Genomic DNA, 56456 nt, shown 5'->3' with positions numbered 1-56456 from the left:
CCGATGAACCTGCGCGACGCCGCCTGGCCCCTGGAGGGCGGGCCCTTCCAGGCCATCTTCTGCCGCAATGTGATGATCTACTTCGACAAGCCCACCCAGCGGGAGCTCCTGGGCCGGTTCCGGCAGGCCCTGGTCCCGGGGGGCCTTCTGTTCGTCGGCCATTCCGAGGCCCTGCTGGATGCGGCCCTGGGCTTCCAACCCCTGGGCCAGACCATCTACCGGCGGAAGGAGGGCGCCCCGTGAGCCCGCCTCCCGTTCCCCTGGTCCTCGGCCGGGCCTCCAAGTACCTGGATCGGCACTTCAACCGCCAGGCCATGAAGATCCTCCCCGGCGAGTTCTACGCCACGGCCGAGGACGAGGTGATCGTCACCGTGCTGGGGAGCTGCGTGGCCGCGTGCCTTCTGGACCCCATCGCCATGGTGGGCGGCATGAACCACTTCATGCTCCCCGCCAAGCAGGGGGAGCGCGACCCCGATGTGTTCTACGCGGCCCGCTACGGCGCCGCCGCCATGGAATACCTCATCAACAACCTGCTGCACCTTGGCGCCCAGCGGGATCGCCTGGTGGCCAAGGCCTTCGGCGGCGGCAAGGTCATGCGGGGGCTCACCGATGTCGGCGCCCAGAACATCGACTTCGTCCGCGGCTTCCTCCGGGCGGAGGGCATTCCCCTCTGGAACGAGGACATGGGGGGTGCCTGCCCTCGCAAGGTCTACTTCTTCCCCCATACGGGCCAGGTCCTCGTCAAGCGCATCGAGCACACCCACAACGACACCGTCCTCGACCGCGAACGCTCCTACTTCCGCGAAGTCAGCCAAGTGCCCCTCGAGGGTGATGTGGAGCTCTTCTCATGACCGCGGACGCCAAGCGGCGCGTGCTCGTCGTGGATGACAGCGCCCTGGTCCGCCAGGTGCTCAGCGCCATCCTCGCCCGCCATCCCCTGCTCGAAGTCGTGGGCACGGCCCGGGATCCCTACGATGCCCGGGAGAAGATCAAGCAGCTCTCGCCAGATGTCCTGACGCTGGATGTCGAGATGCCCCGCATGGATGGCCTCACCTTCCTGGACAAGCTCATGCGGGCCCATCCAATGCCGGTGGTGATGCTCTCCAGCCTCACGGACAAGGGCACCGCCACCGCCCTCGATGCGCTGGACCTCGGCGCCGTGGATGTGATCGGCAAGCCCGCCCTGGATCAGGCCGTGGGCCTGGAAGCCATGGGGACTGAAATCGCCGAGACCGTGCACGCGGCCTCCTTCGCCCGGATCCACCGCACCGCCAGTGCCCCCGTCCCACCCTCCCTGGCCTCCCCGTCCTCCATGGCTTCCATAGCTCCCCTGGCCGCCCGGGCCCGGGCCGGCCGCAGCCTCATCGCCATCGGCTCCAGCACGGGCGGCACCGAGGCCCTCCGCCGGATCTTCGAAGCCATCCCAGGGAACCTTCCACCCATTGCCGTGGTTCAGCACATGCTCCCGGGCTTCACCCCGGCCTTTGCGGACCGTCTGGACCGGACCAGCGCCGCCACCGTGAAGGTCGCCGAAGACGGGGAGCCCCTTCAGGGGGGAACGGTCTACCTCGCCCCCAGCGACCAGCACTTCACCGCGGTCCGCCGCGGCGCGGGCCTGGCCGTCCAGCTGAAGGAGGGCGAACGGGTCTCCCGCCACCTGCCCTCGGTGGATGTGCTCTTCGAATCCGTGGCCGAAGCCTGCGGCCCCCACGCCTTGGGCATCATCCTCACGGGCATGGGCGAGGATGGCGCCAGGGGCCTCCTCCGCATGCGCCAGCGGGGCGCCCGCACCCTCGGCCAGGACGAAGCCACCTGCGTGGTCTACGGCATGCCCCGGGTCGCCTGGGCCCGCGGCGCCGTGATGGAGCAATGTCCCCTTCCCTTGATACCCCGCGTCATCGCAGAGTGGTGCGAACGCCAGCCCTGACCGACCTCCCCCGACCTTCAGCGGCCACCCCGACCCTGATTTTCCCCGGCCCCACCATGTTCAAAATACCCACTGCCCTGATCCGGCCCAGCATGCCCAGGACCTTCCTGTTCCTGCTCGGCATCTGGTCGGTGATCGTGGGCTGCATCCTGGGGCTGGTCCTGTATTTCTCCACCCGGGAGGAGCGGGAGATCGCCCTCAACCGGGCCGTGGACAGCTACCACAAGGATCTGGCCTACCGCCGCTGGGCCTCGGAGCGGGGCGGGGTCTATGTGCCGCTCAACGAGAAGACGCCCCCCAATCCGCATCTGTCCCACCGGCCGGACCGGGATGTCACCACCACCCAGGGGAAGACGCTCACCCTGGTGAACCCCGCCTACATGACACGGATGGTGCACGAACTCGGAGCTGATGCCTACGGGCTGCAGGGCCACCTCACCAGCCTCCACCCCATCCGGCCCGAAAATGCGCCGGATGCCTGGGAGCGGAGGGCCCTCGAATCCTTCGAACGCGGAGCCCGGGATTACTCCGAGGTGTTGCAGGAGAAAGGCCGCCCGGTGCTGCGCTACATGGGCGCCTTCCTCGTCGATCAGGGTTGCCTGGCCTGCCACGCCCAACAGGGCTACAAGGTCGGTGATGTCCGGGGCGGCATCAGCGTCACCGTGCCGGTCGGGTCGGGCCCCTCGGCCCTCGGCCTGTCCCACAAGGCCATCTCCCTGCTGGCCGTGGCCTCGTTCTGGCTCATGGGTGCAGGCGCCATCTTCGTTTGGGTGCGGCGGATCGTGCGGTCGGCGCAGGTGCAGCAGCGGATGGTCGAAGAGCTGAAAGAGCGGTCTCAGCGCTTCGAGGCGATCCGGGCCACCACGCCGGACAGCCTGTGGTTCCTGGATCGGGAGGGGCACCTCCAGTGGGTGAACGAGACCTACTGCCGCCTGTCCGGGTACGATCGGGAGGAGCTCCTGGGGCAGCCCATTTCCCTGGTCGAGGTTCAGGAAACCCCTGAGGAGACCGCCCACCACTTCGCGGACATCCAGCAGGGCCTGGATGTGGAGCACCGCTTCCGGACCCAGCATCGCGCCAAGGACGGCCGCCTCCTCGACCTGGAGGTCACCACCTCCCTCTTGAGTTCCAAGGGCGAGATCGTCGCCTTCCTCCGAGACATCACCCAGGAGGTCCAAACCAGCCGGCAGATCCGCGAGAGCGAGGCCCGCTTCCGGCAGCTCTTCGAATCCTCGCCCGCCCCCATGTTCATCCACCGAGAAGGGCGCATCCTCCACGCGAACCTGGCGCTGGCACGGCTCCTGGAGGCCGGAGATCCTAGCGCCATTCTGGATCGCGAGGTCATTCCTTTCGTCCATCCAGACTTCCAGGCCGTGGTGAGGGAACGGGCCCGCGCCCTGTACGAATCGAACCTGCCCGCCCAGCCCATGGCCATGACCCTCATCACCCTCAAGGGCCGCGAAGTCTGGGTGGAGGCCCAGTCGGTCTCGCTGGACCTTCCCGGTGGCCTGGCCATGCTGGTCTTCGTCCAGGATCTCACCGAGCGGCGGCGTGCTGAGGATGAACGGCTGAAGCTGGAAACCGAGATCCAGCACGCCCAGAAGCTGGACAGCCTGGGCAGCCTGGCCGGAGGCATTGCCCACGACATGAACAATGTGCTGACCGCCATCCTGGGGATGTCCTCTCTGCTGCAGGCCAAGGCCCAGGGCGACGAGTCCCTGGCGCGCTCGCTTCAGACCATCGAGAAGGCCGCCGGCCGGGGCCGGGACCTGGTGAAGGGCCTCACCGACTTCGCCCGGAAAGGGCTGCAGGAGGCCCGGATCATGGATCTCAACGCCATGGTCCGCGAGGAGCTCGATCTGCTCGTCCGCACAAGCCGGCAGCGGTTCATCTTCGATGTCCAGCTCGAAGACGACCTCCCGCCCATCATGGGCGAGCCGAGCACCCTGGGCAGCGCCTTCATGAACCTCTGCGTGAACGCCTTCGACGCCATGCCCCGCGGCGGGACCCTCCAGGTCCGCACCCGGCGGCAGGGCGCCCAGGTGGTTCTGGTGGTGGCCGACACGGGCCAGGGCATTCCCGCGGAGGTCCTGCCCCGCGTCACCGAGCCCTTCTTCACCACCAAGCCCACGGGTCGGGGCACGGGGCTGGGCCTGGCCATGGTCTACGGCACCATGAAGGCCCACGGGGGCACCCTGGACATTCAGAGCGAGGTGGGCAAGGGAACCCGCATCAGCCTCAGCTTCCCCGCCGCGGAAAAGGGCACCGAGGCCACCGAGGCTAAACCGGCCACCTCCGCTCCCCAGGCAACCAGCCTCCACATCCTCGTGGTGGATGACGATGCCCTGATCCGGAGCATTCTGCCGGTCATGCTTGAGCAACTCGGCCACCTGGTGGAGACGGCCTCCAGCGGCCTGGAGGCCATCCGTCGCCTGGATGCGGGCCTGCCGGCAGACCTCGTGATCCTCGACCACAACATGCCGGGTCTCAGCGGGGCCGAAACCCTCCCCCGCATCCTCCAACTCCGTCCGGGCCTCCGGGTCCTCGTGACCACAGGATTCCTGGACAACGAACTGAAGCTGCTGCTTGCGGGCTTCCCCTCCGTCCTGGCCCTCCAGAAGCCCTTCACCCTCGCCGAACTCCGGCAGATGCTGCAGGGCCTGGCGGGCCAGGGTGAAACGGGGGAATAGGACTCAGTGGCTCATGCGGATGTCCACGGGGTTCTTGAAGGTGTCGTACAGCGGTGAGGTCCGCATCACCTGCTCGTGGAGTTCCTTGATCTGCTGCGGCGTGCCGCTGCAGGCGAGGTTCACCTTCACCCGGATCTGGGAGAGCCCGGGTCGGATGGCCTTGTCCAGTTCGAGGAAACCTCGGAGATCGGTATCCGTCTCCATGTCGAAGCTGAGGCTGGTGATGTCCAGTCCCATGGCCGCGGCCGTGTAGGCGTAGGTCACACTGAGGCAGGAGCTCAGGGCGTGCAGCGCCGCCTCGCCGGCGTTGGGGGCGAGATCCGTGCCCAGCAGGGCGGCGGGTTCGTCGCCCTCGAGGAACATCGGCATGGCCCGCTTGTGCTCCTGCCCTGCTCCGTAGAGGGAATCGAAGGTGCTCTGGGAGTGGGCCCGGTTGATCCACTTGGCCTTGGAACGGAAGGTGAACTTGGCGAGGGCGGGGTTGGCCTTCACCTGGGCGACCGTGGCGTTGAGGTCCTCCACATTCACCCCGTTGTGGATGGTTGCGATGCTGCCCATGAATCCTCCTTCTGGGATCGGGCGCCGTTGGCCGCCGGCAGGTCCAGCCTCCTGGCGGAGCGGCGCGTATGGGACACCCAAGGCCGCCGCATGGCACGGCGCCCCCTGGAAACAGGTCCCCAGCATGGGCTGCGTTGAGTCTGAAACAAGGTCGCAAAATTCGAACCACCCCCGCCAGGCTCCCCCCTGGAAGGCTCTGTCATTTCAAGGCGGGAATGGCCTGGGCGGCATCGAGGGCCTTCCTCGCCCGCTCCCGTTCCGCCTCGGACGGCGTGCCCCAGACGGCGCGGCTGGGCTTCTGCTTGAGCAGCTGGAGAAGCTCCTCCACGGAGGCCAACGACCGCCTCAGGCTCTTGAGACTGGCCTCGACCTCCGGCTGGTCCTCGGTGCGGAAGCGCGTCAGCAAGCCATCGGACTGCTGCAGCACCGAGGCCAGGTTCACCAGGATCCGATCCAGCTCGGGCCCCCGCGCCTCCAGCAGGGACCGCGTCACGGCCAGGCTCTTCTCCAGGTCCGCGAGGGCCCGGTCGGCGCCGGCCATGCTGCGGTCCGCATGGGCCGTCAGGCCTCGGCCCTCGCGGGCCAGAGCCTGGAATTCGCGCAGGGTGGCATCCAGGGATCGCAGGGCCTGGGCCACGGAGGGGTGCTCCAGCAGATCCCCCAGCCCCTTCTTCTGGACGCGGTCCCTCACGGCGTCCAGAGAGGCATTCAGGTTGGCCAGCAGCCGGTCGGCACGCTCGAGCACGCCGCCGAGGGAGACCCCGGCCACGCCCGGGATCTGGTCGCCCGCGGCCAGGGCCACGGTCCGCTCCGCCACCTCCGGCAGCTGCAGGTCGAGCATCACGCTGCCCACGCCCTTGGGCGCCACCACGGCCCGGGTGCCGCGCCAGAGGCGGATGTCCTCGCGTACGGAGATGGTGGCGAGAAAGTGGTAATCCACGCCCTCCTGCACCATGTCCACCCGATCGACGGCTCCCACGCGGTAGCCCTTCAGCTGGACATCGGTGCCGGGCACGAGCCCCCCCATCTCATCGAGGCGCACCACGAGCCGGTGCGTCTTCTCCGTCACGGCCCCGGCATTCTTGTAGGCGAGCAGCCCCACGAAGAAGGCCAAGGCCAGGAGGACAAAGAGCCCGAGGCGGGCGTCCTGCTTTTCGAAGTTCATGGCGCCTCCGGCGGCGATGAGGGGGAACCGAGGGCCAGCCGGCGGGCCTCGAGGCCCGGGAAGGTGGCGGCGTCCTCGGCGGCGATGACCAGCGTGCGCTCCCGGTCGTCCGCCCAGGTGCCCACCAGGTCCAGGACCAGCGAGCGGTCCGCCGCATCCAGGCCCTCCAGGGGCTCGTCCAGCAGCGCCAGCTCGGGATCCAGGGCGAGGAGGCGGGCCAGGTTCGCATGTTTGCGGGCGGCGCCACTCACTGCATGGGGCCGGAGCCCGGCCACTGAACTCAGGCCCAGGCGCTCCAGCGCACCCCCGACCCGGATTTGGACCTCCTGGTGCGGGAGGCCGCGGAACCGCAGCGGCAGGGCCACATTGTCCGCCAGGCTCAGGTTCGAAAGCAGCCCCCCGGCGGCGAAGGCGAAGCCCATCCGGACGCGCCCCGCCAGGGCCAGGGCGCCGTCGCCGGGCCAGACGGGAACGCCCCCGATCCGCACCTGCCCGGCCCGGGGCCGTTCCACACCCGCGATCACCTTCAGCAGCCGGCTCTTGCCCGACCCGCTGCCGCCCGTCACCAGGAGGTTCGCACCTCGCGGCAGCGAGAGGTCCAGCCCCTCGATCAGGGGCCGCCCCTCCGGCGAATCGCAGGCGAGACCGCGGAGATCGAGCATCAGAAGTAGAAGAGCGCGGCCACGAGGCCGTCGATCAGGAACACCGCCACCAGGGCCGACACCACGGTCTTGGTGACCGCCTGGGGGATCTCGGTCTGGCTGCGTCGGATCCGCAGTCCGAAGTGGCAGGCGTGGAAGGTGATGGCCCCCGAGAAGAACACGATCTTCAGCAGGGTCGCGGCGAAGTCCCGGTTGGACAGCGTCTGTCGGACCGAATCCATGAAGAATCCGAAGGTGACGCCGTACTTCAGCCTGGCCACGAGAAAGCCTCCGGCAAGGGCCGCCGCGTCGAAGAACACCACCAGAGCGAAAACCGACACGAGCACGCCCAGCCAGCGGGGCAGCAGAAGGTACTGGTAGGGGTTCACGCCGTGGGCGGCCAGGGCGTCCACCTCGCCATTCAGCTGCATGGTGCCCAGCTCGGCGGCGATGGCGGTGGAACTGCGGCCGATGACCAGGACCGCCGTCAGCAGCGGACCCAGCTCCCGGAGGATGATCAGCACCATCAGCGCGCCGATGTAGTTTTCGGCCCCCAGCCCGGACAGCTGGCTGAAGGCCTGGATCAAGGTCACCGCGCCCAGCAGCAGGGCCGTCCCGGCCACGAGCACCCCCGCGTCGAGCCCCGTGAACCGGATCTGCAGCTTCGTCTGCGCCCCCACCACCGCCAGCTGGCCGAACCGCAGGACCAGGGCATCCCGCAGCGTCCGCAGCACCAGGTGAGCCTGGTCGCCCAGGAACTCCAGGAAGCCGCGCACCGGCGCGCCGAGCCGCGCAAGGAAAGCCATGTCTCACCCAAGGGATGATTCAGGCTAGCAGAAAATCGATCACTTTAGGACGAAGCCGTCCGCATAGTCGATGACCGTCACCACCCGGTAGTCGCGGTGGGGCGCGGAACCCGCGCCGGCCTGGTGCAGGTCCGGATTGAAGAGGCCCTTCCGGTGGCCGCGGCCCGGCACACCATCGTCGATCAGCAGCTGGATCACCACCTGTCGCGCCTCATCCTCACCGGTGCTGATGTTCTCCGCGATGAGCCCATGCCAGGTGCCGATCCGGTTGAGTCGGTCCGACGGACGGCTGCCGTCAGAGCCGGTGTGGTCCAGGCTGCCGCGGGGCCCGAGGTCCCGGGCATGGGCCCGGGCCGCCCGGGCCAACCCCTCATTGAAGCGCAGCGGCCCCAGGAGCCGGGCCGACTCGAGAAACGCGATGGCCTCGTCCAGGGCCGCCACGCCCTCTTCGGTGCGCAGGGGCACGCGGCCGGGCCGCCTCCAGAGCGTGCCCTCAAAGCCGGAGCGCAGTTCGCGCAGATGCTTCGCGTAGGCCCTCGGCCGCATCCGAGCCTCGCTCATCTCCTGCACCACCGCCCGCTCGAAGGGAGTGGCGGCCTCGGGGGCCGCGACCTGGGCAGTGGTCTGGGCAGTGGTCTGGGCCGGAAGCAGCAGCGTGACGAGGGACAGCATAACGGTCCTCATGGGCACCTCGGGGATCCTCCAGGATAGGCGCGGGGGATCCGCCTCCTTCAGACGGCCGATTCATCGAGGCGGCATTGTGGCTTGCGGACTCAGGCGCCCCCGCTCTCGTGGCGCCAAGGGAGCCAGGGATGGATCTGGCAGGCCAGGCAGACGCCGAGGAACGCCTCGAGAGCCGCGCAGAGGCCGAGTATGGCCGCCAGGGCATGACCCAGGGACCGCAGTCCCACCAGCCAAGCCAACCCGGTTCCCAGCGAAAACAGAAAGCCCAGAGCCGCCGCGAAGCGCTTGGGACCGGCGTTGATCATCCGCGCGGGGAGATGCGCCCGCCGGCGGAGGAATCCCGCCAGGCGCGCCACGGGGCTCCAGGCGAAACGCCCCGTGGCGCGGAGCGCGAAATCCACCGCCAGGGCCAGGATCATCCAGACCCAGCTGCCCGCGGCCGCCAGGGCCAAGAGGCCCAGCGACAGGCCTGCGGCGATCCGGCCCGCCGTTTCATCCCCAAGATCCGGGACGATGGGGCAGCTCGGCCCGGGCCGGGTCGCCGCTGAAGGCACGCGCCCATCCGACCTCATGCCTAGAGCGCGGGGCCGTCGATCTCGGCGAACAGGGGGTGCGTCAGGTAGCGCTCGCCGGTGTCGCAGAGCACGGCCACCACGGTCTTGCCCTCGCCCAGTTCCTTCGCCACTTCCAGGGCCGCGAAGACGATGGCGCCGGTGCTGATGCCCGTGAGCAGGCCCTCTTCCCGGGCCAGTCGGCGGGCGGTGGCGATGGCGTCGTCGTAGCCCACGGGACGGATGCGCTGGAAGGCCTGGCGGTTCAGGATGCCCGGCACGAAGTTCGGCCCCAGGCCCTGGAGCTTGTGCGGGCCCGCCTTGCCCGTGCTCAGCAGCGGCGAGGTCTCCGGCTCCACCGCCACCACCAGGGTGCCCGGCTTCCTCTCAGCGAGCACCTCGCCCACGCCGGTCACGGTGCCGCCCGTGCCCACGCCGGCCACGAAGGCATCCAGCTCCGGCACCTGCTCCAGGATCTCCAGGGCCGTGGTCCGCCGGTGGACCGCCGGGTTGGCAGGGTTCTCGAACTGGCGCACGAGGAAGTAGGAGGGATCTCCATCCGCCAGCTCCTGGGCCTTGTCCACGGCGGCCTTCATGCCGCCGGAGCCCGGCGTCAGCACCAGCTCGGCCCCGTAGGCCTTCAGCAGGGCCCGGCGCTCCTGCGTCATGGTGTCGGGCATCACCAGCGTGATCTTGTAGCCCTTGGCCGCAGCCACGAACGCCAGGCCGATGCCCGTGTTGCCGCTGGTGGCCTCCAGGAGGGCCATGCCGGGCTTCAGCGCGCCGCGGGCCTCTGCATCCTGGATCATGCTCAAGGCGATGCGATCCTTCACACTGCCGCCGGGATTGGCGCTCTCGAGCTTCACATAGACCTTGGCCGAGCCCTTCGGCACGAGGCGGTTCAGGCGGACGACGGGCGTGTAGCCCACCAGATCGTAGGCATGTTCGACGCGGTTGGGGCGGTCGGTGGGGCGATCGGTGGCGCGGCTCATGGTTCCCTCCAGGGTTCGGGCGGGGCCCGGACTCTGGAGTATGGGAATGGAAAAGAAATTGTCAAGTTTGTTAATTATTTTAGTTGTATATTAAGACCTGGAGGATGGCGATGAAGGGTTCGGCCAAAGGGCGCTACGGGCTGCTGTTCATGGTGGATCTGGCGCTGCAGGCCGGACGGGGACCGGCGCTGGTGGCGGCCATCGCCGAGCGCCAGGCCCTGCCCCCCAAGTTCCTCCGGGTGCTCCTGGGCAACCTCAAAGCCGCAGGACTCGTGAAGGTCCAGCGGGGCCCCAGCGGGGGCTGCGAGTTGGCGCGTCACCCCAGCCACATCACGGCCCTCGAGGTCCTGGAGGCCCTGGAAGGACGCTGGACCGCCGCCAGCCTGCCCACCGATGCCACCCCTGGGGCCCGGGCCGTCCGCGAGCTCTGGACGCGCAGCACGGAGGCCGCCCGCGCCGTCCTGCGCGCCACCACCCTCGCCGACCTGGCCGCCCGGCAGCAGGCTCTGGAAGTGGACAGCCACGGCTACTCGATCTGAAGACCCCGAGCTGTGAACGGGAACATCAGGATCCCTACTCGTACCGGAGCGCGTCGATCACATCCAGCCGCGCCGCCTTGAGCGCGGGCAGGAATCCCGCCACCACCCCGACCATCCCGCTGAAGAAAAGGCCCAGCATCACAGCCCAGGGCTCGGCCACGGCCGGAAGCTGGAAGCGCTGCAGGGCGGTGATGGCCACCAGGCCGATAGCGACTCCGGCGATGCCGCCCATGAGAGACAGGGCGACCGCCTCCGTGAGGAATTGCCAGAGGACCTGGTGTTGAGTGGCCCCGACCGCCCGGCGCATGCCGATTTCCCGGGTGCGCTCCGTGACGCTCACCAGCATGATGTTGGCGATCCCGATTCCGCCGACCACCAGGGAGATGCTGGCGGCCACCGCCAGGAGCGCCGTCAGGAGGCTGGCCTGCTGGTTCTGCATCTGCACGATGTCGTCCTGCTTCCGGATCTGGAAGGGGTTCACATCCTTGGGCGGGACTTTCAGGTGCTGCCGGAGGAGGGCGGTGATCTCCGCTTCGGCGAGTTCAGCCTCCCCTTCGTGGGCGCTGACCATGATGCGCTGGATGGTCGTCCGGCCCATGACCATTCGCATGACCGTGGTGTAGGGGCTCACGATCAGGTCGTCCTGGTCTCCCCACATGCCTGCCCCCTTCTTTTCGAGGACGCCGATGACCTGGAATGGGAGGTGGTTCACCCGGATGATCTGCCCCAGGGGTTCCTCGCCAAGCGCGAACAGGTTGTCTTTCACGGTCTGGCCGATCACGCAGACCTTGGCCATCCCCCTCACCTCGGGCTCGGTGAAGAAGCGCCCGGCCTGGAGCGCCCAGCCCCGGATCTCCAGGAATTCCGTCCCCGTGCCCTGGAGCTGCGTCAGGTAGTTGGTGTTCTGGAAGACGACCGGCCGCGTGGTCTGCACCTGGGGCGTGGCCGCATGCACCGTGGAGAGGGCCAGTTCCTGCTGGATGAGCTCCGCGTCATCCGGCCGCAGGATCTCCGCCGAGCCCATGGCTTGCGGCCCATGGTGCGTGTGGGTCCCCGGAGCCCCCGGAAAGATCGTGAGCATGTTGGAGCCCATGTTCCGGATGATCGCGAGGGAGGCGCGCTTGGAGCCCTCACCGATGCCGATCATGGCGATGACCGCCCCCACGCCCACGATGATGCCGAGCATCGTCAGCAGAGCCCGGATCTTGTTCCGCAGGATGGCGTGGACGGCGATCTTGAGCAGCTCCATGGATCCCATGGGCCCTCCGGGAAGGTTCACTTCCTGGAAGTGTACGCCCAGGGGAAACCCACGGGGCCGCCAGGAGCCGCCGCGGGCTTTCCTCTGTGGACCTTCAGGGCTGGAAAGAGATCGCCGTCCCCTCCGCCGCAGCGTGCCCCTTGGCCTGCGCCTCGCCGCCCCGGTAGACCGCCCAGCCCGGCAGGCTGCGGGGAATGGCCTTGGTCATGGCCCACTGCTGGACGCGGCTGTTGGCAAGGATGAACACCATCATGCGCTTCGGGTTCCAGGGGTTGGGGAAGGCGGCGAAGAGACCGTCGTCGGGCCGTCCGTAGGTGCGGCCCTGCCACTTGAACCAGCCGGCCCCGGCCTCGAAGGGCAGCTTGCCCGCGGCCTGGAGGCGGGCCGTGAGCCCGTTGTCGGCGGGACCTCCGAAGATGATCAAGTCGCTGGCGGCCAGATCGGATTCGCCGGTCTCCGCGTCGGCCTGGGTGGGCAGCAGCACCTCGGTCATGTTGTCGGCCAGGGCATCCCGGTAGGTCAAGGCGAGGGTGCGCTGGGCCTCCACCTCTCGGCCGGTCCCGTAGACCAGGCGCGTGGCGCTCCAGTCGTCCAGCACATTGCCCGGCACCCAGAAGTTGGCGCGGGCCAGGGGGATGTCGTTCCCCGCATTGAAGACCAGCCGCGTGGGCCTGGCCTCGCTGTGGAAGGTGAAGCTGGCCTTGCCGGCCTTGCCTTCGACGCGCTCCAATCGCGAGCCCTTCTCCGTCTCCAGGCTCACGAAAGCCACGAAGGGATAGGCAGAGCCCGTCTGCTCGAGATCCACCTTCACTTCGTAGGCTTCGCCGGCCTTTTCGACCCGGGCCTGGACCTTGGGGGCCGGCAGGTCGGCGCGCTCGAGCCAGGGGCTCAGGATCGGCGCCACATTCTTTCCGGCGGCCTCAGAGAGCGCCTTCAGGAGGTCCGCGGTGCGGGCGGACTTCCCGTTGAAGCGGGTGTGGACCGCCTGCATGGCCTTGGCGAAGGTGGCGTTGCCCAGGTGCAGCCGCAGCTGGTGCAGGGCGAACACGCCGCGGATGCGGGGGATCTGGTAGGCCCCGTAACGGTCGTAGTCCGTGGTGGTGGCCAGGGGCGCCTTGGCGCCCTCCTTGGCCTGCAGCCAGAGGTGGCGGGTGTTCAGATCCGCCAGGGCGGCGCCCTGGGTCTCGAAGGCCTTGGCCGGCGCGGCGGGAAGGTTCTTCATCTGCTGCCAGTAGGCCGCCGAGGCACTGATGAACCAGTTCTCCGCATCCGAGGCCGGCTTGACCGTTCCGGTCCAGAGTCCCTTCGCGTCGAAGCTGAATGCCTCCTTCACGCCACCGACTTCCGGCACGGGCGCAGCCTTCACCGCCTTTTCCGGGTTCCAGGCCGCCCGGGCGGCCTGGAGCTTCGCGGTCACCCAGATGGGGCTGAACGCCGTGTACCCATGGGTCAGGTGGGGCGTGGCGCCCGGCAGGTCGGCGATCCAGCGCCCGCCCACGAGCTTCTCGCGCTGGGTGGTCTTGCCCTGGTGGGCGATGAAGACGAGTTTCTCGGCCATCTCGGCGGTGGTGAGCTTGGCGTCGCAGGCGTGGGGGCGGTTGATGGGGCTGGTGGCCATGACGCGCGTGGCGATGTCGATGTCGAAGCCGGTGCGGCCGTAGGTCTTGAAGACTTCCTGGAAGGCGATGTCGCGGTTCCAGGTGTTGAAGGCCAGGTCCGCCGGGGCGTTCTCGGGGTTCGCGCCGTACTCGCTGCGAACCTCCAGATCGCGGTTGTTGTTGTTGGCCCAGATGAAGTCCCGGTGGTTGCCCGGGGTGTCCGCCGCCTTGCCCTTCGTGCCCGTGCGCCACATCCTGGTCTTTTCGGTGCCCAGCAGGAAGCAGGCACCCTCGTCGGTCTTGGCGTCGGCCATGGTCCAGTCGTTGGTGTAGAGGCCGTTGTTCTGCTTGAAGAGGATGGCCGCGGCCTCGTCGATGCTGGAGGCGTACTGGGCCGCCTTGCGGATGCGGTTGCTCTGCGGTGTCCCATCCGGGTTGAAGGGCGTCTGCCCCACCGTGGTCTCACCCATCACCAGGCCCGTGGCGTTGAGGTACCAGTCGGTGCCGCTGTGGATGCCACCCGCGAAGGTCTGCATCACCATGCGGTGGCCCTTCTCGGGCACCACATCCAGCATCACATTCCACTCGGTGCCCGTGTAACCGTTCCACATGAACATCTGCGTGAAGAGGAAGCGGCCGCTCTTGGTGGCGCCCTTGGTGGCCACGAAGGAGGAGCAGTGGTCGCCCTTCCCGCCCTTGTCCACTTCGTCGTCGCCGGTCATGAAGGTGCGGCCCGTGAGGGGGTTCGGGGCGTGGGTGAGGCCGTCCTGCAGCGAGCTCATGTCCACGGCGCTGTTGAGCGTCACGATGTCGAGCAGGTCGAGGTCCCGGCCCCTGAACTTTGCCCCGGCCTTCACGGCGCCGTCGGCGATGCCCTTCATCTCCTCCAGGAATTCCACATCGTATTTGCGGAAGAAGAGGGCGTCCGCCGTCTGGCGCTGGTCGGCCCAGCCGCGCACGGGATCCGCCGCGTTCTTCAGCACACCGAGCTTGGTCATGTAGCGCACGATCTCGTCGGCCATGAGCTCACCGTGCTGGCGGCCCCGGGCATAGGGCGCCCCTTCGATGTGCAGGAAGGTCCAGCCGCCCATCTCGTAGCGGAAGCCCTTGCCCGCCCAGCGAACGGTCTGCAGGGGGATGAAGGCGGTGATGTCCTCCACCTTTTCGAGCTTGATGCCGCTGAAGGCCGCAGCGCCCGTGGCCTTGCCGTTGCGGCCCAGGTGCAGCTGCACGCGGTCGGTGGAGCTGGTGGCCAGGAACAGCAGTGAGACCTTCCGCTCCGAGCTGCCGGCCACGCTCTGTGAGGCGTTGGTGAAGGGGAAGCTCTCCATGGAGAGACAGGCGCCCAGGGCGGTGGGATAGCGCGCCAGGGCATCCGCCTTCACGCCCTCGGTGCGGATGGTGGCGCTCAGGCGGTACAGCTCGCCGACCTTCAGTGCCACGGGGGCCGAGGCCAGCGTGGCCTCCGATCCCGCCGCGGCCGCCACGAGGCGCAGGTCCGCCACCGTCGCCGTGGTGCCCGGCTTCAGCGTCCAGCCCGACACGGGCAGATCGGATGCGGCGGCCTGGACCGCCACGGCCATCACCAGCCCAACACAAAGCCTTCGGATCATGGGAGCCTCCGCCCCCAGCATGCCAAACCCATCGCCAAATTGCCTCGCTTTTTGAGGCAATTTGGCGCACCAGTTAGTCTGGAACCATGACGCTGCGCAAATGGACCTTCACCGCCGACCCCGAAGACGCCGAACTGCGCCTGGATCAGCTCATCGCGAAGCGCACGGAGCTGTCCCGGCGGGCGGCGCGGGAGGCCCTGAAGCTGGGCGGAGTGCAGGTGGACCGCAAGCGTGTGAAAGTGGCGGGCAAGCTCATCAAGCCCGGAACGGAAGTCCGCGTGGCCTTCGATCCCGACCTGCCCCCGGTCCCCACCACCGCCATCCCCGTGGTGTTCGAGGACGCCTGGATCCTGGCCGTGGACAAGCCCGCGGGCATCGCCACCCAGGGCACCTGGGCCACGGACCGCCACGACCTGCTGGCCCTGCTGAAGACCCAGCGGCCGGACCTGAACCTGTTCCTGCACCACCGCCTCGACCAGGGCACCTCGGGCCTGCTGGTGCTTGCCAAGGATCCGAAGGCCAACAAGGGTCTGGCCGCCGCCTTCGCGGGCCGGGACCTGGAAAAGCTCTACCTCGCCCGGATCTCCGCACCCCTGGAGGCCTGCACCGTGGAGGCCCCCATCGGTCGCCTGCGGGGGGCCGACCCCGGCCGCTTCGGCTGCGAAGGCGACCTCATCGACCCCAAATCCGCCCGCACGGATTTCCGCCCCGCCACCTCGGAGGAAACCGCCGGGCTCCTGCCCGGGCACTGGATCGTGGCGCGCATCCACACGGGCCGCACCCATCAGATCCGCGTCCACCTCGCGCACCTGGGCCGCCCCATCCTCGGTGACAGCCTCTACGGAGGTGGGGCCTCGGATCGCCTCTGGCTTCATGCCTGGCGGCTGGGGCTGCAGCATCCCGTCACCGGAGCGGACCTCCGCCTGGAGGCGCCGCCGACGCGGTTCCAGGCATGAAACTCCCCCTCCTGTTCAACCCCGCCTCTGGTGCCGCACCCAAGGATCCGGACGCGCTGCTGCGTCCCCTGCCGAAGGATCTTCGGGATCGGGTGGAACCCCTCTCGTTCGGTCCGCCCTGGGACTTCGGGCCAGCCATCGATCAGGCCCTGCACGCGGATGGCCCCCTGCTGGTGTGGGGCGGAGACGGCACGATTCACCACGCCGCGAAGGCCCTGGTGCAACGGGGCTGCCCGGTCCCCCTGGGCGCCCTCCCCGGCGGCAGCGGCAACGGCCTGGTGCGGGGGCTCCGCACCCCCCTGGAGCCCGCGGGCGCCCTGCGCCGCCTGCTGGAGGGCCGGGAACTACGGCTGGACCTGCCGCGCCTGGATGGCGAGCCCTTCCTGAATGTCTGCGGCACCGGCTTCGAGGCCGCCGTGGCCCATCGCTTCGACGCCCTGCCCGACCGGGGCTTCGGCACCTATGCCAAGGCCTGCTGGCAACTGTGGCGCACCTGGCAGGCCGGGGCCTTGAGCTGGGAGGCCGAACTGGCCCCGGATCCCCGCCCCGCCAATCGGCGGGAAAAGCTGCGGGCGGCGTTCCGCGCCCCGCAGTCCGGCCTGCCGGAGGCCGCCTGGAGCCTCTGCTTCGCCAACCTCCCCACCTACGGCAGCGGCCTCTGGATCGCACCCGGGGCCGATCCCACCGACGGCGCCCTGCAGTGGGCGACCCTGGCGCGCCCCTCCTGGTTCGACCTCATGGCGGAGGTGCCCGTGCTGTTCCGCGAGGGTGGACATACGCCCCTCCGGCACGAGGGGCGGCTGCGTCGCGCCAAGCTCTGCCTGGATCGCCCCCTGCCCTGGCACCTCGACGGTGAGCCCGCCCCCGAGCGCGACCGCGCCGAGCTCACCGTGGAGCCCCGGGCCTTCCGCATGCAGGTGACGGGGGCCTGTCCTTGGGCTTGAGCCTCCAGGGGAGATAGGAACAAGCCAAGGCCCGGCTCAGCCGGGCCTTGGTGCGGGGGTCCCGGGGGTACGCGCGCAGCGCGGACCCCCGGAGAACATCAGCGGGGGTAGACCGCCGGTCCGGTCAGGCTGGGCCCGCGGAACTCGGCGCTGACGCTGGGGCTGGCACCCCAGAGGCCGGCCACGATCTTCACCTTGCTCAGGTCCGTCTTGGCGGGATCCCAATCCCGACGGACGGCCAGGGTGTAGGGGTTCTTCGCATCGGACCACCAGGCGGGATCGTCCACGATCACATAGACGGCCGTCGCGACCTTGTTCGGGTTCTTGTAGGTCACAAGGACCGGCTGGTGCGCGATGGCGGCCTGCAGCATGCCAGGGCCAGGGGTCCCGGCGCTGTTCACGAGCATGAGCCGGAACCAGGCCAGGCTGGGATGTTTGACTTCGACCTGGATGGTGCCGCCCACCGGCACGGAAATGCCGTAGGCCCGCCACCCGGCCGGCAGCTGGACATAGTCGGTCAGGGCGTCCACGCCGTCCCCCAGCGGAGTCACCGGGATGAACCCCTTCCGGGAGAGCCACTTGATCTCAGCCATGAGGTCCCGTGTGCGCCAGTAGCTCATGTCGGGCAACGAGGTGCAGCGGTTCCAGGCGGGAGGCACCACCACCTGGGTGCCGGGGTAGACATCCACGCGGGCCACCCGGGGGGCGGGACCCGGGCGGGGCTCCATCTCGACCATGCGGGGGCCCGGGTGGCGACGGGCGCCGGCATCCCCGGTGGCCACGGGTGCCGGATTCGACTGGCGGGGGCCTTCGGAGACCACGCGCCCCCCCACGGGGCCCTGAGGATGTGGCATTACACGACGGTCCTGCTCCCCCTGTGGCGAAGCACCACACAGGGTTGCGGCCAGGGCCAAACCCGCTATCACGGCACCGGCGCGGAACTGCGAACCAGGACGCCTCATCGCGCACCTCCTTTGGGATGGATGGAACCTTCATCATGCCAGAGCCATGCCACCACCCTGCGTCAGGTCGCCTTGGCGGTATCCTGACGGTTTCAAACATGGGAGTCCTCTGGTGTTCGGCAAGATCCAGCACATCCATTTCGTGGGCATCGGCGGCATCGGCATGTCGGGCATCGCCGAGGTGCTCGCCAACCTGGGCTATCAGGTCTCGGGCTCCGACCTGAAGGAAAGCGCCGTCACCCAGCGCCTGAGGGGGCTGGGCATCACGGTCCACCTGGGCCACCACGGGCAGGCCATCGAGGGCGCCCAGGTGGTGGTGATCTCGTCGGCCGTGAAGGGCGACAACCCCGAAGTCGTGGCCGCCCACGCCGCCAAGGTGCCCGTCATTCCCCGCGGCGAGATGCTGGCGGAGCTGATGCGCATGAAATACGGCATCGCCGTCGCGGGCTCCCACGGCAAGACCACCACCACCAGCATGGTGGCCCAGGTGCTCAGCCAGGGCGGCATCGACCCCACCATCGTCATCGGCGGCAAGCTCGGCACCATCGGCAGCAACGCCAAGCTGGGCAAAGGGCCCTTCCTGGTGGCGGAAGCCGATGAGAGCGACGGCAGCTTCCTCATGCTGAACCCCACCCTGGCGGCCATCACCAACATCGACCGCGAACACCTCGACCACTACAAAGACCTGGAGGAGATCCAGGACGCCTTCGTGACCTTCGCCAACAAGGTTCCCTTCTACGGATCCGTGTTCCTCTGCATGGATGATCCGAACGCCGCCGCCGTCCGTCCGCGCCTGAAGAAGCAGGTGCATACCTACGGCACCCACCCGCAGGTGGACATCCGCGCCCGGGAGATCCGTCAGGACGGCTTCCGCACCCACTTCCGGGTGAGCGCCTACGGCCAGGACCTCGGCGCCTTCAGCATGGGCGTTCCCGGCCACCACATGGTGCTGAACGCCCTGGCGGCCATCGGCATCGCCCTGGAACTGAATGTCGAGCACGAGGTGATCCGCGCCAGCCTGGCCAGCTTCACCGGCGCGGACCGACGCTTTCACCTCAAGGGCGAGAAGGGCGGCGTGCTGGTGGTGGACGACTACGGCCACCACCCCACCGAGATCGCCGCCACCCTGGCCGCGGCCCGCGCGGGATTCCCCGACCGCCGCATCGTCGCGGCCTTCCAGCCCCACCGGTACAGCCGCACCAAGGCCCTGCTCGAGGAATTCGGCACGGCCTTCTTCGAGGCCGACTCCGTCGTGATCACCGACATCTACGCCGCGGGCGAGCAGCCCATCCAGGGCGTGGATGGCGCCGCCGTGGCTGCGGCCCTGCGGTCCCACGGTCAGAAGGAAGTCCACCTGGTGGGCCGCGTGGAGGAACTGCCCGCGGCCCTCAAACAGCTGACCCGCGACGGGGATCTGCTCATCACCTTTGGCGCAGGCTCCATCACCCATGCCGGACCGGCCTTCCTGGAACTCGATTGAGCGCGGGCCCGGGGCATCCGATGCGGAGAATCCTCCCCGCCCTCCTCTGCGCTGCGCCCCTCGTGGCGGGCCTGCCGCCGGGCCTGCTGCCGGCGGCGGACCACCGGCCCGAAGTGCCCCAGCCCGACCTTGGCGCCCGCTACACGCCCCAGCCCGCGCTGCTGGCCTATGTCCGCGCGCTGGCCGCCGCCGCTCCGGATCGCGTGCGGCTCACGACTTTGAACCTTACGGAGGAAGGCCACGAGCAGCCCTTCCTCGTCATCACCTCGCCCGGAAACCTGAAGCGCCTGGACGAGCTGCAGGCCCTCAACGCGAAGCTCGCCGATCCGAGATCCTGTGGGGAGGATGAGGCCCGGCGCATCACGGAGACCAACCCCGCCTTCGTCTGGCTGGGCTACTCCGTCCACGGATCCGAAGTCTCCGGCTCCGAGGCGGCCCTGGCTGTGGCCTACCACTTCGCCGCGGCGCGCGATCCGGAAGTGCTGAAGCAGCTCGATCGCGTGGTGATCCTCATGGATCTCACGCAGAACCCCGATGGACGGGTTCGGCACCTCCAGGCCGTGGCCGAGGCCACCACCCCCTTCAACGCCAACGATCCGCAGGACGCGCAGAATGCCGCCCGTTGGCCCAGCGGGCGCTTCAACCATCGGCTCTTCGACCTGAACCGCGACTGGGTCTGGCAGACCCAGGGCGAGACCCGCGCCAAGACCGCCGCCTTCCTGCGCTGGAATCCGCAGGTGCTGGCGGATCACCACGAGATGTGGCCCGAGGCCTCGTACTACTTCCCTCCCACCATGCAGCCCATCCATCAGGAACTGCCGGAACCCTTCGCGGGCCACTGGCAGGGCGCCTTCGGCCAGGCCCTGGCGCGGGTGTTCGATGCCCACGGCTGGGCCTACTTCAGCCGCGATGTGTTCGACCTGTTCTACCCGGGCTATGGCGACACCTGGCCCACCTTCCAGGGCGCCGTGGGTATGACCTTCGAGGTGGCGGGCCAGGGCGGCCCCGCCTACAAGCGTCAGGACGGCGACATCCTCACCCTCGACGGCCGTCTCCGGCGCCACACGGCCGCCAGCCTCGCCACGGTGGCCACGGCCGCAGCCGGACGGCAGGCCCTGCTCTGGGACTTCCAGCGGACACGGCGCGAACGCGCCGCCCTGGGCGACCGCGCGGGGGCCTTCCTGCTGGCAGAGGGCGACGACCCCGGCCGGGCCAGGGCCCTGGCGGACCTGCTGGCCCGCAACGGCATCGAGGTTCTGCGGACCCGGGCGGATCTGCCCATCTCCGGACTGGAGGCCGTTGGCCTGATCAGGGCCACCGCCCTGCCCGCCGGCAGCTACCTGGTACCGCTGGACCAGCCCCGGGGCGCCCTTGCCCAGGCTCTGCTCGAAGGTGAGGCCCACATGGGGCCGAAGCCCACCTACGACATCACCGCCTGGAGCCTCCCCCTGGCCTTCCATGTGCCCGCCTGGCGTGCGAAGACGCGGCCGAGGGTGGCGACCTCCCCCCTGACCGCCGATGTCGAGAGCCCGCTTCCCGAAGCGGCCTGGGGCTACTTGATCCCTGCGGGCCACGAGGGCGCCGAACGCACCCTGGCCGCCCTGCTTCAGGAGGGCTTCAAGGCCACGGCCCTGGCCGAGCCCGCCACCCTCAAAGAGCGCCGGTTCGGCGCGGGGACGGTGGTGCTGCCCAACCGCACCAACCCGCCCGCTCTCAGGGCTCGCCTCCAAGCCCTGTCGGTCGCCAACCACCACCCTGTCGCCGGCGTAGACTCAGCCCAGATGACCACGGGGCCGGATCTGGGCTCCAACCGCAGCCTGATCCTGCGCGCCCCGCGCATCGCCGTGCTCATGGACCGGCCGGCCAATCCCATGGCCTTCGGCGCCGTGGCCCACACGCTGATCGAATCCGGACTTCCCTTCGTGCAGCTGCGCACCGACCGCCTCGGCGCCACCTCCCTCGCGCGGTTCACCCACCTGGTGGTGGTGGACGATGGCGCCCAGGGCAAGGCCTGGCAGCAACTGCTTGGCGAAGGCGGAACGGCCAAGCTGAAGGCCTGGGTCCAGGAGGGCGGCAGCCTGCTGGCCTTCCAGGGCGGGGCCGTGTACGCCTCGCGCGCGGGCCTGGCCCAGACCGGCTTCCACTTCCTGGCCAAGGCCGCGGAGGAAGCCCGGCTGAAGGAGAAGGATCCCAAGCGCGAAGCCCCCAAGGCCGATCCGGCGGAGCTGGTACGGCCCTGGGACAAGCGCGAGGAGCGCGCCCTGGAGGAGAGCATCCCCGGGGCCTTCCTCAAGGTGCAGGTGGACGGCAGCCACCCCCTGGCCTGGGGCCTCCATGCGGAAACCGGCGGGGCGGTGCTGGACACCAGCGATCCCATTCTGGAGCTGAGCCCCGGCGGCGAAAATCCAATCCACTATGCCAAGGAGGGCCTGAAGGTGTCTGGTCTGGTGCCCCAGGCCCTGGAGGCGAAGCTCCAGCAGACGGCCTACGCCCTGCGGGAGCGCCTGGGCCAGGGCGCCGTGATCCTGATGGCGGGCGATCCCGTGTTCCGCGGCCAGACGCCCTTCACCCGCCGCCTGCTGCACAACGCCATCTTCTTCGGGGCCTACCGGCCTGCGCCAGAATGAGATCCAGAATGAGGGGCGCCCCATGACCAATCCCAGCGGCCTCCGGTTCACCCTCGCCATCACGGGGGCCTCCGGTTCCGCGTTCGGCGCCGCCGTCCTGCGGCGGATGTCCGCGAACCCGGCCGTGGCGCACATCGCGCTGCTGTTCTCGCCCACCGGGAAACGCTGCCTGCTGGACGAGACCGGCCTTACCCCGAAGGACCTGGCCGCGCTGCCCAAGGTGGGTCTGCGGGATGAGCGGGATCTGGGCGCCGACATCTCCTCGGGCTCGTACCGCCACGACGGCATGGCGATCGTGCCCTGCAGTGCCGGGGCCCTGGGCCGCATCGCCTCGGGCGTGAGCGAATCCCTGGTGAGCCGCGCGGCGGATGTGTGCCTGAAGGAACGCCGGCCCCTCGTGCTCTGCCTGCGGGAGACCCCCCTGAACCGGGTGCATCTGGAGAATATGCTCCGCGTCCACGATGCGGGCGCCGTGGTCATGCCCATCATGCCTGGCTTCTACAGCGGCCCGAAGACGCTGGACGACCTGTTCGACACCTTCGCCACCCGCGTGCTGGATCAACTGGGCCTGCGCGAGGACGATCCGCGGCGGTGGCGGGAGCCCTGAGGCCTCAGCCCGAGCCTTCCATCAACGCCGCCTCTTCACGCTGGGCGCGGCGCGTGGTCCAGAAGGCCCACAGGGCGCCCAAGGCGCCGGTACCCGCGCCGAGCAGGGCCAGGGCCAGCACGCTCCAGGGCGAGAAGAAGCCCAGCCGCGCCAATTCCACCAGCAGGGGAGACAGGTTGCCGAAGCCCCGGGAGACGGGCAGCCACAGACCGAAGAGGCCCGCCAGGGCCAGCAGGCTGCCGCCCAGGCCCAGCAGCGCACCCTCCAGCACCAGCGGCGTGCGGATGTAGCCCTCGGAGGCTCCCACCAGGCGCATGATCGTGATCTCTTCCTCGCGGGCCAGGATGCTCATGCGGATGACATTGCCCGTGGCGAATCCCGCGGCCACCAGCAGCACCACGCCCAGGCTCGCCAGGGCGGAGCGCAGCATGCGGGCCATGCGTTGCAGCTGCTCCAGCCGCTCCTGATCCGCCAGCACATCCCCGATGCCCGGCAGACTCCGCAGGCTCTCGCCCACTTCCACGGATTTGCCCCCCGCGGCCAGATCCTGGCGAAGGCTCAGCTCCAGGCTTTCGGGCAGCGCGTCCTGGCCGGCGCTTTCCAGCAGGAGCCCCGCCTCGCGGGTGGCGGACTGGAACCGCTTGCGATTCTCCTCGGCCGAAACCCGGCGCACCTCGCGGAAGCGGGGATCTCGGCGCAGGCGGGCCTCTGCTTCGTCGAGGGATTTCCCCTCCGCGGCGTAGGCCACCACCTTGGCCATGCCCTCGAGCTGCCCCACGAAGCGGTCGAGGCTTTCCACCAGCAGCAATCCACCGCCGGCCAGCAGGAGGCCGGAGGCCAGGGTCAGCACGGCCAGGAGATACTGGCCGCGATGGCGGAAGAGGTCCCGGGCCACATCCTGCAGCAGCAGGCCCAGCAACCTCAAGGTCGTCATGAGGCGTTCCCGTCGATGGCCGCGCCCTTCAGGACCGATCCGGAGGGGGTCACCGTGACGACTTTCGCCGCCGTGCCGCCCAGGGGCGCCTTCCAGAGGTAGATCGTGCCATAGCCCACGGTGCCCTGGCCCGGCAGGCCCACCAGCCAGTCCTTGGTGCCGGGATGGGAGAGCACCCGGAGATTCGGCTGGTCCGTGGCGCTTCCCAGCGTGGTGGCCGGCGCCTGGTTGTACGACAGGCCGAACTGCCCGACGCGGAAGGCCTGGATCGGCGCGGCGGTGCTGCCCGCATCCGTGTTGTGGCGGCCCACGAAGAGGTAGCCGTTGGCCGTGTCCAAGGCCACGACGCCGTAGATGCCGAGCCCCGTCGAGCTGCCGAGGATGACCTGGGCCGGATCGAACCCCGCCGCGGTCCCCTTGCGGAGGCGAGGACCCGTCAGGGCATCCATACCCACCGGATTGCCGTCCTTCAGGAAGGCGTAGACGACGCCAGAGGCCGCGGCCACGCCGGTGCCCCCGGCATCCCCGCTCACCTGGATCGCCTGGAGGGCGACCGAGGCGTCCTGGAACTGGCCGCTGGCGCCGGGAACGGCCCAGATGCGCGTGCCGTTGTCTCCGGATTCGGTGATGTAGAGGCTATCGTTCTGGGTGTCGAGGCTGCTCTGACCGAACTTCCCGTTGGTGAGGCGGTCGCTGCTGGACAGGCGGAAGGAGACCACATCGATGCTGGACACGGAGCCCGTCTGCGAGCGGATGCGGCTCAACCGGACGATGTCGCCGGTGTCCGACACCAGGTAGAGCAGGCCGCGCTGGCTGTCGAAGCACACTCCGCCCCAGGCCAGGTTGGTGACCTTGCTGAACAGGTTGGAAGTGATCTGATAGGTAGGCGCGAGCGCCGTGGTGCTGCTGTACAGGGCGTTCAGGTCCGTCCAGACGAACACCTTGCTGGTGGTGGTGTCGAAGGCATAGAGGGCCACGCCCCCGGTGCCCCCGGAGGAGCCGCCGGCATCGGTCTCCTTGCAGGCCAGGGAGAGCAGCAGGACTGAGGCCAGAAGGCCCTGGAAGAGACGATTCATCATGGTCGGCCGCCTACTTGGACGCGAAGAGCGCCTTCAGGTGCGTGTTCAGGGTACGCACCATGTCAGCATCACAGCCCGCATCCACGGCGCCCCGGCTGATGGCCAGGGCCAATCCCTTCACCGCTTCGGGGCCATCGCCGGAAATGATCTGCTGGGTGGCCTTGGCCTGGAGCCGGTTGACCATCTCGTGCTGGACCTCGGGCAGGACCGTCTTCGCGGCCTGGGCGATGCGCTGGGTGAAATTCATGAGCTTGACCATGCGCTGGGGGTCGTCCACGGGCGCGGGCTTGGGGGCCAGGGGCGGGGCACCGCCGGCGACGCCACCGCCCACCGTCACGGGGATGGCCTCGTCCCCGTCGGGAAAGCCCTGGGCCTGGGGGGGAGGCGCGTGGCGCTGGAGCGGCACAATGGCCGTGTCCTCCTCGCGGGAGTTGGAAATCACGGGGGGCGGCGCACCCCCGAGCAGCGCGGAGACCGGCACCAGATCCTGGCCCGGCTCCTTGGCCGGGGCCGCGGGCGCATCGACTTTGGGGGGCTTGCCGCTGCGGAGGCCCTTCAGCACCACATGACCCGCCATCACCAGGCCGTAGAGATCCTTGGCGATGGTCAGCACCGGCTTCTGCATCACCTCGGCCACTTCCGCCACGCTGAAGTAGCCCGTGGCGAGCGCCAGGACCCGGGCCTCGCGGGGATTGACGCCGTGCGGCGTCTCGCCGGGAAGCAGCGTGGAGGCCGGATAGAGGTCCACGGACGGGACCTTCTGGCTGATGACGCGCCATTCGTCCATGCGGCGGCCCAGCTCCATCAAGATGGAGGCATTGGGTTTGTTGATGGTGGCCGGCACCTCCGGCGTCACCTCCTCGAACCGGTAGCTGCCTTCGAGCCACAAGGCCACTTCCATGAGGGCCTCGAAGCCCTCCCCCGAGTGGGTGACCGCGTGGATGATGCGGCCGTCCTTAAGATAGATGCGGGCCTTGGAGGCTTCCTGCTGCACATGGAAGCACCCCGATTTCCCGCCCTGGCTTACGAGCTGGATGATGTCGGGCAGCGGCGCCTCGCGCATGGAGCCTTGGATCACACCCTGGGACATGGGTTGTTCCTCTCGGGGAAACTGAAAGCCTATAAGAAGATGCTCAACCTTACCACGGAGTGCGCCCTTCCCCCCCGGCTCCTCCTGCGCGATGCTGGGGTTCCATGAGCGACCGCCCCGACTCCCCCTTCGCCCCCATCGAGCAGGCCATCGAGGCCATCCGGCAAGGCCGCATGATCGTGGTCGTGGACGACGAGGACCGGGAGAACGAGGGGGACCTCACCCTGGCCGCCGAACATGTCTCGCCGGAAGCCATCGCCTTCATGGCCACCTACGGGCGCGGGCTCATCTGCGCCGCCCTGGAGGGCCCGGTCCTGGACCGCCTGCAGATCCCGCTCATGGTCCGGGACAACACCAGCCCCTTCGAGACGGCCTTCTGCGTGTCCGTGGAGGCCCGGGAAGGCACCACCACCGGGATCAGCGCCCAGGACCGCTCGCGCACCATCCAGGCCCTCATCGCCCCGGACGCCAAGCCCCAGCACTTCGTGAAGCCCGGCCATGTCTTCCCCCTGCGGGCCCGCCCGGGCGGCGTCCTCACCCGCACGGGCCAGACCGAGGCCAGCGTGGACCTGGCCCGGCTCGCGGGCCTGCATCCCAGCGGCGTGATCTGCGAAATCATGAAGGACGATGGGACCATGGCCCGGGTGCCGGACCTGATCCCCTTCTGCCGCCAGCACGGCCTGCTCCTCGTGACCGTGGCCGATCTCGTGGCCTACCGGCTCCGCCAGGAGCCCCTCGTCGCCCACCTCGAAACCCGTACCATGCCCAGCCAGTGGGGCGACCTCAAGGTCCACCGCTTCCGCAGCCTGCTGGATGGCGGCAGCCACCTGGCCTTCGTGCTGGGCGACCTGGGCGCCGGGGCCCCGCCCCTGGTCCGCGTCCATGTGGAGACCCTGCCGGACGACCTGCACGGCTTCCAGACCGGCCTCTTCCAGAAGGCCATGGCCGCCCTGGCGAAGGAGGGTCGCGGCGCCCTCGTGTACCTCCGCCGCCATGCCCATACCCCGGGCGTCGCCGAGGAAGGGCAGGCCCAGCCCCAGGCCATGAGCGACCGCGATTTCGGCGTGGGCGCCCAGATCCTCCAGCAGCTCGGGATTGGAAAAATGCGCCTCCTCAGCAGGCACGAAACCAAGTACATTGGGCTTCGCGGCTTCGGCCTCGACATCTGCGCGCATGTGCCCCTGGAACCCTCCACGGACCAGCCTCTCCCGGAACATCCCTCCACGGAACCGCGTTGATCGACACCCGCTTCCTGACCCAGTCACCCCTGTTCAGGAATCTGGACGAGGCTGAGCGTGCCCAGATCCTGATGATCGGCCGGGTCCGCCCGGTCCACACCGGCGAGGTGATCTTCAAGGAAGGCGATGCCGGAGACGGCCTCTTCATCGTGCTCAAGGGATCGATCCGCATCTCCAAGCGCAGCGCCACCGGCGAGGAGGCCCTGGCCGTGCTGGAGCCACCCGCCTACTTCGGCGAGATGGCCCTCATCGACCTCGCATCCCGGGCCGCGGATGCCATCGCCAATGAGCCCTCCGAGCTCTTCTTCATCCCCCTGCAGGATCTCCAGGCCCTGATCGAATCCCAGCACAAGGTCGCCCTTAAAATCCTCTACGCCCTCTGTGAAGTGCTCGCCCAGCGTCTCCGCGAAACCAACGACCGCTACATGAGCATCTTCACCATCGCCCAGTGGGGCGGCGCCAATCCCGACGGCCCCTCCCCCCTACCCTAAGAACTTGAAAGGAGTTCCCATGTCCGACCTCGTAGCCCACATCACCGACGCCGACTTCCCCCAGGCCGTCGCGCAGGGCGTCACCCTCGTGGATTTCTGGGCCCCCTGGTGCGGCCCCTGCAAGATGATCGCCCCCGTCCTGGACGAACTGGCCGCCGAAATGAAGGGCCAGGCCAAGTTCGTGAAGATGAATGTGGACGAGAATCCCCAGGTCGCCGGCCAGTTCGGCATCATGAGCATCCCCACGCTCATCGTCTTCAAGGACGGCAAGCCCGTGAACAAGCTCATCGGCGGCCAGCCCAAACCCCAGCTCAAGGCCTTCGTCGAGAGCGCGTTCTAATCCCTGCTTCATCCCGACGGAAAACGCGGCCTTCGGGCCGCGTTTTCCGTGTGGCTATTTCCGCCGGAGCACCATCCGGATCTGATTCCCCTTCTCGTTGAAGTGGACTTCGTCCATGACGAGGAGGATGAGCGGCAGACCCCGGCCGCAGTGGGGGGCCATCTCGGAGTCCGGCGGCAGGGGCGAAACCAGGCTCGCGTCGAAGCCCCGGCCCTCGTCGCTGATCTCCAGTTCGAAGCGCTCCGTGTCCATGGCGAGGCGGACCTCGATCAGGCGGCCTGCATAGTGCGGATCCTCCATGCGCTTGGCGCGGAGGGCCGTGTAGGGATCCTCCACCGCGAAGAGGTCGCCTTTCAGCTTTGAATCCAGCTCAAAATTGCCATGCTCCAGGGCATTCACCAGGGCCTCGTGGAAGGCCATGGCGATGACATCGATGTTGCTGGCGGAGGCGAAGCCCATGGGCACCAGCCGGTCCGTGAGGTGGTGCATGAGGCTGGGGACATCCAGCTCATCCGAGCGGAAGAGGAAGTGCCGGCGCTCGTTCACGAGCCCCCGCAATCCGTTGTCCGCCAGGCGCAGCTCGCGGTGCAGGTCCACCAGGTGGAACACATTCTGCACCAGGTCGCGCAGGGCGATGGGCTTCATGAACAGGTTCGAGGCGCCCATGCGCATGGCCCGGATGGCGTATTCCACCGAGGCCTGGCCGGTCATCAGGACCACCGGCAGATGCGGTTGCGTCGCCTTCACCTTGTGGATGACATCGAAGCCGTCCAGCCCCTCCATGTTGATGTCGCTGATCACCAGGTCGAATTCCGGCACCCCGGGAGTCTGGAGGAAATCCACCGCCTGGGCCGCGTCGGGATAGGCGTGGACCTCCATGCCGTAGTGCGAGAGGGCCGCCTGCACCATCTCCAGCACCGCCGTGTCGTCATCGATCAGGAGGATGTGCGTCCCGTGGCGCGTCATGAAGACTCCGTGTCCCTGGATTCTAGGGCCCCACCCGGGCGATGGGAACGGGCTGACCACCGCCCAGCGCCGCAAGATGCGGCTCGAGCAAGGCCAGGGTGCGGTCGAGGGTGCCTCGCAGCCCCTCGGGCAGGGGGACCTTGCCCATGGGCCGAAGGGGCGCTGCGGCCAGGGCCTCCACCAGGGCGACCGCCAGATCCGGAGTCTCCACCACCTGGAGCAGCCCGGCCTCCCGCAGGGACGGAACGAGGTCCCCGAAGTTGGCGAAGCCCGGCCCCAGGAGCGTCGGAACCCCGGCCCGGATGGACTCCAGGGGATTGTGCCCGCCCGGCGCAGCCCAGCCTCCGGCCACCAGGGCCACGGTGCCCTCGGCATAGACCGCCGGCAGGTCGCCGAGCGTGTCCAACAGGAGCACCTCCGTCGAGGCCCAGGAGATGTCAGCAGGCCAGGCGGAGGCCCGCCGGAAGGGGGTTCCCCGGGCAGCCAGGATCGCGGCCGCGGCCTCGAAGCGGCGCGGCTGGCGGGGCGCCAGGATGAGTCGCAGCCCCGGGAACCGCCCGCGCGCCTGAGCCCAGGCTTCGAGAATCAATGTCTCCTCACCTTCCACCGTGTTCCCCGCCACCACCACGGGATGCTCGGTCCAGGCCTCCCGCAGGGCCGCCCACCCTTCATGCAGGGGCCGGGGGGGCGGAAGGTCCGCCTTGAGGTTGCCGCCGAGCGCCACGACCGGCGCCCCCAGGCGCCGGAAAGCCTCGGCGCTGGCCTCGTCCCGGGCCGCCACCAGACTGAGGCGCGAGGCCGCCCGGCGGAGCCAGGGACCGCCCCGCTCGAGGGATTTCTCCGTCAGGCGCCCATTCACGATCAGGCGCGGGATGCCGCGGGCCTCGAGCGCCGCCAGCAGCCCCGGCCAGAGCTCCGTCTCCAGGGCGAGAAAGGCCCCAGGCGCCCGGCGCAGGAAGGGCTCCAGGCCCGCGGGATCATCCAAAGGAAAGGCGCCGCCGCTCACGCGGCCAGTGTCCCCGTCCCAGGCTGGAAGCCGCTGGGCCAGCAGCGCCAGCCCGGCAGGGGTGCCGGTGCTGAGGTGCAGGGTGTGGCCCGTATCCCGCAGGCGCCGCACCAGCCCTTCGGCCAGAAGCAGCTCGCCCACGCTCACCGCATGCAGCCAGATCCAGCGGTTCGCCGGCAGGTCCGGCGCCTCCGCCTCCAGGCGCATCCGCCATCCAGCAGGCAGGCCCCGGGCACAGGCCCGCGCGGCGGCGCCCGCCAGAGAGACCGCCACCCGGTAGCTGAGGTCGAGGCTATCCACGCATCCACGCTCTCACATTTCGCATTCAAACGGCATCATGGAGGGATGACCGATCACGCCCCCCTGGAAGTCCTCATCGTCACCGGCCCCCTGGGTGCCGGGAAGACCACGGTCGTGAATCGCCTTCTGAAAGCCGAAGTGGCCGGAGGACGCCGGGTGGCGGTGCTCATCAACGAGTTCGGCGCCGTCAGCGTGGACGGCACCCTGGTGGATGCGGAGCGGCCCGAGCTGGCGGGCGTGGAGAACCTGGTGAACGGCTGCGTCTGCTGCAGCCTGCGGAACGATGTGGTGGCCACCCTCCAGGCCTGGTGCGACCAGCCCGAGGGCCAGCGCCCCGAGCGCGTGGTGCTGGAGACCACGGGCCTGGCCGATCCCACGGACCTCCTCGACCTGGAACAGGAGCCGGCCCTGGCGGGGCGCCTGCGTCTGGCGGGCCTGCTCACCGTCATCTCTTGCCTGGCTCCTGTCGATCACCTCAAGACCAGGCCCCTGCTCCACCGCCAGGCAGCCCTTGCCAGCCTCATCCACCTCAGCAAGGGCGATCTCGACCCTTCGGCGGCGGTGGCCTGGGAAGGCGAGCTGCGCACGGCCTTCCGGCAGATCCCGCTGGTGCCCACGCGCCACGGCGAGGCCCCCGAGGGCGGCCCCGATCCCTGGCGGGGCGATCTGCGTCCGCTCCCCGAAGGCTGGGAAGCCGCCGGTGACACCAGCTTCGCGGCGGCGCGCTCCTTCAGCCTGCACTGGGACCACCCGGTGGACCCCGCGGCCCTGGAAGCCCTGCTCTTGGCGCCCCCAGCTCAGGGCGAGCTCCTGCGCGCCAAGGGCGTCTGCGTCTTCGAGGGCTGGGCCGTCCGCAACGACGGCAGCGATCGCTGGGCCTTCCAGCTGGCGGATGGCCGCCTGGAAATTTCGCCCCTGCCGCTGCAGGGGGATGGCACGGCGGCGGCCTGCGTGGCCGTGGTGATCGGCACGGGCCTCGACGCCCTCCATTGGAAGAAAACCTTGCGTTCGCTGGAGCGCGCCCCCGCAGGCCAGCGGCGAAAAATCTCGCTCTGACGCCGATCTGGACCCCAGAGGAGGCCAGATCCGCGCCCCCTTGGTATCATCGCCTTTCCCCCGATTTCGGGAGCGCAAGGAGCAGGTGTGGATCAAGTGCTCGACCTCATGGCCAAGGAGTTGAAGCTCCCCCGCGCTGGCGTCGCCGCCATCGTGGCGCTGCTGGAGGAGGGCAACACGGTGCCCTTCATCGCCCGCTACCGGAAGGAGGCGACCGGCTCGCTCGACGAAGTGGCCATCCGCGCCGTCGAAGACCGCCATGCCTACTACAAGGACCTGCTGGACCGCCGGAAGACCGTGCTGAAGTCCATCGACGAGCAGGGCAAGCTCAGCCCCGAGCTGAAGGCCAAGATCGAGACCACCTGGGTAAAGGCGGAACTCGAGGATCTCTACCTGCCCTACAAGCCCAAGAAGCGCACCAAGGCCACGGTGGCCAGGGAGCGGGGCCTGGAGCCCCTGCTGGATTCCCTGCTGGCCGACGAGAGCGGGGCCGACCCCTTCGTCATCGCAGAACCCTTCATCAAAGACGAGGACGGCCTGCGGTCGCCCTCGGAGTGCATGGAGGGTGCGGGCCACATCCTGGCGGAGCGGTTGTCCGAGGATGCCGCCCTCCGCGCCTGGCTGCGCCTGGAGTTCCATGAGCAGGGCGTGTTGAAGTCCGAGGTCCGCGAGGAGCGCAAGGCGGACCAGGCCGCGCTGCGGTTCAAGCCCTACTTCGACTTCTCGGAGCCCATCCGCAAGATCCCCAGCCACCGCCTGCTGGCCCTGCGCCGCGGCGAGAAGGAGGAGATCCTCACCGTCAAGCTCCTGGTGGAACGCGAGAACCTGGTCTCCCAGCTGGTGTCCAAGGTGCCGGCGAACCCCGGCAGCGGCTACCGCCGTTTCCTCAACGAGGTGGCGGGCGACGCCTTCGACCGCCTGCTGGCCCCCACCATCGAGTCCGAAGTCCGCTACGAGGCCAAGAAGAAGGCCGATGCCGAGGCCATCAAGGTGTTCCAGACCAACCTCGACCACCTGCTGCTGGCGCCCCCCGCGGGCCAGCGCTGCACCCTGGGCGTGGACCCCGGCATCCGCACCGGCTGCAAGCTGGTGGTCATCAACCGCCTGGGCCAGCTCGTGCAGAACGAGGTGATCTATCCCCTGGAGCCCAAGCGCGATCTCGATGGCAGCCGCGCCATCCTCGAGAAGCTCTGCACCGGAAATCCCATCGAGGCCATCGCCATCGGCAACGGCACTGGCGGCCGCGAGGTGGAGGCCTTCATCCGCGAGTGGCTGAAGGAGACGAACCGCACGGGCCTCATCTGCGTGAGCGTGAGCGAGGCGGGCGCCTCGGTCTACTCCGCCAGCGACATCGCCCGGGAGGAGTTCCCCGAGCACGATGTCACCGTGCGCGGCGCCGTGAGCATTGCCCGCCGCTTCCAGGATCCCCTGGCCGAACTGGTGAAGGTCGATCCCAAGAGCATCGGCGTGGGCCAGTACCAGCACGATGTGAACCAGACCGCCCTCAAGAAGGGCCTGGACGATGTGGTGGAGAGCTGCGTGAACCGCGTGGGCGTGGATCTCAACAGCGCCTCGTACAAGCTGCTGGCCTATGTGGCAGGCATCGGCGAGGGCCTGGCGAAGAACATCGTGACCCACCGCTTCGAGCACGGCGCCTTCAAGCGCCGCGAACAGCTCCTGGAGATCAGCCGCTTCGGCGCCAAAGCCTTCCAGCAGGCCGCGGGTTTCCTCCGCATCCACGACGGCGAGGATCCCCTGGATGCCTCCGCCGTGCACCCCGAGAGCTACCCCGTGGTGCAGCGCATCTGCCAGCTGGCGGGCAAGACTGTGCCCGAGCTCATCGGCAACGACACCGTGCTGGATGCCCTGGATCCGAAGCTCCTCGTCGACGAGAAGTTCGGCGTGGAAACCGTGAAGGACATCCTGGCCGAACTGAAGAAGCCCGGCCGCGACCCCCGACACCAGTTCGAGATCGTCCAGTTCCGTGAGGGCGTGAACAAGCCCAGCGACCTGGAAGTCGGCATGGAGCTCCAGGGCATCGTCACGAATGTGACCGACTTCGGCGCCTTCGTGGATGTGGGCGTCCACCAGGACGGCCTGGTGCACCTCTCCGAAATCGCCCACCGCTATGTGAAGAACCCCGCGGATGCCCTCAGCGTGGGCCAGGCCGTGAAGGTGAAAGTGCTGGCGGTGGACCTGCAGGCCAAGCGCATCGCCCTGTCCATCAAGGCCCTGCTGGCGGCGCCCCAGGGCGCGGCCGCAGGCGCGTCGGGAGCTCCGCCCCAGCACCGCCGCCGGCCCAACCGGCCCGAGGGCAATCAGGCCCGGCCCCAGGCCGGCGCCCGCCCACCCAGAATCGACGGTCCCCGCCCCCCCCGGGCCGAGGGCGCCCGGCCACCTCGGCCCCAGGGGCCCCGTCCGCCCCGGCCCGAAGGGGCCAGCGCGCTCCGGCCTGAAGGGAACCGTCCCCCTCGCCCCGAGCGAGAGACCCGCCCTTCGCAGTCCCCGGCCAAACGCGAGCCCGTAGCCCCGGCCACCAACTCCTCGCTGTCCGATCTGATGGCCAAGTTCAACAAGGGGCCCCGCTAATGCACGCGGCCTGGAAGGTTCTGGTCCCCACGGCCCTGGTGTTCTCGCTGGCCTGCCAGCCCCGCGCGGCCGCCCCGGTGTACGCGCCCTGGGAGGAGGGCCTGACCCTCGCGTTCGAGGATCCGTCCCTGCCCCAGCCCCAGCGCTCCCAGGATCGTCTGCAGGTCCGGGTCGCCCGCTCCTCCGTGAGCCCCGGCGCGCCCCGCCTCGTCCAGCTCGACCTCACCAGCCTCCGGGGCCAGCTGAGCTTCGTGGCCCGGCACCAGGATGGGGGCATCACCCTGCTCGGAGAGGATGGCCGCGCGTTGGCCCAGACGCTGCCTCCGGGTTTCCCCCAGACCGCCGCCTGGGAGGACCGGGGCACGCAGTTCCGCGTCATCGGCCGGGCGGCCTGGGACGGCGCGGCGATCCTACCGGCCACCGCCGCCACCGTGGGCGTGTGGGTGGAGGCCCGGCCGCTCCAGGGACCTCGGCACCGCACCCTCTACCTGCCCAACCTGGGCGAGGTGGAATCCCAGGAGGAGCGCGCCGGCACCTGGGTGACCGTCAACCGGCTGGTGGCCCGGGGTTTCGTGGACCTGCCCGCCAGCCCGCGTCCCTGATCGACCCTTTCCGGAGCCTTCATGGCCGTTGACACCACCCCTGACCCGACCGCCGAGACCGAGATCGCCCTGCCGCCCGGCGCCGCCAAGGGGGCCGTGCGCGACAACCTGGAAGTGATCTGTTTCGCCATGGTGCTGATCCTGTTCTTCAAGGCCTTCGTGGGCCAGCAGTTCAAGATCCCTTCAGCCTCCATGCGCAACACGCTGATGATCGGCGACCACCTGCTGGCCAACAAGTTCATCTTCGCCCAGCCCCAGTGGGCCTGGGAGGAGGCCCTCTTCCCCATGCGCGGCGTGAAGCGCGGCGACATCATCGTGTTCCGCTACCCCATCGACCGCGACCAGGACTATGTGAAGCGCTGCGTGGCCCTGCCGGGAGACACCGTGGAGATGCGCAACAAGCGCCTCTTCGTGAACGGCAAGCAGGTCACCGGCCCCTTCGAACACCAGTTCGGCCGCAGCCCCGAAGGCCCCACGCCCGGCCCCTGGCCCCCCGAGCGCTACGCCGGCGAGGCCGAGCGGCCCGTGGGCCTCTGGCGCCACGCCGATGCCGAAGTGATGGCGCTCCACGCGCGGAACCAGATGCAGTCCATGAACAGCCTCATCCAGGAGGGGTTCAAGGACAACATGGGCCCCGTCACCGTGCCGCCCGGCCACCTCTTCGCCATGGGCGACAACCGGGACAACAGCATGGACAGCCGCTACTGGGGCTTCCTGCCTGTCGACCACCTGCGGGGCCGTCCCTTCATCGTGTGGTGGAGCTTCCGCGAGGGCGATACGGACAACGACAACGGCCGGGTGCCTGAAGGCCCCGCGGATGTGGCCACCGACTTCATCGATGCGGCCCGCCACTTCTTCACCCGCACCCGCTGGGAGCGGACCGGCACCATCCCGGAATAGGCGGAATGAAGCGCCTGCTGCTTCCGCTGCTGCTTGCGGCCACGCTGCCCCTGTCCGCCTGGGGCGACAAGGGCCATCGGATCGCCAGCGCCCTGGCGTTGAAGGGCCTGCCTCCGGACCCGCGCGCCTGGTTCGCGGGCCGCGAAGGCGAGGTGGAGGACCATGCCTCGGATCCCGACCACTGGCGCCAGGATCGCAAGGAGGGCCCCCGGCACTTCCTGGACATGGAGCCGTATGGCGGGCCTGACCACCTCCCGCGCACCCTCGAGGAGGCCCGCGAGAGGCTCGGGGGCGACTTCCACCGGCTGGGCGTGGTGCCCTGGATCATCCAGGACCGCTGGCACGACCTGGTCGAGGCCTTCCGTTCCGGCGATCCGGCCCGGGTGGCCCTCGCCACCTCGATTCTGGGCCACTACATCGCGGATTCGCATGTGCCCCTGCACACCACCCTGAACCACGATGGCCAGGCCACGAACCAGCGGGGCATCCACAGCCGCTGGGAGACCGGGTTGGTGGAGCGGTTCCTCCAGCCGGGGGACCTGGAAGCCCTGCCGGCGGAGGCGGATCCAGCTTTCCTGACCCGCCCCTGGGACTGGCTCCAGGCGTCTCACGCGCTTCTGCCGCAGCTGCTGGAGGACGACCGCAGCGCCGACCGCACCACGCCCCTGGGAGATCGCGGCAAGCTCCGCACCCAGGCCTATTGGCTGATCTTCGGAGCCAAGCAGGGCCCGGTGGCGAAGCGGCAGCTCCAGCTGGCCGGAAAACACCTCGGCGACGCCGTGCTCAACGCCTGGATCGCCGCCGGCAGGCCCGCTCCCCCGGCCAAGCCGGTTCCCTGAGATCGCCGCGCACGCGACGATCTCAGCGGGAACGGGAAACGGAAGGCTACTTCCCCTCGTCCCACCGCTTCCGGTCGAGCCACACCTGCTCGTCCCGTCCCCGGAGGTCCTTGCCCCGCCAGTGGAGCTTCAGCGGACCCTGGGCATCCTTCTTCTGCACGGACACCCCGGTTCCTTCGCCGGTGCGGAGCAGGCGCAGCAGGGCCTCGACGCTGACCACCTGGGGGAGGAAGGGCAGCGGCAACGCGGCGAGAGAGGCGGCCTTCTGATCGAGCTTCTGCCGCGGCACCTGGAGGTGGTACCCGGCGGCCCGGTCGCCCTCCAGCAGCAGCAGCCGTTCGCCCAGCCCGTGCAGCTCGGCCACGAGGCGGCCCGAGCCCGGCTCCATGAGCAGGCTGAGGGTGCCTGTGCCTTCGCCGTCGGCACCCGAATACCCCCATCCGTACTGGGCGCGGATGGGTGCCGCCGGGGCCGGGGCGGTCTGGGCGGGGGGGACCTGGAGCGGCATCAAGGCTGGTCCTCCCCGTCGTCGTCGGGCACGGGATCAGGCACGGGATCGGCGCCCGACACCGGAGGTGGCGTCTCCTGAACCTTCTTGGCCTGCTCCTTGGCCATGCGGATGCGGAGCTCGCCCAGGCGCTTCTCCAGGGCGCTCCGGTCCGGGAAGACGAAGGCCAGGGCGCGCTCCCACTGCTCGGCGGCTTCGGCCAGCTTCCCCTGCTTCACCAGGACTTCGCCAAGGTGCTTGCGGACCTCGGGGCTGAACGGGCTCACCTCCGCTGCGCGGCGGAGGGTGGCTTCGGCCTCGTCGAGGCGGCCCAGCTTGAACTGGGCCCAGCCCAGGCTGTCCACCACATTGCCATTGTCCGGCGTGGCCTTGGCGCTGGCCTCGATGAGGGTCGCGGCCTCCTCCAGGTTCAGCTCCCGCTCCAGGAGGAGGTAGCCGAGGTTGTTCTGCACCAGGGGATTGGTCGGGTCCATCTTCTGGGCCTCGCGCAGCACCCGCAGCGAATCGTCGGGACGGCCCACCTGCTCGTAGGCGCTGCTCTGCATGATCAGGATGTCCGCGCCCCGCACGGGCCCCAGGGTCCGGGCCTTCTCGAGGCACTCGAGGCACTTGTCCCAGCGCCGGAATTCCGACCAGATGGCCGCCATGCCCTCGAGGTGGAGCTGCTCGAGGGCCGCGCGGGCCTCCTTGCGGGCGAAGAACCGGTACTCCAGGTACTTGGGTGGAAGCTCAGAGGCCTGCTGGAAGAAGGGAACCTTGGGAAATTTCTCGATACCCTCCTGCAGGGCGGCCAGGGCGCTCTTCCAGTCGTTGCCGCTGATGTGGGCCTGGCAGGTGAAGACCTGGAGTTCGCCTGCGACCCGGGTTCGGGCCGGGTGGTGGCGCAGGAAATCCAGCAGCTCGCGCCCCTTGCCCTGGAGCAGGAGCGCCTCGGCGTAGAGGGCCTGAGCCCCGTCGGCGATGCGCGCCTCCTCGATGTCCTGGTCCACCAGCTTCCGGAGCCGCGCTTCAGCCGCCGGGAACTGCCCCAGGTTCATCTGGGCCAGCGCGGTGTTGAAGGAAAGACGGGGCGTGGGTTTCAGGGCCTCCGCGCGGGCCAGGGTCTCCAGGGCCTCCTCGAAGCGGGAGGTCTGCAGCCTCACCAGGGCCACATTCTCCCAAAGCCCGGGCTCCTGGGGCAGGTGCCGGGCCAGGAGCAGGAAGCTCTCCTCGGCGTGCGCCAGATACCCGGCCTGGATCTGCTCCCGGGCCAGCTCCTCCAGCATGCGGAGGTGGCGATCCTCGGGGCTCCGGGCGTTCAGGGCCAGCACCGATTCCCGCCGCCCCTCGTAGTTCTGCTGGGCCCGGGCCTGGATGGCCGCATGTTCCCAGGCCGGCATGAAGCTCGGGCGGATGCGGCCCAGGCGGAGCCAGGCACGCAGGGCCCCTTCGCCATCCTTCACCTGCTCGGAGGCCTCCCCCAGGCGGGCCCAGAGCTCGGGATCCTGGGGCAGCAGGATCGTCGCCGCCCGCAGCTCCTTCACGGCTTCCGGCCACCGCGCCGCATCCTTCTGGGCGAGTTGGTAGAGCAGCAGGCCCAGGTGGGCCCGGGCCTCGGCATTGCCTGGCGCCAATTCCACGGCCCGGCGGGCCGAGGCCAGCGCGGCCGCTGGATCCTGGGCTTCCTGGAGGGCCTCGGACAACCGCAGGTGGGCCTCCGCGCTGCCCGGCACCAGGGCCACCACGCGCTTGTAGAGCGCCGCCGCCGCCGCGGGGTCCTCGCCCCCACCCCGCAGCTGGAGGGCACGGGCCTGGAGCATCAGCGCACGCGCATCGTCCGGAGGCGCGGCGTAGAGGGAAGCCGCAAGGAGGGCCCCGAGAAGGGAGAGTCGGACATCAGGCACGGTGGGCCTCGTGGTCGAGCAGGTCGATGAGACGGGCATGGGGGACTTCCCAGACGCGGGGCGCCAGCGCGCGCTGGATGGCGGATTCGCCGGGGCGCGGCAGGATGCAGTGGACTTCCGTGGCGGGCGCCTCCTCGGTGTGGCCGGACGCGCGCTTGGCCTTCTTGTCGCGGTGCAGCAGCGGCAGGCAGGCGGGCCAGGGGGCGATGAGGGTCGCCAAGGGCGTCAGGCGCCGAACCAGGAGGTCGAGAAGGTCTGGAGGGAAGGGCTTCAGGCCCTGCTCCTCCGCCAACAGGCAGGCGCCCAGCAGACCCAACCCCACCGCCTCGCCGTGGAGCAGCCGGTAGCCCGAGGCGGCCTCGAGGGCATGGCCGAGGGTGTGGCCCAGGTTCAGCAGACGCCGCTCGCCCGCCTCGCGGGGATCGCGGTGCACCACCCCGGCCTTGTAGGCGAGGGCCCGCTCCACCCAGGCGAACCGGACCGGTCCGTCCTGGAGCATCTCCATCGCCCAGGCCATCTCGCCCTGGATCAGGGCGGTCTTGATCAGCTCCCAGCGGCCGTTCTCGAGGTGGCGCGCGGGGAGGTCCTTCAGGAATCCCGTGCAGGCCACGAGGCGCTTGGGGGGGTGGAAGGCCCCCACCAGATTCTTGCCCGCGGCCAGATCGGCGCCGGTCTTGCCGCCCAGGGAGGCATCCGCCATGGCCAGGAGGGTCGTGGGCCAGACCTGCCAGGCCACGCCGCGCAGGTAGAGCGCCGCGCCCAGTCCCACCAGGTCCGAGACCACACCGCCGCCCAGGGCCACCACCGTGGCATCCCGGTGGAGAGGCACCCGGGCCCAGTGCTCCAGCCAGGGAATCACGGTGCGCAGCTTCTTCTCCTCTTCGGGCACCGTCACCCACAGGGCATCGCCCGGCTCGGGCATGCCCGCGCCCGTCCAGGCCTCCCGCAGGCGCATGTCACCCACCAGGGTCCAGTGGCCATCCGGCAACAGGCCCTTGTCCGGGGCCTCCAGCAGGAAGACCTCCGTGGCGAAGCCGGAGGGCGTGGCAAGCCTCATGGGCGACCCCGCAGAGTGTCTTCCGCCTGCATGGTCTGCTCGCCGCGCAGCCATTGGATCAGGGCCTTGTCCCCAGGCTTGTGGGCACCCAGGGCGGCCATGAAGTCGTAGATGCTCTTGATGGGCCGTTCGCCGAACTTCGTGAGGATATCGCCGGCTTGGAGGCCGAGCGCCTCGGCGGTGGAGCCCTTGGAGACGCCGTTGATGCGGAAGCCCTTCGGGTTGTCCGAGTAGTCCGGGATGGTGCCGAAGGCGATGCGCATGGGGCCGCCGTCGCCCTTCATGGGCAGCTTGGCGGTCTCCGGATCGAAGGCGGGCAGCGTGTCGGCGTTGGCCAGATCCAGTACCACCGCCCGCCCGAAGGGCGCGAGCTTCGCCATGCCCTCGAAGTTGATGCGGTCCGCCGTGTCCGTGGGCCGGTGGTACTCGCCGTGGATGCCGGTGAAGAAGAAGAAGGTGGGGATCTTCGCCTGCGAGAAGCTCATGTGGTCCGAGCCGCCCACGCTGGCGCCCACATCGGCGCTGATGGCGAAGCCCTCGGGGGCGAACCTCTTGGCTGCCTCCACGGCGGATTTCGGGGCGCCCAGGCCACCCATCATCAGCTTGGGCGCCTTGGGATCCAGGCGGCCCACCATGTCGAAGTTGAGCATGAACTTCACGGATTCCAGGGGGTGGGTCGGGTGCTGCACCCAGTAGCTCGAGCCCAGCAGGCCCTCCTCCTCGCCCCCGAAATGCATGAGCAGGATGGAGCGCCGGGGCCGGGCCTTCTTCAGTTCCCGCGCCAATTCCACCACCATCGCCGACCCCGAGGCATTGTCGTCGGCGCCGGGATGCACCTGGCCGCGGGCCTCGGCGCCGCCCATGCTGTGCCGCTCGCCCAGGCCGAGGTGGTCGAGGTGCGCACCGAGGACGATGTATTCCTTCCGGAGCTTGGGATCCCGGCCGGGGATCACCGCCACCACATTGGGCACCTGGGCTTCTTCGCGGCGGAGCTTCAGCTTCAGCGTGAGGGCGGTCCAGGGGGCATAGATGAAGTCCTGGCTGGCGGGCTTGCCCGTCGCCTTGATGGTCTTGAACCGGGCCTGGAGATCCCCGCAGGCCGCACCGAGCGCCTCCGGAGAGAGGCCCAGGACCGGGATGTCGAACTTCACGGGCCCCTCTTCCCGTTGCAGGGGCCGGAGTCCCCCCTCTTCCAGCACGAGGACCGCGGCCACCTGAGCCGTCTCCAGTCGCTTGAGGCGGGCCAGCAGGCTCCGCTCGCCCCGGGGCAGGTGGGCGAAGGCATCCAGATCCGGCACGGCCCGGGCGATCACCGCCACACGGCCCTTCAGTTCGATGCCCGCCAGGTCGTCATACCCGCCGGGAATCTGCACGCCGTAGCCCAGGAAGGCCAGGGGCTTGTTCCGGAAATCCGCGTCCCCGCTGAAGCCCAGGGCCTCGAGGTCGCGGCCCCACACCAGGGGTCGACCTTCATCACCGTGAAGCAGCACGGCCTCCTGCTGCTCACGCACCACCTTGGCGATGAAGGGGAACCGCTGGATCTGCGCTTTCAGCCCCAGAGCCTTCCATTCCCGCGCGATGCGGCCGGCGGCCTGCTCCAGCTCGGGGTAGCCGTTGCCGCGGCCCTTGAGGGCGGGCGAGGCCAGGTAGCCCACATCGCGACGCAGCCGGGCGGCCACGGCCGTCTCGGAGCCGGAGGGCGGCACCGGCGCCACGAGGGCCGCGGCGAGGAAGGTCAAAGTCCAGGGGCCCATGGCATCTCCGGGGATCCCCCTACTTTACCGGCGCTCCGGAGATCCGTCCCGGTTCCCGCAGGATTTGGGCCGCCTGTGGGAGAATGGCCCCATGTCCGAACAGGGAGCTTTCTTCCAATCCGACCGGGTCGACCAGCGCCCCATGCGCCATGCCCTGCTGTGGCGGCTCGCCGGCTACCTCCGTCCCCAGTGGGCGGCGCTTCTGGCCCTCCTGATCCTGATGGCCCTCGGCGCCTTCCTCGAGGTGCTGCCCTCGGAACTCACCCTGCGCCTCATCAACCGCTTCATGGGCCAGGGCAGCCTGAAGGGTGCCGCGCCCATGGTGGCGGGCTTCTTCGGCGTGCTCATCGCGGGCTTCCTCGTCAGCTTCGCCCGCTACTTCCTCCTGGCCAAGGTCGGCCAGAAGGCCATGCTCGACCTCCGCGTCCAGCTCTTCGCGCACCTCATGGGCCGCAGTACGGAGTTCTTCCACCGGAATCCCGTGGGCCGTCTCATGACCCGCGTCACCAGCGATGTCCAGAACCTGAATGAAATGTTCGCCTCGGGCTTCGTGGCCATCGTGGGGGATGCGCTCTCCCTGCTGGCCATCGTGGCCTGGATGTTCTGGACCCACCCCGGCATGGCCCTGGTGGCGCTGGGCATCCTGCCCTTCCTGCTGGTGGCGACGGAGGTCTTCCGCCGCCGGGCGGGCGAGGCCTTCCGCGAAACCCAGCGGCGCTACGCCGCCATCAACGCCTTCCTCCAGGAGCAGATCTCGGGCATGGGCCTCGTGCAGGTCAACGCCCAGGAAGCGCACAGCCGCCAGCAGTTCCGCGACCTCAACGAGGACTACTTCCAGGCCTTCCTGCGCACGATCTTCGCCTACGCCGTGTTCTTTCCCGTCGTCGAGTTCATCACCTCCGGCACCTTGGCGGCGCTCATCTTCTACGCGGGCTTCAAGCTCCAGGCCGGGGCCATCACCTGGGGCCTGCTGCTGGCCTTCATCCAGCAGTCCAGCCGCTTCTTCCGGCCCATCCGTGAACTGGCGGAACGGTACAATGTGATGCAGACCGCCCTGGCTTCCAGCGAACGCATCTTCCGGCTGTTGGACAACCGCGAGGAGATCCCCGAAGCGCCGGGGGCCAAGCCCGCCGTCTTCGCCGGGGAGATCCGGTTCGACGAGGTGACCTTCGCCTACGAGGAAGGCGGCCGGAAGGTCGTGCGCGGCCTCAGCGGCCTCATCCCCAAGGGCAAGCGCATCGCCGTGGTGGGCCACACCGGGGCCGGCAAGAGCACCCTCATCAACCTGCTGATGCGCTTCTACGATGTGCACGAGGGCCGGATCACCGTGGATGGCGTGGATGTGCGGGAGCTCAAGATCCGCAGCCTGCGCGACCTCTTCGGCCTGGTGCTCCAGGATGTCTTCGTCTTCTCCGGCACCCTGCGCGACAACATCGTGCTGGATCGGCCCATGGACGAGGCCCGCCTGACCTCTGTCCTGGAGCAGAGCCAGCTCAAGGACCTGGTGGGCCGCCTGCCCCAGGGCCTGGACACCCAGGTGGGCGAGCGTGGGCAGAAGCTCAGCGCCGGGGAGCGGCAGCTGCTGGCCTTCGCCCGCATGCTCTACCTGGAGCCCGCCGTCCTGCTGCTGGACGAGGCCACCGCCAACATCGATTCCGAGACCGAGGCCAAGATCCAGACCGTCATTGAGCGCGTGAGCCACCGCCTCACCACCTTCACCATCGCCCACCGCCTGTCCACCATCCGCGACGCCGATGAGATCTGGGTCATGGATCAGGGTGCCCTCGTCGAGCGCGGCACCCACGACGACCTCATCAGCCAGGATGGCGTCTACGCCAAGTTGGTGCGGCTGCAGTTCGCGGACGGCGAAGCGGCCTAGCTGGCGGGTTTGGAGCCTGTAGACTGGATCTCCATGCTCTCCTTGCCGCCCCTCTATCCGATCACCGACGCCACGCGCAGCGAATCGCTGTCCGCGCAGATCCGACGGCTGGGCGAGGCCGGCTTCCCGTTGGTGCAGTTCCGGGGCAAACCGCTCGAGGCGAAGGAGCAATGGATCGAATTGCACGCCACCCTGACGGAAGCCGCGGCGAATGGCGGCTGGCCCATGGTCTGCGTGAACGATCGGGCGGACTTGGCCATGCTGGCGGCTCGGGAGGATCTGGCGCCCTGGGGTCTGCACCTGGGCCAGGGCGACCTGCCTGCCGCCGAAGCCAGGCGGCTGCCCGGCCTGGCTGGAGCCCATCTGGGCGCCTCCACCCATGAGGCCGGTGAATGGAAAGCCGTGGATGCCGCCTGCGACCACGCCGGAGTGGGACCCTTCCGCGGCACGCGCACCAAGGCCGGCCACGCCGCGCCCATCGGGCTGGAGGGACTGCGGGCCGGCTGTGCCGCGCTGCGGGCCCAGGGCCTCGCGCCCGTGGCCATCGGAGGCCTGACGCTCGCGGATGCCGCCACCTGCTTCGAGGCCGGGGCCGAGTCCCTGGCCATGGTGGGCGAAGTCCACCGAACAGACGACCCCGCGGCCCTGGGCTGGGAGATCCAGCGGCAGCGCTGGCGGGTGCGCCCGCCGTTTCGGTGCGGCCAGGGCCTCGCGATCATCGGCGGCAGCGGGGCCGGCAAAACCACCCTGGGTCGCGAGTTGGCTGAGCGCCTGGCCCTGCCCTTCCACGACCTGGACGAGGCCATCGAGGCCCGCGAGGGGCGCCCGGTGGCCGAGATCTTCTCCGCCGACGGCGAGCCCGCCTTCAGGGCGCTGGAGTCGGCCCTGCTCCCGGGCCTGCTGGCCGTGCAGGCCGTGGTGGCCCTGGGGGGCGGGGCCTGGGAATCCCCCGCCAACCGGGCGGCGGTGCAGGCCGCCGGCTTCGCCCCCCTCTGGCTGGCGGAAGCGCCCGCCCGGGCCTGGGCACGAGCCGGCCAGGACCCCAACCGCCCCCTGGCCCAGGACCGGGCCGCCTTCATGGCCCGGTGGGCCGCCCGGATGCCCGCCTGGTCGCTGGCGCCGATGGCCCTCGCCTTTGGTCACAGTTCCCGGGAGCTGGCCTCGGCCTTGCTAGACTGGTGAAACTCCCCCGAGCCTCCCCTTGGATCTGATCCTGTCCGATCTGCACTCGAACCTGCATGCCCTCCGGGCCGTGCTGCGGTTCGCGCGGCGGCGGGCCATCCACCGTTTCGTCCTGCTGGGCGACCTGGTGGGCTATGGCGCCCACCCCAACCAGCTGCTGGACAAGGTGCGGGAGCTGCGGCCCCGCTTCATGGTGCGAGGCAACCACGACAAGGTCTGCGCGGGCCTGGAGCCCGATTCCAGCTTCAGTCTGCCCGCCCGGCAGGCCGCGGACTGGACCCGGGAGAAGCTGCGGCAGGACAACTGGCGCTTTCTGGTGGACCTGCCAGTGGGTCCCCTCTGGGTGGGCGAGGACTACCAGATCGCCCATGGATCGCCCGTGGATGAAGATGCCTATCTTCTCCACATGCGCGAAATCAGCCAGGCTTTCGATGCCTTCGAGGGCCAGCTCTGCTTCTTCGGCCACACCCACCTGCCCGGCTGCTTCGAACTGGACGAGGTCCAGGGCCGCCTGAACTGGATCAGCCCCGAGCCCGGGGAATGGTTCGAGCTGCAGGCGCATTGCCGGTACCTGGTGAACCCGGGCTCCGTGGGCCAGCCCCGGGACCGCGATCCCCGCGTGTCCTTCATGACCTTCGACCCCAAGCGCCGCCGTCTGCGCCTGCACCGCCTCGACTACGATGTGAAGGGCGCAGCCAAGGCCATCCTGGCCGCGGGGCTGCACCGCAACCTGGCAGACCGGCTGGGCCAAGGCATTTGAAAGGCAGGATCCCATGGGACACGCATCCTCTCTGTCCGCTCCCGTGCTCGAGCAGTTCCTCATCCAGGCCCGCCTCACCAAGGCCGTGGGGAGCCTGAGGCTCCAGGGCGTCAACTCCCGCCTGCTGGGGGATCTGCACATCCACGGCTTCCGCCCGGGGTCGGTCCTGGAACTGTCCGGGCTCCACCCCCGCGACTCGGTGCCCCCGGAGGGCACGGCCGTGGCCCTCACGATCCTCCTGGGCGACGAAGTGCTCACCCTCGAATCCCTCCTCCTCCCGCCCCTGCTCGATGAGGCCGGCAACACCCTCCTTCGCCTGGACTGGCCGCACGAATCGGCGCATCTCCACCACCGGCGGAACCTGCGGGTGGCCGCGCCCGACCAGTCGCCTCTCAAGGTGAAGGTGGCCCATGGCGGGCGCCAGTACGAAGCCCTGCTGGTGAACCTCACGGAGACCGGCGTGGGGCTCGCCCTGGAGGAGCCCCTGATGGTGGACCTCCACGATGCCGTCGAGATCGATGCGGAGCTGCCGGATGGCACCCTCCTGCACTGCCCCGGCGAGGTGCTGCACCTCATCTACCTCGAAGGCCAGCCACACCCCACCCGCCTGGGCCTCGTCCTGAAGCCCCGGCCCGATACGGACCTCGAGGCCATCCATCGCTTCATCCAGGCCCGGCGCACCGACCGCTCGCAGAGTTTCCGGAAGGGCTGAAGGGTTCAGGGCTTCCGGAGGCTCACCGCGGTACCGCTGGCGCCGAGGATCAGCATGATCACGGCCTGGACCATCGTCTTGTAGGAGATCTCCGCGCCGCCGAAGACCGCGGACCGCAAGAACAGCAGGCCCAGGACGAGCAGCAGGGCATAGATCCCCAGCATCACCTTCCGGGCCTTGGCGTTCGTCTCCGGCGTGTCCTCGGCGAAGATCCGGTCATAGAAGATCAGGCCGATGGCCGCCAGCACATTGAGGGCGACGAAGAGGAGCCAGAAGGTCCGCGCGGCTGCCGCGGCGCCGGGCTGCCCCACCAGGGGCTTGAGCATGGAGCCGTAGAGCATGCCGCCCAGGCTCGATCCGATGAGGCTGCCGATCACGCCGTAGAGGAAGGCGTAACCCATGTAGACGGCCTTCTTGTCCGCCGGGGCCACCAGGCCCACATAGCTGTAGTACTTCGGGTGGGCGGTCATCTCCCCGATGGAGAACACCGAGATGCCGAGGATGAAGACCCAGGCATTGGTGGAGGCCGCGAGGCACAGGAAGCCCACAGTCCCGATCACGATTCCCGCCACCATGGTCGGCAGCGGCCGGGTCTTCTTGACGATCCGGCTGACGAGCACCTGCAGCAGGATGATGGTCCCGCCATTGACCACCGTGACATGCTCCGCGTCGAACTTCAGGGGGATGCCCATCGACGCGAAGAACGCATTCACGGGCGTGGCATCCACGAAGTCGCGGAGGTACCACAGCACGGATCCGAAGTTCTGGAAGTAGAGGATCCAGAAGCCGGAATAGACGACGATCATCAGCATGAAGCGCGCGTCGCCCAGCACCATGGCCGCACCGTGGGCCACTTCCCGGAGGCTCTTGGTGTTCTCAGGCTTGGGCGGATCCTTGAAGAGGAAGATCGTCGGCAGCAGCATGGCGGCGCAGTAGACCGCGGAGGCGATGAAGACATAGCGCCAGGAGAAGCCCTTCAACACGCTGACGATGAGCGGCGCAAGGAATGCGCCGATGTTGATCATCCAGTAGTAGATACCGAAGCCGAACCCGGAGTTTTCCTCTGTGGTGCTCCGGGCCAGGGTCCCCGAGATGATGGGCTTGAACAGGCCGGCGCCCGTGGCCATCACCAGGAGCGCCGCGAACACGGCCCCGTAGGAGGTGACATTCCCGGCGATGAAGTAGCCCGCCGCCAGGATCGAGAAGGCGAAGAGCAACATGCGCCGGTAGCCGTAGCGGTCAGCCAGGGCGCCCCCCGCGATGGGGATGACATAGGTGAAGGCGTAGATCAGGCTCTGGAGGAAGCCGACCGATTGCTCGGTGAAGCCCAGGCCTCCGGCCGCCACCTGGTTGGTGAGGTAGACGGCGAGCACCGAGTTGAGACCGTAATAGGCCGCGCGCTCAAAGAGCTCCATGACATTCGCCAGCCAGAAGACGGGCGGGAAGGAGCGGAGGACACCGGCAGGTCGTTGAGTCTTCATCCGGCGAGTATACGGGACGAGCAGGTCCCACATCACCTCCGGAGATGCCCCTCCCGCAGGGCCAGCTCGCGGGTTCAGCCTCCGCCCCTCTGGAATCCGCGATGAAACCGGGCCAGGAAGGCCTCCGCCTCGTCCTCCAGGTAGCCCTCCAGCTGGATCTCCACGCGGTGGCGCGGCAGGGCCAGGCTGCCCAGTCGCCGCTCCGCCAGGGGAGTGACCTGGATCCGCCAGCGGCGGCGCCCTTCGGCGCCGCAGAAGGTGTCGCCCTCCTCCCGCATCGGGGCGGCGCCGACCGCTCCCGGCAGCAGCCGGCGGAACGCCTCGCGGTCAATGCTCATGTCCAGGCTGAGGCGGATCCCCATCTACCCGCCCGCCACGGGCGGCCAGATGGCCAGGACCTCTCCCTCCTTGAGCACGCGGGCGGCCCGCTCCACCGTGGCCACCCAGACGCCATCCACCAGTACGATGGCGCACTGATCGGCCGGAATGCCCTGGCGCCGGATCAGATCCAGCACCGTGGTGCCCGGCTCGACCTCGAGGTCGAGCCGGTGCCGGGATCTCACCTCGGCGGGAAGGTGGCGGGCCAGAGAGGCGAACAGCTTGAGCGTGATCTTCATGCCACGCGATGGGCCGCCGCCAGGTAGGCCTGCATGATCTGCGTGGGGTCCCGCATCAGGCGCCGCTTCCAGATGCCCAGCCGCACCCGCCCCTCGATGAGCCCCCGGAAGGCGCCCACATGATCGGCGAAACCCACACAGTTCGCACCGACCAGCCGGTCCCCGTCGAACTGCAGGTTCAGGTAGCGGTAGCGGGCCTCATCCAGGACTTCGGTCGACTCACCGCCCGGCACCCCCTGCCATTCCCCGAAGGAGGAGGACACCAGCCCGAGGGTGGTGAGCACATTGAAGACGAAGCTGCCCCGGAACTGGGCGGGCTTCCCGGCCATGTTCAGCGCCGCGATGCGCCCCTGCTCCACCGCATTGGGCTGAATGGCGTTGAGCTGGCGCTTGCCGGTAAGGCAATCCGTGGCCTCGGCCACATCCCCCGCCGCGTAGATGCCGGGGATGCTGCTCTGCATCGCGGCATCCACCCGGATGCCGTGGCCCATGTCCAGGCCGCTGCCCGTCAGGAAATCGAGGTTGGGATCCACCCCCACGACGCTGAGGTAGAGATCCGCCGGCAGCTGGCGGCCATCGGCAAGATCCACCTGGAGGGCCCCGCCCTCGCTGCGGATGCCTCGGGGCTGGGTGTGGGTGAGGATCCGCACGCCTTTGGCCTCGCACCAGGAGCGGATCATGCCGCTGGCCGTGGGATTCATCATGCGGCGGACCATGTAGCCGCTGCGCACCAGGATGGTGAGATCCACCCCCCGGGAGAGCAGGCCCTCCATGATGATGCAGCCCACAAAGCCCGCGCCCATCTGGACGATGCGGGTGCCGGGCCGGGCCTTGGCCAGGATGGTCCGGGCGTCTTCGAGGGTCCAGCAGCTGTGGACGCCGGGCAGGTCCATGCCGGGGATGGTCTCCAGGCTGGGGCGGGACCCGGTGGCGATGAGCAGGCGGTCGAAGGGCAGGCTGCGCCCGCCGCCCAGGTCCACGGTGCGGCGGACGGCGTCGATGGCCTGCGCACGGGCCTGGAACAGCTGGATGCGCAGGCGGTCGTAGTGGTCGGCGTCCTTGCGGAGGTGGGTCCCCGCTTCGGTGATTTCGCCCTTCAACAGGTAGGGGATGGCCATGCGGGAGTAGGGCGGCTCCCCCTCGCCGCAGAGCAGGGTGATCTCCGCGGCGGGGTCGGCTTTGCGCAGGGTCTCCGCCGCGACCACGCCGGCGGGCCCGCTTCCGATGATCAAGTGCTTCATGGGAAACCCACGCTCGTTCATACGCCGAGACGCGACCGCGTCTCGGCGGTGGGAACGCCTTCCGGCGTCCAACCGCGCAATTGGTAGTATTCCGGCAGCATGACATCGAGCTTGGACACGGCGCCCTTCTGCGGACCGGTCTGGGCGGGCTCCTTCATCAGCCGCGGCGGGAGGTTGTCGTCCTTGGCGGTGAAGCCGGCCGCAAGGTTGAACTCCCGCTCCAGGTTCCAGATGCGCTCGCCCACCAGCAGCAGCCGCTCCTCGGACCAATCGCCTTCGCAGGCGGCCTGGATCTGCGGCTGGATGTCCTGGAGGCCCCAGGCGAAGGTGGTGAAGAGGCAGATTCCCGCGGAATCCACCACGGCGGTGAGGTCCTGGAAGGCCTTCAGCATGGCGGGCTTCCCCTCCGTGGCCTGGGGCTCCATCTTCACGGGGATGCCAAGGACCTCGGGGGACACCATGTAGCCGCGCAGGTGGCAGGCACCGCGGTTGTTGGTGGCATAGGCCAGGCCCATGCCCTGGAGGGCGCGCCCATCATAAGCTGGGAACTCCTGGCTCTTGACGGTCATCGACAGCTCGGGATGGCCGTACTTCGTGCAGAGCCGCTTGGAACCCAGGCCCATGACCTTGCCGAAGCCCTCGCCCTTGGCGGTCAGCTCCGCGAGCTTGACCATGCCCTCGGTGGAGCCGAAGGGCAGCTTGAAGCCGACCTCCTGCTCCGTGAGGACGCCCATCTCGTAGAGCTCCATGGCCGCGCCCACCGTGGCGCCGAAGGTGATCGGATCGAACCCGTCCTCGTTGCAGAGGAAGTTGGCGTAGGTGAGGGCCTCCAGATCATTCACGCCGTTGGCGGCGCCCAGGGCCCAGGCCGCCTCGTATTCCACGCCACCGGAGGCACCGTGGTACTGGGGCTTGTCCTTGACGCTGAAGTGGCCGGGGTCCATGCGCGAGATGCGGCCGCAGGCGATGGTGCAGCCGAAGCAGGCGCCGTTGGTGACGAGGTTCGCCTTGCCATCCGTGGCCCGTTTCTCATGCATGGCCTCACCGCCGATGGCCATGGCCCCCTCGAACTGCACCTCGCGGTGGTTGCGCGTGGGCAGCGCCCCCAGCTCGTTGATGACATTCATGAGCACCTGGGTGCCGTAGGTGGGGAGCCCCTGCCCCGTCACGCCGTTGGCGGCCAGCACCTTCTTCCCGGCCTCCGTCGCGGCGAAGAATGCGTCCGGGTCGGCCAAGTGGTAGGCATCGGTCCGTGTGCCGCGCACGGCCACGGCCTTGAGGTTCTTCGAGCCCATGACGGCGCCCACGCCGGACCGGCCGGCGGCCCGGTGGAGGTCGTTCACGATGGCCGCGTAGAGCACACGGTTCTCGCCCGCCCGGCCGATGGAGGCCACGCGGATCTGGGGATCCTGGTGGTGCGCCTTGATGAGCTCTTCGGTCTCCCAGACGGTCTTGCCCCAGAGGTGGGCAGCGTCCACCAGTTCGGCCTTGCCGTCGGTGATGAGGAGGTAGACGGGCTTCGGGGAAGCACCTTCGAAGATCACCATGTCCCAGCCCGCGAACTTCAGCTCGGCACCGAAGTACCCGCCGGAGTTGGAGCAGGCGATGGCCCCCGTGAGCGGCCCCTTGGTGACCACGGAATAGCGCCCGCCCGTGGCGGCCATGGTGCCCGTGAGCGGCCCCGTCACGAAGATGAGCTTGTTCTTGGGGGAGAAGGGATCGACCTTCGGATCGATCTCAGATACGAGATATTTGGTGGCGAGGCCCCGCTGGCCCAGGTAGTCCTGGGCCCACTGCAGGTTCAGCGGCTCCGTGGTGCAGGTGCCGGCCTCGAGGTTCACGCGAAGGAGATTCTTGGTCCATGCCATGGCAGTCGCTCCTCACACCGTCGCCGGGTTGGTGTCGGTCTTGCCGGCCCACTGGCGCATCTTCCCGAGCCCCGTCCAGTCGGCATCCACATAGGTGATGGCGCCCGTCGGGCAAGCCCTGGCACAGGCCGGTTCCCCCCCGCAGAGGTCGCACTTCTGGACCTTGCCGGTCTGGGCCACATAGTTGATGGTGCCGAAGGGACAGGCGATCGTGCACACCTTGCAGCCCACGCAGGTGGGCTCCAGCACGATCTTGGCGCCGGTGACGGTATCGAGGCGGATGGCGTCCACGGGACAGGCCGTCATGCACCAGGCCTCATCACACTGGGTGCAGGTGTAGGGCACGAAGCGGCCTTCGTGGTGGAAGCTGAAGACCTTGATGCGGGACTTGGCGACCGTGAAGCTCCGGTAGTTCTCCCAGGCGCAGGCCATTTCGCACTGGAGACAGCCCGTGCACTTGTTCGGATCGAGATGGAGGGACTTCTGCATGGCAAAACCTCCTGGAGATGGCATCTGACGGAATGAGACCGCGACGATCATAGATCCGATCACGAGGGCCTGATCTTCTTTTTCTGAGGTCTTTCGTCGGATCTCTCAAAGTCAATCAGCACGGCCCTTGGCCCGACATGAGCACAGGAGTCTCTGTCTCATATTTGATCCTCTGACGCAGGCCGGAGGTAGCCTCCGGGGCTCCGTCGCCTTGTGGCGAGTTCCATTCGCGGGTGGAATGGAACCTTCACGAGCTGTTCAAGGAACCCGCATGAAAGCCATTTCCCTCCGCGTGGATGTCGACACCCTGGAAGGCTCGATCACGGGCATTCCCACCCTGCTGCGCCTGCTGGACAAGCACCAGATGCGCGCCAGCTTCTATTTCAGCTTCGGGCCGGACAACAGCGGCAAGGCCATCCGGCGGATCTTCCGCAAGGGGTTCCTGGCCAAGATGCGCCGCACCAACGCCACGAAGCTCTACGGCTTCAAGACCATGATGTACGGCGTGCTCATTCCCGCGCCCATCATCTGGAAACGGGCCGCCGCCGAGATGCGGGCCGCGAAGGCCGCCGGCCATGAGGTCGGCATCCACGCCTGGGACCATGTGCAGTACCACGACCTGCTGGACCGGAAGTCGCGCCGCTGGCTGGCCGACTGGTACTCGAATGCCCACGAAGCCTACGGCACCGTCTTCGGCGAAAAACCCCTGGGTGCCGTGAGCCCCGCCTGGCGCTGCAACGACACCACGCTGGAGCTGCAGGAGGCCTATGGCCTGGCCTACGCCGGCGACTGCCGCGGCGCCGCGCCGTTCTATCCCATCGTGAAGGGCCGGACCCTCCAGACCCTCCAGATCCCCACCACCCTGCCCACCCTGGACGAGCTCCTGGGCCTGGATGGACGCACGCCGGACCAGGTGAACCGCGAAGTCTGGGACTTGGTGCGGGAGGACGCCCTGAATGTCTACGCCCTGCACACCGAGGTGGAAGGCGGGGCCCTCTTCGAGACCTTCGATGCGTTCCTGGGCGGATTGCGGGAGCGCGGCGTCCAGGCCCGCACCCACGCCGACTGGCTGCCCGAGCTGAAGGCCGCGAACCCGCCCGCCAAGGCCGTCACCCGCCGCGAGATCCCGGGCCGGGCCGGCTGGGTGAGCTGGGAGGGCTGACCCTCGCAAGACGATGGCCGTTGCAGTACCCTCGGGGCAATCCTTCCCTGAGGTGGCCATGCGCCTTCCGATTCCGTTCCTGCTCTGCACCCTCGCCCTTCCGCCCCTGGCGGCCCAGGCCCCCGAGGAAGGGCGCCTCAAGCGGGTGGAAAGCCGGGTGAACGGCCTCCACTGGGAGCTGGACGCCGTGCGGAAGGCCGCGGACGACCAGCTCTGGTTCCTGCGCCTGTCCGATGTGGCCGTGGTGGACAAGGTCACCTACACGGGCCCGCCGAACCCCAAGGGGGAGGAGACCTACGGCATCAAGAACGAACGGCACCCCCTGAAGATCCAGCAGTATGTGTTCATCCCCCGCAAGGCCGAGGCGGGTCGGAAGCTGCCCCTCATCGTCCTGCCCCATGGCGGCGTCCACGGTGATTTCGGAACCTACCACGCCCACATCGTCCGGGAGATGGTGGAGCGCGGCTACATCGTGATCGCGCCGGACTACCGCGGTTCCACGGGCTACGGCAAGGGTTTCTACGAGGCCATCGATTACGGTGGCCTGGAAATCGACGATGTGGTGGCCGGGCGCGACTGGGCCGTGGAACACCTGCCCGTGGACCCGAAGCGCTGCGCCATCGTGGGTTGGAGCCACGGCGGCCTCATCGCCCTCATGGCAGTCTTCGATCACCCCGAGAAGTTCGCCGCCTCCTATGCCGGCGTGCCCGTGTCCGACCTCATCACGCGCCTGGGCTACCTCGGACAGGACTATGTGGCCGAGTTCTCCGCCAAGTACCACATCGGCAAGGAGCCCAAGGATGCCGTGGAGGAATACCGGCGCCGCAGTCCCGTGTGGAGCGTCCAGAAGCTCCGAACACCCCTGCTGGTCCACACGAACACCAACGACCGGGATGTGAATGTGGTGGAGGTCGAGCAGCTCATCAATGCCCTCAAGGCCGCCGGCAAGCGCTTCGACTACAAGATCTACCAGGACGCCCCTGGAGGCCACAGCTTCAACCGCATCGACACCACCGTGGCCAAGGATTCCCGCAGGGAGATCTATGCCTTCCTGGAAAAGCACCTGAAGTAGGCCGCATCGCCTATCGGGGGAAAGAAGAAGCCCGGCTTTGCCGGGCTTCTTCCTGGACACTGAAGGATTTTGGTTTCCCGCACACAAGAGTCGGGAACCGGTCACAGGATGTGACCGGTTCCTGGGTGTTGGCGGTTTGCCCTATAAACACTGATTCAACGCCTTTTGTTCGTCCACGGCTTCCAAATCGTGGGAAACAAGAGGCCCCTGGGGAAGGATCAACGCAAGCGTGCGACCTCGGGGCCGGCCGGACCGAATTACATCTAGCACTCCCGGAGTCCAAAAGTAGCTCTGAGGTGTCGGACGGGTTGACCTTTTGTAGACCAGCCCACTCAGTAGGGCTGGGCACACAAGAATTATTGAGATTTAACGAGTGAATCGAAGAATCAGCTCCTTCAGGATTGTCCGAAGCTGTGCGGCTGATTGGGCCTCCAGATGTCGATCAATGATTTCGGTGAGGGAAGGACTCGGAGCCTTCGTTGCTCCGTTTGTCTCCAGGAGCTTCATGCAACTGATGAGAACATCCCCAGGCGGGACGACTTGTCCCCGCTCGTATTTCGAGATGAGGCTCTGGGTACTCACGCTCCCTGAGACCTACCAGCTGGACTGATTGTTAGACAGGTTAAGGGGCCTCTGACCAGAGGCCCCTTTTTGTAGCCTGGATATTGTAATCATAGGGGTTGTGGCTCAGATCTAAGGCAAAGATCCTTCAGTGTCCAGGAAGAAGCCCGGCTTTGCCGGGCTTCTTCGCGGGGGTCCGGGGGTGTGCGCGCCAGCGCGGGACCCCCGGAGAACATCAGGCATGCTGTTTGAGTTTGTCCTTGCCGCCGAACCACTGATCCCAGTACACCACCACGGGGCTGGCGATGTAGATGGACGAGTAGGTGCCGGTGATGACGCCGATGACCAGCGGGAAGGCCAGGTCCTTGAGGGCCGGGCCGCCGAAGAGCCAGAGGCAGACGCTGACGAACAGCACGGACAGCGAGGTGAGGATCGTCCGGCCCAGCGTCTGGTTGATGGAGTCGTTCACCAGCTTCGTGACTGTGGCCCGCCGGTACTCCGGCCGATGGCTGTTCTCCCGGATTCGGTCGAACACCACGATGGTGTCCGCCATGGAGTAGCCCATGAGGGTGAGGAAGCTCGCCACCACCGGCACATTGAACTCGTAGCCAAAGGCCGCGAACAGGGCCAGGGCCATGAGCATGTCGTGGACCAGGGAGACGATGCCGCCCACGGCGTAGCTGGCGGTGAACCGGAACATCACATAGACCAGGATGGCGCCGAGGGCCCAGGCCACGGCCGTGAGGGTCTTGCGGGTCCATTCCCCGGAGATGCTGGGCGAGAAGCTCTCGTCCTTGAGGAGGCCCACCGCACCCAGACGGTAGGTCTTCTGGATCGAGTCCTTCACCACCTGGGGCAGTTCCTGGGGCAGCTCACCGAAGGTCTGATAGAGCCCCGAAGGCAACCGGTCGCGGCCCGCGATGACCTTTTCCGCGAAGGGCGCATAGGCCGCCGCAAGGGCCGCCTCGTCGCCCGCGATGCCTGCGGGGTTGGCCTTCGCCAGGGTGTCCGTGAGCGTCTTGGAACCCTCGAGGTTGAGGGCGGGAAGCGTGCTGGTGGCGCCTTCGGGATCCATCTGCTTGAAGATGGCCCTCAGGGCATTCGCCTGCTTGGTGCTGTCCTTCTGGTCACCGTCCTTCTTGGCCTTCACCTTCACCGAGAAGTCGCGGACGGACTTGTCCTTGTTCTCGTAGGCCACCACGGTGGCGTCGGAGTAGCCGTTCTTCGCCAGGGCTTCCCGGATGGTCTCCGGCTCCATGGCTCCGCGGAAGCGCACGGTCATGTCGTTGCCGCCCACGAACTGCATGCCGAGGTGGATGCGGTTGTTGTGGGTCAGGTTCCAGGGCTTCACCCAGAGGATGCAGAGCAGGATGATGCTCCAGGTGATCGCGATGGCCGTCCCCTTGTACTTCATGAAATCGTAGGCCGCGCCCTTGAAGAACGAGTGGGTGCCCACGGAAAGAGTCTTGGTGCCGGGATGGTGCTCCAGCACCCAGTCGTAGATGTAGCGGCTGATGTAGATGCTGGTGAACAGTGACGCCACGACGCCCACGGTGAGGGTGACGGCGAAACCCTTCACGGGGCCGGTGCCGAAGATGAAGAGCAGCAGGGCCGCGAAGAGCTGGGTCACATGGCTGTCCACGATGGTCCAGAACACCCGGTCGAAGCCTGCGTCGATGGCGCCGGGCACGCTCTTGCCGAGGCCCAGCTCTTCCTTGATGCGCTCGAAGATCAGGATGTTGGCGTCCACCGCCATGCCCAGCGTGAGCACGAAGCCCGCGATGCCCGGCAGGGTGAGCGTGGCCCGGAAGGAGCCCAGCAGGCCCATCATCACGATCACATTCACAGAGAGGGCGACGATCGCGTTCACACCCGACCAGTGGTAGAAGATCACCATGAAGCCGATGATGGCGGCGAAACCGATGACGGCGGCGCGCACGCCGGCGTGGATGGAGTCGCGGCCCAGGCCGGGGCCCACGACGCGCTCTTCCAGGAACTTCATGGGCGCGCGGAGGGCGCCGCTGCGGAGCTGGCTGGCGAGGTCGTCGGCTTCCTGGGCGGTGAAGCTGCCGCTGATGCGGACCGCGCCGCCGATGATCTTCTCCTTGGCGCTCAGTTCCGTGACGATCTTGCGATCGAGCACGATGGCGATGAGGCGGTTTTCCTCGGAAGCGGTACCGGTCAGGCGGGCGAAGTCGTCAT

50 protein-coding genes (2 of these 50 running past the window's edge) are annotated in these 56456 nt (G+C 68.6%); 24 read left to right on the top strand and 26 right to left on the bottom strand.

Annotated elements, in window-relative coordinates; genetic code table 11:
- From QZ647_RS04435 to QZ647_RS04420, 4 genes are all read left to right on the top strand, one after another.
- Positions 1-243, top strand: the 3' end of a protein-coding gene (locus tag QZ647_RS04435) for a CheR family methyltransferase (protein ID WP_291271010.1). 642 nt of this gene lie to the left of the window's left edge; 243 of the gene's 885 nt are visible here — the last part of the coding sequence; the start codon falls outside the window, past its left edge; the stop codon is at positions 241-243.
- Positions 240-851, top strand: coding sequence for a chemoreceptor glutamine deamidase CheD (gene cheD / locus QZ647_RS04430; protein WP_291271009.1), 612 nt, complete (start codon positions 240-242; stop codon positions 849-851). Before QZ647_RS04435 ends, cheD begins: the two co-directional genes overlap by 4 nt.
- A complete protein-coding gene (locus QZ647_RS04425; RefSeq protein ID WP_291271008.1) occupies positions 848-1927 on the top strand; it encodes a chemotaxis response regulator protein-glutamate methylesterase in 1080 nt (359 codons plus the stop codon). The genes cheD and QZ647_RS04425 overlap by 4 nt, the downstream gene beginning before the upstream one ends.
- Before the next feature lie 92 nt (positions 1928-2019).
- Positions 2020-4617: a PAS domain S-box protein gene (locus QZ647_RS04420; protein ID WP_291271007.1), complete on the top strand. Its 2598-nt coding sequence runs from the start codon at positions 2020-2022 to the stop codon at positions 4615-4617.
- 3 nt (positions 4618-4620) lie between these two features.
- Here the strand turns inward: QZ647_RS04420 and QZ647_RS04415 are convergent, their stop codons facing one another.
- The 7 genes from QZ647_RS04415 to cysK form a co-directional block, all read right to left on the bottom strand.
- A complete protein-coding gene (locus QZ647_RS04415; RefSeq protein WP_291271006.1) occupies positions 4621-5175 on the bottom strand; it encodes an OsmC family protein in 555 nt (184 codons plus the stop codon).
- A gap of 199 nt (positions 5176-5374) precedes the next feature.
- A complete protein-coding gene (locus tag QZ647_RS04410) occupies positions 5375-6340 on the bottom strand; it encodes an MlaD family protein (protein ID WP_291271005.1) in 966 nt (321 codons plus the stop codon).
- A complete protein-coding gene (locus QZ647_RS04405) occupies positions 6337-7002 on the bottom strand; it encodes an ATP-binding cassette domain-containing protein (RefSeq protein WP_291271004.1) in 666 nt (221 codons plus the stop codon). Before QZ647_RS04405 ends, QZ647_RS04410 begins: the two co-directional genes overlap by 4 nt.
- Positions 7002-7787: an ABC transporter permease gene (locus QZ647_RS04400; protein WP_291271003.1), complete on the bottom strand. Its 786-nt coding sequence runs from the start codon at positions 7785-7787 to the stop codon at positions 7002-7004. Before QZ647_RS04400 ends, QZ647_RS04405 begins: the two co-directional genes overlap by 1 nt.
- A gap of 39 nt (positions 7788-7826) precedes the next feature.
- Complete coding sequence (locus QZ647_RS04395) at positions 7827-8471, bottom strand: CAP domain-containing protein (RefSeq protein ID WP_291271002.1); 645 nt, start codon at positions 8469-8471, stop codon at positions 7827-7829.
- Positions 8472-8560: 89 nt separating this feature from the next.
- A complete protein-coding gene (locus QZ647_RS04390; protein ID WP_291271001.1) occupies positions 8561-9025 on the bottom strand; it encodes a DUF4395 domain-containing protein in 465 nt (154 codons plus the stop codon).
- A gap of 20 nt (positions 9026-9045) precedes the next feature.
- Positions 9046-10014: a cysteine synthase A gene (gene cysK, locus QZ647_RS04385; protein ID WP_291271000.1), complete on the bottom strand. Its 969-nt coding sequence runs from the start codon at positions 10012-10014 to the stop codon at positions 9046-9048.
- A 110-nt stretch (positions 10015-10124) separates the two neighbouring features.
- Between cysK and QZ647_RS04380 the strand changes: the two genes are divergently transcribed.
- The gene (locus QZ647_RS04380; protein WP_286353566.1) at positions 10125-10553 is read left to right on the top strand and encodes an Rrf2 family transcriptional regulator; all 429 of its coding nucleotides are present in this window, start codon (positions 10125-10127) and stop codon (positions 10551-10553) included.
- Between the two features lie 34 nt (positions 10554-10587).
- On the opposite strand, the gene QZ647_RS04375 is transcribed toward QZ647_RS04380, so the two are convergent.
- Both QZ647_RS04375 and QZ647_RS04370 read right to left on the bottom strand, forming a co-directional pair.
- Complete coding sequence (locus QZ647_RS04375) at positions 10588-11811, bottom strand: ABC transporter permease (RefSeq protein ID WP_291270999.1); 1224 nt, start codon at positions 11809-11811, stop codon at positions 10588-10590.
- Between the two features lie 94 nt (positions 11812-11905).
- Entirely contained in the window at positions 11906-15022 is a 3117-nt protein-coding gene (locus QZ647_RS04370) for a C45 family autoproteolytic acyltransferase/hydolase (protein WP_291270998.1), read from the bottom strand.
- An 86-nt stretch (positions 15023-15108) separates the two neighbouring features.
- Here QZ647_RS04370 and QZ647_RS04365 point away from each other — a divergent pair, with 86 nt between their 5' ends.
- Both QZ647_RS04365 and QZ647_RS04360 read left to right on the top strand, forming a co-directional pair.
- Positions 15109-15978: an RluA family pseudouridine synthase gene (locus QZ647_RS04365; protein WP_291270997.1), complete on the top strand. Its 870-nt coding sequence runs from the start codon at positions 15109-15111 to the stop codon at positions 15976-15978.
- The gene (locus QZ647_RS04360) at positions 15975-16922 is read left to right on the top strand and encodes a diacylglycerol kinase family protein (protein WP_291270996.1); all 948 of its coding nucleotides are present in this window, start codon (positions 15975-15977) and stop codon (positions 16920-16922) included. Before QZ647_RS04365 ends, QZ647_RS04360 begins: the two co-directional genes overlap by 4 nt.
- A gap of 98 nt (positions 16923-17020) precedes the next feature.
- On the opposite strand, the gene QZ647_RS04355 is transcribed toward QZ647_RS04360, so the two are convergent.
- Positions 17021-17776: a hypothetical protein gene (locus QZ647_RS04355; protein ID WP_291270995.1), complete on the bottom strand. Its 756-nt coding sequence runs from the start codon at positions 17774-17776 to the stop codon at positions 17021-17023.
- 220 nt (positions 17777-17996) lie between these two features.
- On the opposite strand from QZ647_RS04355, the gene murC reads away from it, so the two are divergent.
- The 3 genes from murC to QZ647_RS04340 are packed head-to-tail and all read left to right on the top strand — an operon-like array spanning position 17997 to position 22598.
- On the top strand, positions 17997-19364 hold the full coding sequence (murC, locus tag QZ647_RS04350; protein WP_291270994.1) for a UDP-N-acetylmuramate--L-alanine ligase: 1368 nt from the start codon (positions 17997-17999) through the stop codon (positions 19362-19364).
- Positions 19365-19384: 20 nt separating this feature from the next.
- Complete coding sequence (locus tag QZ647_RS04345) at positions 19385-21991, top strand: M14 family zinc carboxypeptidase (protein ID WP_291270993.1); 2607 nt, start codon at positions 19385-19387, stop codon at positions 21989-21991.
- Positions 21992-22013: 22 nt separating this feature from the next.
- On the top strand, positions 22014-22598 hold the full coding sequence (locus tag QZ647_RS04340; protein ID WP_291270992.1) for a UbiX family flavin prenyltransferase: 585 nt from the start codon (positions 22014-22016) through the stop codon (positions 22596-22598).
- A gap of 4 nt (positions 22599-22602) precedes the next feature.
- Here QZ647_RS04340 and QZ647_RS04335 read toward each other — a convergent pair whose 3' ends face one another.
- From QZ647_RS04335 to QZ647_RS04325, 3 genes are read right to left on the bottom strand one after another with little or no spacing between them, the layout of a single operon-like run.
- A complete protein-coding gene (locus QZ647_RS04335; RefSeq protein WP_291270991.1) occupies positions 22603-23532 on the bottom strand; it encodes a permease-like cell division protein FtsX in 930 nt (309 codons plus the stop codon).
- Positions 23529-24611: a hypothetical protein gene (locus QZ647_RS04330; RefSeq protein ID WP_291270990.1), complete on the bottom strand. Its 1083-nt coding sequence runs from the start codon at positions 24609-24611 to the stop codon at positions 23529-23531. Before QZ647_RS04330 ends, QZ647_RS04335 begins: the two co-directional genes overlap by 4 nt.
- Before the next feature lie 10 nt (positions 24612-24621).
- Positions 24622-25701, bottom strand: coding sequence for a DUF4388 domain-containing protein (locus tag QZ647_RS04325; protein ID WP_291270989.1), 1080 nt, complete (start codon positions 25699-25701; stop codon positions 24622-24624).
- A 104-nt stretch (positions 25702-25805) separates the two neighbouring features.
- Here QZ647_RS04325 and ribB point away from each other — a divergent pair, with 104 nt between their 5' ends.
- The 3 genes from ribB to trxA are packed head-to-tail and all read left to right on the top strand — an operon-like array spanning position 25806 to position 27770.
- A complete protein-coding gene (gene ribB, locus QZ647_RS04320) occupies positions 25806-26939 on the top strand; it encodes a 3,4-dihydroxy-2-butanone-4-phosphate synthase (RefSeq protein ID WP_291270988.1) in 1134 nt (377 codons plus the stop codon).
- Complete coding sequence (locus QZ647_RS04315) at positions 26936-27430, top strand: cyclic nucleotide-binding domain-containing protein (RefSeq protein ID WP_291270987.1); 495 nt, start codon at positions 26936-26938, stop codon at positions 27428-27430. Before ribB ends, QZ647_RS04315 begins: the two co-directional genes overlap by 4 nt.
- A 19-nt stretch (positions 27431-27449) precedes the next feature.
- The gene (gene trxA, locus QZ647_RS04310) at positions 27450-27770 is read left to right on the top strand and encodes a thioredoxin (RefSeq protein ID WP_286353580.1); all 321 of its coding nucleotides are present in this window, start codon (positions 27450-27452) and stop codon (positions 27768-27770) included.
- A 54-nt stretch (positions 27771-27824) separates the two neighbouring features.
- On the opposite strand, the gene QZ647_RS04305 is transcribed toward trxA, so the two are convergent.
- Together QZ647_RS04305 and QZ647_RS04300 are read right to left on the bottom strand one after the other, a co-directional pair.
- Positions 27825-28736, bottom strand: coding sequence for a response regulator (locus QZ647_RS04305; protein ID WP_291270986.1), 912 nt, complete (start codon positions 28734-28736; stop codon positions 27825-27827).
- 22 nt (positions 28737-28758) lie between these two features.
- Positions 28759-30042: a glycosyltransferase N-terminal domain-containing protein gene (locus tag QZ647_RS04300; protein WP_291270985.1), complete on the bottom strand. Its 1284-nt coding sequence runs from the start codon at positions 30040-30042 to the stop codon at positions 28759-28761.
- Positions 30043-30087: 45 nt separating this feature from the next.
- Between QZ647_RS04300 and QZ647_RS04295 the strand changes: the two genes are divergently transcribed.
- The 5 genes from QZ647_RS04295 to QZ647_RS04275 all read left to right on the top strand — a co-directional run bounded on the left by QZ647_RS04295 (position 30088) and on the right by QZ647_RS04275 (position 36028).
- Complete coding sequence (locus tag QZ647_RS04295; RefSeq protein WP_291270984.1) at positions 30088-31098, top strand: CobW family GTP-binding protein; 1011 nt, start codon at positions 30088-30090, stop codon at positions 31096-31098.
- 87 nt (positions 31099-31185) lie between these two features.
- Positions 31186-33687, top strand: a complete 2502-nt coding sequence (locus QZ647_RS04290) for a Tex family protein (protein WP_291270983.1) — start codon at positions 31186-31188, stop codon at positions 33685-33687.
- Positions 33687-34289, top strand: coding sequence for a hypothetical protein (locus QZ647_RS04285; protein WP_291270982.1), 603 nt, complete (start codon positions 33687-33689; stop codon positions 34287-34289). The genes QZ647_RS04290 and QZ647_RS04285 overlap by 1 nt, the downstream gene beginning before the upstream one ends.
- Before the next feature lie 21 nt (positions 34290-34310).
- Positions 34311-35189, top strand: coding sequence for a signal peptidase I (gene lepB / locus QZ647_RS04280; RefSeq protein WP_291270981.1), 879 nt, complete (start codon positions 34311-34313; stop codon positions 35187-35189).
- A 5-nt stretch (positions 35190-35194) separates the two neighbouring features.
- Positions 35195-36028, top strand: a complete 834-nt coding sequence (locus QZ647_RS04275; RefSeq protein ID WP_291270980.1) for a S1/P1 nuclease — start codon at positions 35195-35197, stop codon at positions 36026-36028.
- Between the two features lie 46 nt (positions 36029-36074).
- Here QZ647_RS04275 and QZ647_RS04270 read toward each other — a convergent pair whose 3' ends face one another.
- Genes QZ647_RS04270 through QZ647_RS04255 form a run of 4 tightly spaced genes read right to left on the bottom strand, consistent with a single transcriptional unit; the run spans position 36075 to position 41230 of the window.
- Positions 36075-36536 (bottom strand): hypothetical protein, encoded by a 462-nt coding sequence (locus QZ647_RS04270; protein WP_291270979.1) that lies wholly within the window; start codon positions 36534-36536, stop codon positions 36075-36077.
- A complete protein-coding gene (locus QZ647_RS04265; RefSeq protein WP_291270978.1) occupies positions 36536-38419 on the bottom strand; it encodes a tetratricopeptide repeat protein in 1884 nt (627 codons plus the stop codon). Before QZ647_RS04265 ends, QZ647_RS04270 begins: the two co-directional genes overlap by 1 nt.
- A complete protein-coding gene (locus QZ647_RS04260; RefSeq protein ID WP_291270977.1) occupies positions 38412-39476 on the bottom strand; it encodes a 3-dehydroquinate synthase family protein in 1065 nt (354 codons plus the stop codon). The genes QZ647_RS04265 and QZ647_RS04260 overlap by 8 nt, the downstream gene beginning before the upstream one ends.
- Positions 39473-41230 (bottom strand): M28 family peptidase, encoded by a 1758-nt coding sequence (locus QZ647_RS04255; RefSeq protein ID WP_291270976.1) that lies wholly within the window; start codon positions 41228-41230, stop codon positions 39473-39475. The genes QZ647_RS04260 and QZ647_RS04255 overlap by 4 nt, the downstream gene beginning before the upstream one ends.
- A 91-nt stretch (positions 41231-41321) precedes the next feature.
- Here QZ647_RS04255 and QZ647_RS04250 point away from each other — a divergent pair, with 91 nt between their 5' ends.
- The 4 genes from QZ647_RS04250 to QZ647_RS04235 are packed head-to-tail and all read left to right on the top strand — an operon-like array spanning position 41322 to position 45763.
- Entirely contained in the window at positions 41322-43109 is a 1788-nt protein-coding gene (locus QZ647_RS04250) for an ABC transporter ATP-binding protein (protein WP_291270975.1), read from the top strand.
- Between the two features lie 33 nt (positions 43110-43142).
- On the top strand, positions 43143-44291 hold the full coding sequence (locus tag QZ647_RS04245; protein WP_291270974.1) for a shikimate kinase: 1149 nt from the start codon (positions 43143-43145) through the stop codon (positions 44289-44291).
- A gap of 19 nt (positions 44292-44310) precedes the next feature.
- On the top strand, positions 44311-45051 hold the full coding sequence (locus QZ647_RS04240; protein WP_291270973.1) for a metallophosphoesterase family protein: 741 nt from the start codon (positions 44311-44313) through the stop codon (positions 45049-45051).
- Between the two features lie 13 nt (positions 45052-45064).
- A complete protein-coding gene (locus QZ647_RS04235) occupies positions 45065-45763 on the top strand; it encodes a PilZ domain-containing protein (RefSeq protein WP_291270972.1) in 699 nt (232 codons plus the stop codon).
- Between the two features lie 5 nt (positions 45764-45768).
- Here QZ647_RS04235 and QZ647_RS04230 read toward each other — a convergent pair whose 3' ends face one another.
- Genes QZ647_RS04230 through QZ647_RS04205 form a run of 6 tightly spaced genes read right to left on the bottom strand, consistent with a single transcriptional unit; the run spans position 45769 to position 51459 of the window.
- Positions 45769-47277, bottom strand: coding sequence for an MFS transporter (locus tag QZ647_RS04230; RefSeq protein WP_291270971.1), 1509 nt, complete (start codon positions 47275-47277; stop codon positions 45769-45771).
- Positions 47278-47318: 41 nt separating this feature from the next.
- Positions 47319-47606, bottom strand: a complete 288-nt coding sequence (locus QZ647_RS04225) for a hypothetical protein (protein WP_291270970.1) — start codon at positions 47604-47606, stop codon at positions 47319-47321.
- Positions 47607-47861 carry a MoaD/ThiS family protein gene (locus QZ647_RS04220; protein WP_291270969.1) on the bottom strand — a complete coding sequence of 85 codons (255 nt, stop codon included), beginning with the start codon at positions 47859-47861 and terminating at the stop codon, positions 47607-47609.
- The gene (locus QZ647_RS04215) at positions 47858-49102 is read right to left on the bottom strand and encodes an FAD-dependent oxidoreductase (protein WP_291270968.1); all 1245 of its coding nucleotides are present in this window, start codon (positions 49100-49102) and stop codon (positions 47858-47860) included. Before QZ647_RS04215 ends, QZ647_RS04220 begins: the two co-directional genes overlap by 4 nt.
- 17 nt (positions 49103-49119) lie before the next feature.
- Positions 49120-50970 carry an aldehyde ferredoxin oxidoreductase family protein gene (locus tag QZ647_RS04210; protein ID WP_291270967.1) on the bottom strand — a complete coding sequence of 617 codons (1851 nt, stop codon included), beginning with the start codon at positions 50968-50970 and terminating at the stop codon, positions 49120-49122.
- Between the two features lie 12 nt (positions 50971-50982).
- Positions 50983-51459 carry a 4Fe-4S dicluster domain-containing protein gene (locus QZ647_RS04205; protein ID WP_291270966.1) on the bottom strand — a complete coding sequence of 159 codons (477 nt, stop codon included), beginning with the start codon at positions 51457-51459 and terminating at the stop codon, positions 50983-50985.
- Positions 51460-51730: 271 nt separating this feature from the next.
- On the opposite strand from QZ647_RS04205, the gene QZ647_RS04200 reads away from it, so the two are divergent.
- Both QZ647_RS04200 and QZ647_RS04195 read left to right on the top strand, forming a co-directional pair.
- Positions 51731-52621, top strand: a complete 891-nt coding sequence (locus tag QZ647_RS04200; RefSeq protein ID WP_291270965.1) for a polysaccharide deacetylase family protein — start codon at positions 51731-51733, stop codon at positions 52619-52621.
- 58 nt (positions 52622-52679) lie between these two features.
- Positions 52680-53693: an alpha/beta fold hydrolase gene (locus tag QZ647_RS04195; RefSeq protein WP_291270964.1), complete on the top strand. Its 1014-nt coding sequence runs from the start codon at positions 52680-52682 to the stop codon at positions 53691-53693.
- A 796-nt stretch (positions 53694-54489) separates the two neighbouring features.
- Here the strand turns inward: QZ647_RS04195 and secD are convergent.
- On the bottom strand, positions 54490-56456 hold the 3' portion of the coding sequence (gene secD / locus QZ647_RS04190; RefSeq protein ID WP_291270963.1) for a protein translocase subunit SecD. The gene runs 880 nt beyond the window's last position; the window shows 1967 of its 2847 coding nt (coding positions 881-2847); its start codon lies off the right edge, out of view — the gene reads right to left on this strand; it ends in the stop codon at positions 54490-54492.

The organism is Geothrix sp. (assembly GCF_020622065.1).
Classification (GTDB): Bacteria; Acidobacteriota; Holophagae; order Holophagales; family Holophagaceae; genus Geothrix.
The sequence above is the reverse complement of the archived record's forward strand: the minus strand, read 5'-3'. Positions and strand labels throughout refer to the sequence as shown.

Excerpts from the sequence above, each read along its gene's own strand:
- QZ647_RS04405 (WP_291271004.1), bottom strand. The coding sequence starts at position 7,002 with ATGCTCGATCTCCGCGGTCTCGCCTGCGATTCGCCGGAGGGGCGGCCC.
- QZ647_RS04235 (WP_291270972.1), top strand. The coding sequence starts at position 45,065 with ATGGGACACGCATCCTCTCTGTCCGCTCCCGTGCTCGAGCAGTTCCTC.
- QZ647_RS04340 (WP_291270992.1), top strand. The coding sequence starts at position 22,014 with ATGACCAATCCCAGCGGCCTCCGGTTCACCCTCGCCATCACGGGGGCC.
- QZ647_RS04425 (WP_291271008.1), top strand. The coding sequence starts at position 848 with ATGACCGCGGACGCCAAGCGGCGCGTGCTCGTCGTGGATGACAGCGCC.
- QZ647_RS04415 (WP_291271006.1), bottom strand. The coding sequence starts at position 5,175 with ATGGGCAGCATCGCAACCATCCACAACGGGGTGAATGTGGAGGACCTC.
- lepB (WP_291270981.1), top strand. The coding sequence starts at position 34,311 with ATGGCCGTTGACACCACCCCTGACCCGACCGCCGAGACCGAGATCGCC.
- QZ647_RS04255 (WP_291270976.1), bottom strand. The coding sequence starts at position 41,230 with ATGGGCCCCTGGACTTTGACCTTCCTCGCCGCGGCCCTCGTGGCGCCG.
- QZ647_RS04210 (WP_291270967.1), bottom strand. The coding sequence starts at position 50,970 with ATGGCATGGACCAAGAATCTCCTTCGCGTGAACCTCGAGGCCGGCACC.
- QZ647_RS04360 (WP_291270996.1), top strand. The coding sequence starts at position 15,975 with ATGAAACTCCCCCTCCTGTTCAACCCCGCCTCTGGTGCCGCACCCAAG.
- QZ647_RS04205 (WP_291270966.1), bottom strand. The coding sequence starts at position 51,459 with ATGCAGAAGTCCCTCCATCTCGATCCGAACAAGTGCACGGGCTGTCTC.
- QZ647_RS04195 (WP_291270964.1), top strand. The coding sequence starts at position 52,680 with ATGCGCCTTCCGATTCCGTTCCTGCTCTGCACCCTCGCCCTTCCGCCC.
- QZ647_RS04345 (WP_291270993.1), top strand. The coding sequence starts at position 19,385 with ATGCGGAGAATCCTCCCCGCCCTCCTCTGCGCTGCGCCCCTCGTGGCG.
- QZ647_RS04375 (WP_291270999.1), bottom strand. The coding sequence starts at position 11,811 with ATGGGATCCATGGAGCTGCTCAAGATCGCCGTCCACGCCATCCTGCGG.
- QZ647_RS04395 (WP_291271002.1), bottom strand. The coding sequence starts at position 8,471 with ATGAGGACCGTTATGCTGTCCCTCGTCACGCTGCTGCTTCCGGCCCAG.
- QZ647_RS04365 (WP_291270997.1), top strand. The coding sequence starts at position 15,109 with ATGACGCTGCGCAAATGGACCTTCACCGCCGACCCCGAAGACGCCGAA.
- QZ647_RS04410 (WP_291271005.1), bottom strand. The coding sequence starts at position 6,340 with ATGAACTTCGAAAAGCAGGACGCCCGCCTCGGGCTCTTTGTCCTCCTG.
- QZ647_RS04275 (WP_291270980.1), top strand. The coding sequence starts at position 35,195 with ATGAAGCGCCTGCTGCTTCCGCTGCTGCTTGCGGCCACGCTGCCCCTG.
- QZ647_RS04335 (WP_291270991.1), bottom strand. The coding sequence starts at position 23,532 with ATGACGACCTTGAGGTTGCTGGGCCTGCTGCTGCAGGATGTGGCCCGG.
- QZ647_RS04380 (WP_286353566.1), top strand. The coding sequence starts at position 10,125 with ATGAAGGGTTCGGCCAAAGGGCGCTACGGGCTGCTGTTCATGGTGGAT.
- QZ647_RS04250 (WP_291270975.1), top strand. The coding sequence starts at position 41,322 with ATGTCCGAACAGGGAGCTTTCTTCCAATCCGACCGGGTCGACCAGCGC.
- QZ647_RS04355 (WP_291270995.1), bottom strand. The coding sequence starts at position 17,776 with ATGCCACATCCTCAGGGCCCCGTGGGGGGGCGCGTGGTCTCCGAAGGC.
- ribB (WP_291270988.1), top strand. The coding sequence starts at position 25,806 with ATGAGCGACCGCCCCGACTCCCCCTTCGCCCCCATCGAGCAGGCCATC.
- QZ647_RS04325 (WP_291270989.1), bottom strand. The coding sequence starts at position 25,701 with ATGTCCCAGGGTGTGATCCAAGGCTCCATGCGCGAGGCGCCGCTGCCC.
- QZ647_RS04420 (WP_291271007.1), top strand. The coding sequence starts at position 2,020 with ATGCCCAGGACCTTCCTGTTCCTGCTCGGCATCTGGTCGGTGATCGTG.
- QZ647_RS04245 (WP_291270974.1), top strand. The coding sequence starts at position 43,143 with ATGCTCTCCTTGCCGCCCCTCTATCCGATCACCGACGCCACGCGCAGC.
- QZ647_RS04305 (WP_291270986.1), bottom strand. The coding sequence starts at position 28,736 with ATGACGCGCCACGGGACGCACATCCTCCTGATCGATGACGACACGGCG.
- QZ647_RS04270 (WP_291270979.1), bottom strand. The coding sequence starts at position 36,536 with ATGCCGCTCCAGGTCCCCCCCGCCCAGACCGCCCCGGCCCCGGCGGCA.
- QZ647_RS04230 (WP_291270971.1), bottom strand. The coding sequence starts at position 47,277 with ATGTGGGACCTGCTCGTCCCGTATACTCGCCGGATGAAGACTCAACGA.
- QZ647_RS04295 (WP_291270984.1), top strand. The coding sequence starts at position 30,088 with ATGACCGATCACGCCCCCCTGGAAGTCCTCATCGTCACCGGCCCCCTG.
- QZ647_RS04225 (WP_291270970.1), bottom strand. The coding sequence starts at position 47,606 with ATGGGGATCCGCCTCAGCCTGGACATGAGCATTGACCGCGAGGCGTTC.
- QZ647_RS04220 (WP_291270969.1), bottom strand. The coding sequence starts at position 47,861 with ATGAAGATCACGCTCAAGCTGTTCGCCTCTCTGGCCCGCCACCTTCCC.
- QZ647_RS04200 (WP_291270965.1), top strand. The coding sequence starts at position 51,731 with ATGAAAGCCATTTCCCTCCGCGTGGATGTCGACACCCTGGAAGGCTCG.
- trxA (WP_286353580.1), top strand. The coding sequence starts at position 27,450 with ATGTCCGACCTCGTAGCCCACATCACCGACGCCGACTTCCCCCAGGCC.
- QZ647_RS04260 (WP_291270977.1), bottom strand. The coding sequence starts at position 39,476 with ATGAGGCTTGCCACGCCCTCCGGCTTCGCCACGGAGGTCTTCCTGCTG.
- QZ647_RS04215 (WP_291270968.1), bottom strand. The coding sequence starts at position 49,102 with ATGAAGCACTTGATCATCGGAAGCGGGCCCGCCGGCGTGGTCGCGGCG.
- cysK (WP_291271000.1), bottom strand. The coding sequence starts at position 10,014 with ATGAGCCGCGCCACCGATCGCCCCACCGACCGCCCCAACCGCGTCGAA.
- QZ647_RS04400 (WP_291271003.1), bottom strand. The coding sequence starts at position 7,787 with ATGGCTTTCCTTGCGCGGCTCGGCGCGCCGGTGCGCGGCTTCCTGGAG.
- QZ647_RS04370 (WP_291270998.1), bottom strand. The coding sequence starts at position 15,022 with ATGATCCGAAGGCTTTGTGTTGGGCTGGTGATGGCCGTGGCGGTCCAG.
- QZ647_RS04330 (WP_291270990.1), bottom strand. The coding sequence starts at position 24,611 with ATGATGAATCGTCTCTTCCAGGGCCTTCTGGCCTCAGTCCTGCTGCTC.
- QZ647_RS04285 (WP_291270982.1), top strand. The coding sequence starts at position 33,687 with ATGCACGCGGCCTGGAAGGTTCTGGTCCCCACGGCCCTGGTGTTCTCG.